The organism is Cryobacterium sp. Hh7 (assembly GCF_004403155.1).
Taxonomy (GTDB): domain Bacteria; phylum Actinomycetota; class Actinomycetes; order Actinomycetales; family Microbacteriaceae; genus Cryobacterium; species Cryobacterium levicorallinum.
Genome location: NZ_SOHG01000026.1, coordinates 56,840 through 113,261, shown reverse-complemented (window position 1 = coordinate 113,261; position 56,422 = coordinate 56,840). Strand labels below are relative to the sequence as shown.

The 56,422-nt window shown below is 66.8% G+C and carries 55 protein-coding genes (2 of these 55 cut by a window edge); 29 read left to right on the top strand and 26 right to left on the bottom strand.

Translation table 11 applies throughout. The features are described 5' to 3' along the window. From E3T43_RS09550 to E3T43_RS09525, 6 genes are all read left to right on the top strand, one after another. Window positions 1-389: the final stretch of an ABC transporter permease gene (locus E3T43_RS09550; RefSeq protein ID WP_134472278.1), read on the top strand. Its footprint begins 667 nt before the window's first position; 389 of the gene's 1,056 nt are visible here — the last part of the coding sequence; its start codon lies beyond the left edge, outside the window; the stop codon is at window positions 387-389. A gap of 64 nt (window positions 390-453) precedes the next feature. Continuing rightward, complete coding sequence (gene rhaS / locus E3T43_RS09545; protein WP_134472277.1) at window positions 454-1,506, top strand: rhamnose ABC transporter substrate-binding protein; 1,053 nt, start codon at window positions 454-456, stop codon at window positions 1,504-1,506. A gap of 114 nt (window positions 1,507-1,620) precedes the next feature. After that, window positions 1,621-2,028, top strand: a complete 408-nt coding sequence (locus tag E3T43_RS09540) for an L-rhamnose mutarotase (protein ID WP_241978902.1) — start codon at window positions 1,621-1,623, stop codon at window positions 2,026-2,028. Further along, on the top strand, window positions 2,025-3,191 hold the full coding sequence (gene rhaI / locus E3T43_RS09535; RefSeq protein WP_166791289.1) for an L-rhamnose isomerase: 1,167 nt from the start codon (window positions 2,025-2,027) through the stop codon (window positions 3,189-3,191). The genes E3T43_RS09540 and rhaI overlap by 4 nt, the downstream gene beginning before the upstream one ends. 122 nt (window positions 3,192-3,313) lie before the next feature. After that, window positions 3,314-5,353, top strand: a complete 2,040-nt coding sequence (locus E3T43_RS09530; RefSeq protein ID WP_134472276.1) for a bifunctional aldolase/short-chain dehydrogenase — start codon at window positions 3,314-3,316, stop codon at window positions 5,351-5,353. 70 nt (window positions 5,354-5,423) lie between these two features. Further along, on the top strand, window positions 5,424-6,911 hold the full coding sequence (locus tag E3T43_RS09525) for a rhamnulokinase family protein (protein ID WP_134472275.1): 1,488 nt from the start codon (window positions 5,424-5,426) through the stop codon (window positions 6,909-6,911). 72 nt (window positions 6,912-6,983) lie between these two features. On the opposite strand, the gene E3T43_RS09520 is transcribed toward E3T43_RS09525, so the two are convergent. Next, window positions 6,984-8,450 carry a peptide MFS transporter gene (locus E3T43_RS09520; RefSeq protein WP_134472274.1) on the bottom strand — a complete coding sequence of 489 codons (1,467 nt, stop codon included), beginning with the start codon at window positions 8,448-8,450 and terminating at the stop codon, window positions 6,984-6,986. A 165-nt stretch (window positions 8,451-8,615) separates the two neighbouring features. Between E3T43_RS09520 and E3T43_RS09515 the strand changes: the two genes are divergently transcribed. The 4 genes from E3T43_RS09515 to E3T43_RS09500 all read left to right on the top strand — a co-directional run bounded on the left by E3T43_RS09515 (window position 8,616) and on the right by E3T43_RS09500 (window position 12,272). Beyond that, window positions 8,616-9,542, top strand: coding sequence for a 2-hydroxyacid dehydrogenase (locus E3T43_RS09515; RefSeq protein ID WP_134472273.1), 927 nt, complete (start codon window positions 8,616-8,618; stop codon window positions 9,540-9,542). A 40-nt stretch (window positions 9,543-9,582) separates the two neighbouring features. Further along, the gene (locus E3T43_RS09510) at window positions 9,583-9,912 is read left to right on the top strand and encodes a metal-sulfur cluster assembly factor (RefSeq protein ID WP_092452431.1); all 330 of its coding nucleotides are present in this window, start codon (window positions 9,583-9,585) and stop codon (window positions 9,910-9,912) included. Between the two features lie 251 nt (window positions 9,913-10,163). Further along, a complete protein-coding gene (locus E3T43_RS09505) occupies window positions 10,164-10,865 on the top strand; it encodes a FadR/GntR family transcriptional regulator (protein ID WP_134442750.1) in 702 nt (233 codons plus the stop codon). Between the two features lie 12 nt (window positions 10,866-10,877). Further along, window positions 10,878-12,272 (top strand): alpha-hydroxy acid oxidase, encoded by a 1,395-nt coding sequence (locus E3T43_RS09500; protein WP_134472272.1) that lies wholly within the window; start codon window positions 10,878-10,880, stop codon window positions 12,270-12,272. A gap of 37 nt (window positions 12,273-12,309) precedes the next feature. Here E3T43_RS09500 and E3T43_RS09495 read toward each other — a convergent pair whose 3' ends face one another. From E3T43_RS09495 to ddaH, 5 genes are all read right to left on the bottom strand, one after another. Next, a complete protein-coding gene (locus E3T43_RS09495; RefSeq protein ID WP_134442752.1) occupies window positions 12,310-12,681 on the bottom strand; it encodes a type II toxin-antitoxin system death-on-curing family toxin in 372 nt (123 codons plus the stop codon). Beyond that, window positions 12,678-12,884 carry a ribbon-helix-helix protein, CopG family gene (locus tag E3T43_RS09490; protein WP_170851596.1) on the bottom strand — a complete coding sequence of 69 codons (207 nt, stop codon included), beginning with the start codon at window positions 12,882-12,884 and terminating at the stop codon, window positions 12,678-12,680. The genes E3T43_RS09495 and E3T43_RS09490 overlap by 4 nt, the downstream gene beginning before the upstream one ends. A gap of 45 nt (window positions 12,885-12,929) precedes the next feature. Further along, the gene (locus E3T43_RS09485) at window positions 12,930-13,892 is read right to left on the bottom strand and encodes an acetylxylan esterase (RefSeq protein WP_134472271.1); all 963 of its coding nucleotides are present in this window, start codon (window positions 13,890-13,892) and stop codon (window positions 12,930-12,932) included. A gap of 153 nt (window positions 13,893-14,045) precedes the next feature. Then, window positions 14,046-15,308 (bottom strand): ornithine--oxo-acid transaminase, encoded by a 1,263-nt coding sequence (gene rocD, locus E3T43_RS09480; protein WP_134472270.1) that lies wholly within the window; start codon window positions 15,306-15,308, stop codon window positions 14,046-14,048. A gap of 26 nt (window positions 15,309-15,334) precedes the next feature. Continuing rightward, entirely contained in the window at window positions 15,335-16,189 is an 855-nt protein-coding gene (gene ddaH, locus E3T43_RS09475; protein WP_092452416.1) for a dimethylargininase, read from the bottom strand. Between the two features lie 226 nt (window positions 16,190-16,415). On the opposite strand from ddaH, the gene E3T43_RS09470 reads away from it, so the two are divergent. After that, window positions 16,416-16,853 (top strand): Lrp/AsnC family transcriptional regulator, encoded by a 438-nt coding sequence (locus E3T43_RS09470; protein ID WP_134472269.1) that lies wholly within the window; start codon window positions 16,416-16,418, stop codon window positions 16,851-16,853. A 9-nt stretch (window positions 16,854-16,862) separates the two neighbouring features. Here the strand turns inward: E3T43_RS09470 and E3T43_RS09465 are convergent, their stop codons facing one another. Next, window positions 16,863-17,633: an ABC transporter permease gene (locus E3T43_RS09465; protein ID WP_134442756.1), complete on the bottom strand. Its 771-nt coding sequence runs from the start codon at window positions 17,631-17,633 to the stop codon at window positions 16,863-16,865. A gap of 169 nt (window positions 17,634-17,802) precedes the next feature. Here E3T43_RS09465 and E3T43_RS09460 point away from each other — a divergent pair, with 169 nt between their 5' ends. The 3 genes from E3T43_RS09460 (at window position 17,803) to E3T43_RS09450 (ending at window position 19,670) form a co-directional block, all read left to right on the top strand. Then, the gene (locus tag E3T43_RS09460) at window positions 17,803-18,177 is read left to right on the top strand and encodes a GntR family transcriptional regulator (RefSeq protein WP_092452408.1); all 375 of its coding nucleotides are present in this window, start codon (window positions 17,803-17,805) and stop codon (window positions 18,175-18,177) included. 141 nt (window positions 18,178-18,318) lie between these two features. After that, window positions 18,319-19,311 carry a hypothetical protein gene (locus E3T43_RS09455; RefSeq protein ID WP_134472268.1) on the top strand — a complete coding sequence of 331 codons (993 nt, stop codon included), beginning with the start codon at window positions 18,319-18,321 and terminating at the stop codon, window positions 19,309-19,311. Beyond that, a complete protein-coding gene (locus tag E3T43_RS09450; RefSeq protein ID WP_370449923.1) occupies window positions 19,308-19,670 on the top strand; it encodes a GntR family transcriptional regulator in 363 nt (120 codons plus the stop codon). The genes E3T43_RS09455 and E3T43_RS09450 overlap by 4 nt, the downstream gene beginning before the upstream one ends. A 180-nt stretch (window positions 19,671-19,850) precedes the next feature. Here the strand turns inward: E3T43_RS09450 and E3T43_RS09445 are convergent, their stop codons facing one another. From E3T43_RS09445 to E3T43_RS09430, 4 genes are all read right to left on the bottom strand, one after another. After that, a complete protein-coding gene (locus E3T43_RS09445; protein WP_134442758.1) occupies window positions 19,851-20,846 on the bottom strand; it encodes an NAD(P)-dependent oxidoreductase in 996 nt (331 codons plus the stop codon). 10 nt (window positions 20,847-20,856) lie between these two features. After that, on the bottom strand, window positions 20,857-23,943 hold the full coding sequence (locus tag E3T43_RS09440; RefSeq protein ID WP_241978901.1) for an alpha/beta fold hydrolase: 3,087 nt from the start codon (window positions 23,941-23,943) through the stop codon (window positions 20,857-20,859). 426 nt (window positions 23,944-24,369) lie between these two features. Then, on the bottom strand, window positions 24,370-25,392 hold the full coding sequence (locus tag E3T43_RS09435) for a 3-oxoacyl-ACP synthase III (protein ID WP_134472267.1): 1,023 nt from the start codon (window positions 25,390-25,392) through the stop codon (window positions 24,370-24,372). Between the two features lie 122 nt (window positions 25,393-25,514). Continuing rightward, a complete protein-coding gene (locus E3T43_RS09430) occupies window positions 25,515-29,096 on the bottom strand; it encodes a bifunctional proline dehydrogenase/L-glutamate gamma-semialdehyde dehydrogenase (protein ID WP_134472299.1) in 3,582 nt (1,193 codons plus the stop codon). Window positions 29,097-29,252: 156 nt separating this feature from the next. Here E3T43_RS09430 and E3T43_RS09425 point away from each other — a divergent pair, with 156 nt between their 5' ends. The 3 genes from E3T43_RS09425 (at window position 29,253) to E3T43_RS09415 (ending at window position 32,397) form a co-directional block, all read left to right on the top strand. Beyond that, window positions 29,253-30,218 (top strand): LysR family transcriptional regulator, encoded by a 966-nt coding sequence (locus E3T43_RS09425; RefSeq protein WP_134472266.1) that lies wholly within the window; start codon window positions 29,253-29,255, stop codon window positions 30,216-30,218. Window positions 30,219-30,509: 291 nt separating this feature from the next. Next, the gene (locus E3T43_RS09420) at window positions 30,510-31,709 is read left to right on the top strand and encodes an IS110 family transposase (RefSeq protein WP_134472265.1); all 1,200 of its coding nucleotides are present in this window, start codon (window positions 30,510-30,512) and stop codon (window positions 31,707-31,709) included. A gap of 181 nt (window positions 31,710-31,890) precedes the next feature. Continuing rightward, window positions 31,891-32,397, top strand: coding sequence for a DUF6328 family protein (locus E3T43_RS09415; protein WP_134472264.1), 507 nt, complete (start codon window positions 31,891-31,893; stop codon window positions 32,395-32,397). Between the two features lie 12 nt (window positions 32,398-32,409). On the opposite strand, the gene E3T43_RS09410 is transcribed toward E3T43_RS09415, so the two are convergent. Further along, entirely contained in the window at window positions 32,410-33,270 is an 861-nt protein-coding gene (locus E3T43_RS09410) for a PPK2 family polyphosphate kinase (protein ID WP_134472263.1), read from the bottom strand. A 136-nt stretch (window positions 33,271-33,406) separates the two neighbouring features. Between E3T43_RS09410 and E3T43_RS09405 the strand changes: the two genes are divergently transcribed. The 6 genes from E3T43_RS09405 (at window position 33,407) to E3T43_RS09380 (ending at window position 39,159) form a co-directional block, all read left to right on the top strand. Continuing rightward, the gene (locus E3T43_RS09405; RefSeq protein ID WP_134472298.1) at window positions 33,407-35,008 is read left to right on the top strand and encodes an NAD(P)/FAD-dependent oxidoreductase; all 1,602 of its coding nucleotides are present in this window, start codon (window positions 33,407-33,409) and stop codon (window positions 35,006-35,008) included. 85 nt (window positions 35,009-35,093) lie between these two features. Continuing rightward, window positions 35,094-35,600 (top strand): SRPBCC domain-containing protein, encoded by a 507-nt coding sequence (locus E3T43_RS09400; protein ID WP_134472262.1) that lies wholly within the window; start codon window positions 35,094-35,096, stop codon window positions 35,598-35,600. An 18-nt stretch (window positions 35,601-35,618) separates the two neighbouring features. Next, window positions 35,619-35,888, top strand: coding sequence for an HNH endonuclease signature motif containing protein (locus E3T43_RS09395; RefSeq protein WP_134472261.1), 270 nt, complete (start codon window positions 35,619-35,621; stop codon window positions 35,886-35,888). Between the two features lie 304 nt (window positions 35,889-36,192). Continuing rightward, window positions 36,193-37,341: a methionine ABC transporter ATP-binding protein gene (locus E3T43_RS09390; RefSeq protein WP_134472260.1), complete on the top strand. Its 1,149-nt coding sequence runs from the start codon at window positions 36,193-36,195 to the stop codon at window positions 37,339-37,341. Beyond that, window positions 37,338-38,105 (top strand): methionine ABC transporter permease, encoded by a 768-nt coding sequence (locus E3T43_RS09385; RefSeq protein ID WP_134472259.1) that lies wholly within the window; start codon window positions 37,338-37,340, stop codon window positions 38,103-38,105. Before E3T43_RS09390 ends, E3T43_RS09385 begins: the two co-directional genes overlap by 4 nt. Window positions 38,106-38,142: 37 nt before the next feature. Then, entirely contained in the window at window positions 38,143-39,159 is a 1,017-nt protein-coding gene (locus E3T43_RS09380; protein ID WP_241978900.1) for a MetQ/NlpA family ABC transporter substrate-binding protein, read from the top strand. A 682-nt stretch (window positions 39,160-39,841) separates the two neighbouring features. On the opposite strand, the gene E3T43_RS09375 is transcribed toward E3T43_RS09380, so the two are convergent. Then, window positions 39,842-40,510 (bottom strand): thioesterase family protein, encoded by a 669-nt coding sequence (locus E3T43_RS09375; protein ID WP_174844335.1) that lies wholly within the window; start codon window positions 40,508-40,510, stop codon window positions 39,842-39,844. Here E3T43_RS09375 and E3T43_RS09370 point away from each other — a divergent pair. Beyond that, complete coding sequence (locus E3T43_RS09370) at window positions 40,509-41,147, top strand: LysE family translocator (RefSeq protein WP_104131859.1); 639 nt, start codon at window positions 40,509-40,511, stop codon at window positions 41,145-41,147. The genes E3T43_RS09375 and E3T43_RS09370 overlap by 2 nt on opposite strands. 92 nt (window positions 41,148-41,239) lie before the next feature. Here E3T43_RS09370 and E3T43_RS09365 read toward each other — a convergent pair whose 3' ends face one another. Then, on the bottom strand, window positions 41,240-42,256 hold the full coding sequence (locus tag E3T43_RS09365; RefSeq protein WP_241978899.1) for an alpha/beta hydrolase fold domain-containing protein: 1,017 nt from the start codon (window positions 42,254-42,256) through the stop codon (window positions 41,240-41,242). 74 nt (window positions 42,257-42,330) lie between these two features. Then, entirely contained in the window at window positions 42,331-42,855 is a 525-nt protein-coding gene (locus E3T43_RS09360; RefSeq protein WP_241978898.1) for a YbhB/YbcL family Raf kinase inhibitor-like protein, read from the bottom strand. 56 nt (window positions 42,856-42,911) lie between these two features. On the opposite strand from E3T43_RS09360, the gene E3T43_RS09355 reads away from it, so the two are divergent. From E3T43_RS09355 to E3T43_RS19515, 5 genes are all read left to right on the top strand, one after another. After that, window positions 42,912-43,817: a rhodanese-related sulfurtransferase gene (locus tag E3T43_RS09355; protein ID WP_134472258.1), complete on the top strand. Its 906-nt coding sequence runs from the start codon at window positions 42,912-42,914 to the stop codon at window positions 43,815-43,817. 80 nt (window positions 43,818-43,897) lie between these two features. Then, complete coding sequence (locus E3T43_RS09350) at window positions 43,898-44,800, top strand: ATP-binding cassette domain-containing protein (RefSeq protein ID WP_134472257.1); 903 nt, start codon at window positions 43,898-43,900, stop codon at window positions 44,798-44,800. After that, on the top strand, window positions 44,797-45,633 hold the full coding sequence (locus E3T43_RS09345) for an ABC transporter permease (RefSeq protein WP_134472256.1): 837 nt from the start codon (window positions 44,797-44,799) through the stop codon (window positions 45,631-45,633). Before E3T43_RS09350 ends, E3T43_RS09345 begins: the two co-directional genes overlap by 4 nt. 293 nt (window positions 45,634-45,926) lie before the next feature. Beyond that, complete coding sequence (locus E3T43_RS09340) at window positions 45,927-47,840, top strand: HNH endonuclease signature motif containing protein (protein ID WP_134472255.1); 1,914 nt, start codon at window positions 45,927-45,929, stop codon at window positions 47,838-47,840. 122 nt (window positions 47,841-47,962) lie between these two features. After that, on the top strand, window positions 47,963-48,094 hold the full coding sequence (locus E3T43_RS19515) for a hypothetical protein (RefSeq protein ID WP_255454197.1): 132 nt from the start codon (window positions 47,963-47,965) through the stop codon (window positions 48,092-48,094). Here the strand turns inward: E3T43_RS19515 and E3T43_RS09330 are convergent. The 11 genes from E3T43_RS09330 to E3T43_RS09280 form a co-directional block, all read right to left on the bottom strand. Then, window positions 48,091-48,468, bottom strand: coding sequence for a hypothetical protein (locus E3T43_RS09330; protein ID WP_134472254.1), 378 nt, complete (start codon window positions 48,466-48,468; stop codon window positions 48,091-48,093). The two genes, E3T43_RS19515 and E3T43_RS09330, sit on opposite strands and share 4 nt — an antisense overlap. A gap of 125 nt (window positions 48,469-48,593) precedes the next feature. After that, window positions 48,594-49,967: a glutamate-1-semialdehyde 2,1-aminomutase gene (gene hemL / locus E3T43_RS09325; protein ID WP_134472253.1), complete on the bottom strand. Its 1,374-nt coding sequence runs from the start codon at window positions 49,965-49,967 to the stop codon at window positions 48,594-48,596. Continuing rightward, window positions 49,964-50,947 carry a porphobilinogen synthase gene (hemB, locus tag E3T43_RS09320; RefSeq protein WP_092448142.1) on the bottom strand — a complete coding sequence of 328 codons (984 nt, stop codon included), beginning with the start codon at window positions 50,945-50,947 and terminating at the stop codon, window positions 49,964-49,966. The genes hemL and hemB overlap by 4 nt, the downstream gene beginning before the upstream one ends. 58 nt (window positions 50,948-51,005) lie before the next feature. Beyond that, a complete protein-coding gene (locus E3T43_RS09315; RefSeq protein ID WP_092448141.1) occupies window positions 51,006-51,794 on the bottom strand; it encodes a uroporphyrinogen-III synthase in 789 nt (262 codons plus the stop codon). A 4-nt stretch (window positions 51,795-51,798) separates the two neighbouring features. Next, entirely contained in the window at window positions 51,799-52,752 is a 954-nt protein-coding gene (hemC, locus tag E3T43_RS09310) for a hydroxymethylbilane synthase (protein ID WP_134472252.1), read from the bottom strand. After that, the gene (locus tag E3T43_RS09305; protein WP_134472251.1) at window positions 52,749-53,873 is read right to left on the bottom strand and encodes a ferrochelatase; all 1,125 of its coding nucleotides are present in this window, start codon (window positions 53,871-53,873) and stop codon (window positions 52,749-52,751) included. The genes hemC and E3T43_RS09305 overlap by 4 nt, the downstream gene beginning before the upstream one ends. Then, entirely contained in the window at window positions 53,873-54,625 is a 753-nt protein-coding gene (gene hemQ / locus E3T43_RS09300; RefSeq protein ID WP_104131876.1) for a hydrogen peroxide-dependent heme synthase, read from the bottom strand. The genes E3T43_RS09305 and hemQ overlap by 1 nt, the downstream gene beginning before the upstream one ends. A gap of 72 nt (window positions 54,626-54,697) precedes the next feature. Next, entirely contained in the window at window positions 54,698-54,946 is a 249-nt protein-coding gene (locus tag E3T43_RS09295; RefSeq protein WP_134472250.1) for a DUF3618 domain-containing protein, read from the bottom strand. Then, window positions 54,933-55,352 carry a phage holin family protein gene (locus E3T43_RS09290; protein ID WP_134443266.1) on the bottom strand — a complete coding sequence of 140 codons (420 nt, stop codon included), beginning with the start codon at window positions 55,350-55,352 and terminating at the stop codon, window positions 54,933-54,935. The genes E3T43_RS09295 and E3T43_RS09290 overlap by 14 nt, the downstream gene beginning before the upstream one ends. 75 nt (window positions 55,353-55,427) lie before the next feature. Further along, the gene (locus E3T43_RS09285; protein WP_134472249.1) at window positions 55,428-55,841 is read right to left on the bottom strand and encodes a hypothetical protein; all 414 of its coding nucleotides are present in this window, start codon (window positions 55,839-55,841) and stop codon (window positions 55,428-55,430) included. A gap of 236 nt (window positions 55,842-56,077) precedes the next feature. Then, on the bottom strand, window positions 56,078-56,422 hold the 3' portion of the coding sequence (locus E3T43_RS09280) for an NAD(P)/FAD-dependent oxidoreductase (RefSeq protein WP_134472248.1). 1,290 nt of this gene lie beyond the right edge of the window; the window shows 345 of its 1,635 coding nt (coding positions 1,291-1,635); its start codon lies beyond the right edge, outside the window; it ends in the stop codon at window positions 56,078-56,080.

Below are 56,422 nucleotides of genomic sequence, written 5' to 3'. Positions count from 1 at the left end.
ACGTGAACCGCACCAAGTTCATTCTGTTCGTCGTCGCCGGAGCCGTTTCAGCTTTCGCCGGAATTTACTACACGCTCCGGTTCGGCAGCGCCCGCGGCGACAATGCCACCGGCCTGGAACTGCAGGTCATCGCCGCGGTATTGCTCGGCGGCGTCTCCATCTTCGGCGGGCGCGGTGCCCTGCACGGCGTCGTCGCCGGCGTCTTGCTCATCGGGGTACTGGGCAGCGCACTGCGCCTCGCCAACGTCACCTCCGATGTCATCAACATCATCACCGGAGTACTCCTCGTACTCTCGGTGGTGTCCACCAGCTTCCTGGTCTGGCTGCACAAGCAGCGCTCCAAGCCCAGGAGAACCCCACGAGTCGATACCGGCACACCCCTGGCCTAGGCCAGGGGCGAACGGCTCGTCGATGCAATCACATCAATTCACTTCATTGAAAGGAAGAACAACGATGTTGTTTCACAAGAATGGCTCGGGCAAGGCCCGCGTCGGCGCAATCGCAGCGATTGCCGTCAGCATTGCCCTGGTAGCTACCGGCTGCTCCTCAGGCGGCAGCACCGGCGGCAGCACTGATGGCGGCGGTGACAAGGCCAACCTGGCCATTACATTCCTGCCGAAAAACCTCGGCAATGCCTACTTCGACACCTCGGACAAGGGCGGCGAGAAGGCCATCGGCGAGTTCGGCGGCACCTACGCCGAGGTCGGGCCGTCGGAAGCGACACCGGATGCCCAGGTCAGCTACATCAATACGCTCACCCAGCAGGGCGTTGGAGCGATCGTTGTTTCCGCGAACGATCCGAAGGCCATCGGCGGCGCCCTCAACGAGGCGCGCGACGCCGGCGTCAAGGTCGTCACCTATGACTCCGACACCGATGCTGAATTCCGCGACGTGTTCATCAACCAGGCCGATTCAGCTGGTATCGCCAAGGTGCAGGTCGACCTCATCGCGGCTCAGATCGGCGATGCCGGCGAAGTGGCCATCCTCTCCGCCTCGGCCAACGCCACGAACCAGAACGCCTGGATCGAACTGATGAAGACCGACATCGCCGACAACCACCCGAACATCACCGTGGTTGAGACCGTGTACGGCGACGACGACGACCAGACCTCATTCGACAAGACTGCCGCCCTGCTGCAGACCCACCCAAACCTCAAGGGCATCATCTCCCCCACCACCGTGGGTATTGCGGCTGCGGCTCGCTACCTGCAGACCTCGGAGTACAAGGGCAAGGTTGCACTGACCGGACTCGGCACCCCGAACCAGATGCGCGACTACGTCACCGACGGCACCGTCACCGCGTTCGCGCTGTGGAACCCGGCCGACCTCGGCTACCTCGCCGCCTATGCGGCGAAGGCGCTCGTTGAGGGCACCATCACCGGTGCCGAGGGCGACACCTTCGAAGCCGGCGACCTGGGCTCGTACACCGTCGGCGCCGATGGCGTCGTTCTGCTCGGCGACCCGTTCGAGTTCAACAAAGACAACATCGCGGACTTCGACTTCTAAGTCGCAGCAGCACCACGAAGACCGGCAGGGCCGGGGTTTCATTCCCCGGCCCTGCCGCACCACCCAACCCTTTGCTTGTCACCGATCCACCCAGATGACTGAAACGATTCATTCATGCATATTTCCGAACCGGAGATCCCAGCGATGAGCGCAACCGCCACGAACCGCGTCTGCTTTCAACTGCAGGTCAAGCCGGAGCGTATCGACGAATATCGTCAGCGTCACGCGGCGGTCTGGCCCGAGATGCTCCAGGCACTTAAAGCCACCGACTGGAACAACTACTCGCTTTTTCTCCGGGCTGATGGACTGCTGATCGGGTATTTCGAAACGGTGGATCTCGCATCCGCTCAGGCCGGAATGGCTGCAACAGCCGTCAACGCGCGCTGGCAGGCCGAGATGGGCGAATTCTTCGTCGCACTCGACGGCGCCCCCGACACCGGCTTTCTACAACTGACCGAGGTGTTCCACCTCGAAGACCAACTCATTGACCTAGCAACCGCTACAGAAAGAAGTACCTCGTGACCATCAGTGCTGCCGTGCTCACCCAACTCGAGGCGCAGGCCATCGAGCTGCCCTCCTGGGCGTTCGGTAATTCCGGAACCCGGTTCAGGGTCTTTGGAACCCCGGGCACCCCGCGCACCATCGAGGAGAAAATCAGCGATGCTGCCCAGGTCAACGAGTACACCGGCCTCGCGCCGAAGATCGCCCTGCACATTCCGTGGGACAAGGTGGAGGACTACGCTGCGCTGCGGGCGTTCGCGGCCGATAAGGGGCTCACGCTCGGCACCGTCAACTCCAACACCTTTCAGGACGACGCCTACAAGTTCGGCAGCCTGACCCACACCGATAAGGCGACGCGCCAGAAGGCCATCGACCACCACTTCGAGTGCATCGACATCATGCACCAGACCGGCTCAACCGACCTCAAGATCTGGCTGGCCGACGGCACCAACTACCCGGGCCAGGGCGATATTCGCGGCCGCCAGGACCGCCTCGCCGAGTCGCTCGCCGCGATCTACGCCCGCCTTGGCGATGAGCATCGCCTCGTGCTGGAGTACAAATTCTTCGAGCCGGCTTTCTACCACACCGACGTGCCCGACTGGGGAACCAGCTACGCGCAGGTCACAGCGCTCGGCGACAAGGCCAGCGTGTGCCTCGACACCGGCCACCACGCTCCCGGCACGAACATCGAATTCATCGTCGCCCAGCTGCTGCGCCTCGGCAAGCTCGGCTCCTTCGACTTCAACTCCCGGTTCTACGCTGACGACGACCTCATCGTCGGCGCGGCCGACCCGTTCCAGCTGTTCCGCATTCTGTACGAGGTCATTCGCGGCGGCGGCTACGGCCCCGATTCGACCGTGGCGTTCATGCTCGACCAGTGCCACAACGTCGAAGACAAGATCCCCGGCCAGATCCGCTCGGTGCTGAACGTGCAGGAGATGACCGCCCGCGCGCTGCTCGTCGACCGCGACGCCCTCACCCTCGCCCAGAACGCTGGCGATGTGCTTGGCGCCAACGGCATTCTGATGGATGCCTTCTATACGGATGTGCGCCCCTCGCTTGCCGCCTGGCGCGAGAGCCGCGGCCTCGCCGGCGACCCGATGACCGCCTATGCCGCCTCCGGGTACCAGGCCAGGATCGCCGCCGAACGTGTCGGTGGCAACCAGGCCGGCTGGGGCGCGTAGGCCATGGGTCTCGATCGCTCCTTCGTCGCGCCTCGACCAGCGAGTGTCGCGCCTTCGACAGGCTCCTTCGTCGCGCCTCGACCAGCGGCACTCGACCACCGGTTTACACAGGAAGAAAAGTCATGACGCAAAACCCCGCAGCCGCCGCGCTGATTGCCCGGTCGAACCGCCTCGGCGCCGACCCGAAGAACACGAACTACGCCGGCGGCAACACCTCGGCCAAGGGCAGTGAGACCGACCCGGTCACCGGTGAGGCCGTGGAGCTGCTCTGGGTCAAGGGTTCCGGCGGAGACCTCGGCACGCTCACCGAGAAGGGGCTCGCGGTGCTGCGCCTCGATCGGCTGCTCGCGCTGAAGAACGTCTACCCCGGGGTGGACCGCGAAGACGAGATGGTCGCCGCGTTCGACTACACCCTGCACGGCAAGGGCGGTGCTGCACCGTCGATCGACACCGCCATGCACGCCCTGGTCGACGCGGCGCACGTCGACCACCTGCACCCGGACAGCGGTATCGCCATTGCGACCGCGGCCGACGGCGAAGCGCTCACGCAGACGATCTTCGGCGACAAGGTGGCCTGGGTCGATTGGCGTCGCCCCGGCTTTCAGCTCGGACTCGACATCGCCGCCATTAAAGAGGCGAACCCGACCGCGATCGGCTGCATTCTCGGCGGACACGGCATCACGGCCTGGGGCGACACCAGCGAGGCCACCGAGGCCAATTCGCTCTGGATCATCGACACCGCCGCCGCCTATATAGAGGAGCACTCGCGGCCGGAGCCGTTCGGGCCGCTGCTCGACGGGTTCGGCCCGCTTTCCGAGGAAGACCGCCGCTCCCGCGCCGCCGCTCTCGCGCCGACCATTCGCGGGCTGGTCTCCACCGACGCCCCCAAGGTCGGTCATTTCACCGACGCGCCCGAAGTACTCGACTTTCTCAATCGCGCGGAGCACCCGCGGCTCGCCGCGCTCGGCACCAGCTGCCCCGACCACTTCCTCCGCACCAAGGTCAAGCCGATGCTGCTGGATCTGCCGAGCGGAGCATCCGTTGAGGAGTCGCTCGCGCGTCTGGTGACGCTGCACGACGAGTATCGCGCCGACTACCAGGCCTATTACGACCGCAACGCGACCGACGCGTCCCCCGCCATTCGCGGCGCCGACCCCCTCGTCGTGCTCGTTCCCGGCGTGGGAATGTTCAGCTACGGCGCCAACAAGCAGACCGCGCGCGTCGCGAGCGAGTTCTACATCAACGCCATCAACGTGATGCGGGGTGCCGAGGGTCTCTCCACCTACGCCCCGATCAACGAGGCCGAGAAATTCCGCATCGAATACTGGGCCCTCGAAGAAGCCAAATTGCAGCGGATGCCCGCCGCCAAGCCGCTCGCCACCCGCGTAGCCCTTGTCACCGGTGCCGCCTCCGGCATCGGCAAAGCCATCGCCACCCGGCTGGCCGCTGAGGGCGCCTGCGTCGTCATCGCGGACCTCGACCTGGCCAAGGCGCAGGCCGCCGCCGCGGAGATCGGCGGCACCGACGTCGCGATCGGCGTGCAGGCCAACGTGACCGACGAAACGCAGGTGCAGGCCGGCGTTGACGCCGCCGTGCTCGCGTTCGGCGGACTCGACCTGGTCGTGAACAACGCCGGGCTGTCGCTGTCAAAGTCGCTGCTCGAGACCACGGTCGCCGATTGGGACCTGCAGCACAACGTGATGGCCAAGGGCTCCTTTCTGGTGTCGCGGGCGGCGGCAAAGGTGCTCATCGACCAGAAGCTCGGCGGCGACATCATCTACATCTCGTCGAAGAACTCCGTATTCGCCGGCCCGAACAACATCGCCTACTCGGCGACCAAAGCCGACCAAGCGCACCAGGTGCGGCTGCTCGCGGCCGAGCTCGGTGAGTATGGCGTGAAGGTGAACGGCATCAACCCCGATGGCGTTGTACGTGGCTCGGGCATCTTCGCCGGCGGCTGGGGCGCCAAGCGCGCCGCCGTTTATGGGGTGCCCGAGGAGGAACTCGGCAAGTACTACGCGCAGCGCACGCTGCTCAAGCGCGAAGTGCTGCCGGAGAACGTCGCCAACGCGGTCTACGTGCTCTGCACGAGCGACCTCAGCCACACCACGGGACTGCACATCCCGGTGGACGCCGGCGTCGCCGCCGCGTTCCTGCGCTGATGGGCGCGCGCATCCGCTGTGATCGTGGCGGGCGGCCCCTCACCGCGGTGCGCGATGCCCCGAGGCCGGCATGACCAGCGCCGGCACGGTAGCGGCCATCGACCTCGGTGCGTCCAGCGGGCGCGTGATGCTCGGGCATGTTGGCCACAACGAGTTGAGCATCCGCTCAGTGGCGCGGTTTGCGAACAACCCGGTGCGCACGATCGACGGGCTGCACTGGAACATCCTCGACCTCTATCGCGGCGCCATCGGCGGCCTGCGCGCTGCCGTGCGTGAGGAACCACAGCTCCTGAGCGTCGCCGTGGATTCGTGGGCGGTCGACTACGCGCTGCTGCGCGGGCAGCGGATGCTCGGCAACCCGTTTCACTACCGCGACGAGCGCACGGCGGCGGGAGTCACGGCGGTACACGCCCTCGAGTCGCCGGCAAAGTTGTACAGCCGTAACGGACTGCAGTTTCTTCCTTTTAATACGCTGTACCAGCTCGCCGCGGAACAGCTCGATGGCGGGCTCCACGGTGCTGACTCGATGCTTCTGATTCCCGACCTGATCACGTTCTGGCTGAGCGGCGAGAAGGTCGCCGAGCGCACGAACGCGTCGACGACCGGGCTGCTGCGCGCAGCTCGCGAACCCGGAATGGCGATCTCGGCGGGCTCGACCAACGGATTGGGGCAGGGCGGCGCGGGCGGCGGCGAGTGGGACGACGAGCTCATCGCGCGGCTCGGACTGCCGCGGGGGCTATTTCCGCGGCTGATCGACGCTGGGAGCCGGGTGGGTTCGGTGCTGCCCGACGTTCTGGCCGAGATCGGGGCCGGCCGCAGTATCGACGTGACGGCCGTCGGGTCGCACGACACGGCATCCGCTGTTGTGGCCGTGCCGATGACCGGGCCGAACGCTGCCTACATTTCGTCGGGAACCTGGTCACTCGTCGGGGTCGAGCTGAGCGCGCCGGTGCTGAGTGAGGCGAGCCGGGCGGCGAATTTCACCAATGAGGGCGGCGTCGACGGGCGGGTGCGCTACCTGCGCAACGTGATGGGGCTGTGGCTGCTGAGCGAATCGTTGCGCACCTGGGAGCAGTCCGGGCAGACCTTCGACCTGCCGGGTCTGCTCGGGCGAGCCGGTCAGTGGGCCGGGCCGGTCACCGTGTTCGACGTCGACGACCCGCGTTTTCTGGCGCCCGGCGACATGCCGAGCCGCATTCGCGCGTACTGCCGCGAGCACGATCTGCCCGAGCCCGCCACACCCGTCGCTCTCGTGCGCAGCATCGTCGAAAGCCTCGCGGATGCCTACGCGCGCACGTTGGATCGCGCCGCCGAACTCTCGGGAACCCGCATCGACACCGTGCACATTGTCGGTGGCGGCTCGCAGAACGAGTTGCTCTGCCAGCTCACCGCGAACCGCACCGGCCTCCCCGTGCTGGCCGGCCCGGTCGAGGCGACGGCGATCGGCAATGTGCTCGTGCAGGCGCGCGCGCAGGGCCTGGTCACCGGAAGCCTCGAGAGCCTGCGCACCCTGGTCGCGCGCGCGTTCGCGCCGCGCCGCTATGAACCGCAAGGCTGATCGCGCTGACTGGGCAACTTCCGTCGGTTAGGACCGCGCTACACCCACCGAAGTCGTCCAGTGCCGGGCTCTCTAGCGCACCCCGCCCATCAGGCGCAGCACCGCGCGGGCAATCAGAACGAGCATGAGCCCGAGAACGATCGCGATGCCGCCGAGCACGCTGAAGTAGAGCGTCTCTGGCGCGGTCGCGTACCAGGTGGCGAGCACCCCCGACACGGCCGACCCGAGCGCGACCGAAAGAAAGAACAGCGCCACCATCTGCGTCTTGAATACCTCCGGCGCGAGCTTGGTGGCGACCGAGAGCCCGACCGGCGAGAGCAGCAGTTCTGCAACGGTGAAGATCAGCAGAATTCCGATCATCGCCAGCAGCGGAGTCGAATTTGCGGCGCCGCCGGCGAACGGCAGGAACAACAGGAAGGCGCCGCCCATCACCGCGGTGCCGACCGCGAACTTGATCGGCGTGGACGGCTGGCGCGTTCCCAATCTGGTCCACAGGGCGGCGAAGACGCCGGACAGAATGATGATGAAGATGGGGTTGATCGACTGCACCCAGGACACCGGCATCTCCCAGCCGAACAGGTCCCGATTGAGGCGCTCGTCTGAGTAGATCGTGACGACCGTGAATTGCTGCTGGTACAGCGACCAGAAGGCGGCGCTGGCGATGAAGAGCGGAATGAAGGCGTAGACCCGTTTGCGTTCCACAGTGGTGATCTGGCGGTTCGTCAGAATCACCACGAAGTAGGTGACCGTCGCGATGATCGTCAGCGCGATTACGATGGTAACCAAATTGCTCGCGGTGATCACTCCGGTCAGAACGAGCACGACAATGAGTGCCAGCGCCACGATCGCAATGACGATGTAGCGGGACCACCTCGAACGCGGCAGCGGATCGGGAACGTGACGGGCAGCATCCGGTAGACGCTTGCGCCCGAAAGAATACTGGGTCAGGCCGATTGCCATGCCAACGGCGGCGAGGCCGAACCCGTAGTGGAAACCGACCGTCGTCTGCAGCAGCCCGGTGAGGATCGGTCCGGCGAAGGCACCGAGGTTGATTCCGAGGTAGAACAGCGAGAAACCCGCGTCCCGGCGGGGGTCGTCCGGCGCGTAGAGCGTGCCGACGACGGAGGTCGCGTTCGCCTTGAGCCCACCGCTGCCGACAGCCACCAGAATGAGGCCGGCACCCAGGCCGCCGACGCCGGGCACGATGGCGAGGGCGATGTGGCCGAGCATGATGACGATGGCGCTGTAGAACAGCACCCGTTCCGAACCGAGCAGACGATCGGCGATCCAGGCGCCGAGGATCGTCGAGAGGTAGACACCACCGCCGTAGGCGCCGACGATGCCGGCCGCAGTGGTCTGCGGGATCCCCAGGCCGCCGTCGGTCGCCGAGAAGTATAAATACAACAACACGATGCCCTGCATGCCGTAAAAGGAAAACCGCTCCCACATCTCGACGCCGAAGATGTTGGCGAGTGAACGCGGCTGTCCAAAGAAGGAGCGGTCATCGCGGGCAGCGGCGTGGTCGACGACTTTGCTCATGCGCCATGATTATCAATCGCCCGGGAGAGAACATCGACCGGCTCCTGCCGAAGCAGGAGGCACACCGTCGGAACCCCCGGCACGGGCGCGGGATGGTCCAGGCGACCTCGCCGCTCTACACGCCACCCTCGGCGCTGAGCACCGGTGTCCGTCTAGGCTTGACCGATGAGCTCCGAAACCCTGCGTGTCAGCCTGCCCGAGCCCGACCTGCGCGCCGCCCTTGGCGAGCTGCCCGATGGCGTCGAGGTCATCGAGTGGGCGATGGAAGGCCCGGCACCTATTCCCGAGATCGACCTTGTCGTGACACCGTACATGGGCGCCGCCAACCGGGTGGCCCATCTCGCGGGCGTGCGCACCCGGCTCGTGCAGAGCCAGTCGATCGGCTACGACGGCATCGACACGCTGCTGCCCGCCGGGCACGTGTTCGCGAACGCCGCCTCCGTGCATGAGGCCTCGACCGCCGAGCTCACCCTCGCTCTGATTCTGGCCTCCCAGCGCGGCATCGACGACTTCGTACGCGCCGCCGAGCGGGGCGAGTGGGCACCAGCGCAGCACGCGAGCCTGGCCGACCGCACCGTGCTGCTGCTCGGTTACGGCGGCGTCGGCCACGCCATCGAAACCCGGCTGCTCGCCTTCGAAACCACGGTCATTCGCGTCGCCCGCACCGCCCGCACCGACGAACGCGGCACGATCTACGGCTTCGAGTCCCTGCCCGAACTGCTTTCGAGGGCCGATATCGTCGTGGTCGGCGTGCCGCTCACGCCGGAAACCACCGGCATGGTCGATGACGCGTTCCTGTCGCTCATGCCGGGCGGCGCCCTGCTGGTGAACATCGCCCGCGGCCCGGTCGCCGACACGGAGGCGCTGCTCGCTCACGCCACCAGCGGCCGAATCCGGCTCGCGCTCGACGTGACCGATCCGGAACCGCTGCCGGCGGGGCATCCACTTTTCGCGCTGCCCAACGTGATCATCTCCCCCCACGTGGGCGGCGCCTCGAGCGCGATGCTGCCTCGCATGGCCCTGCTCGTTCGCCAGCAAATAGAACGGATGCTGCGCGGCGAGACCCCAGTCAACGTCGTGTTGACGAGTTAGTCGGGCACTGCGCGCCCCGCCGCGACCGTAGGCTGGGACCATGGTCTCAGCACTCACTCCGGCACGCCAGGATGACATCGAAGAAGCACTCAAAAACGTGATGGACATCGAGATCGGCATCAACGTCTTCGACCTCGGCCTGATCTACGGCCTGGCCTGGGACGACGACACCGACACGCTCGTCATCCAAATGACCCTCACCTCGGCCGGCTGCCCCGAGCAGGAGGTACTGACGGAGCAAACCGAGCAGGCCCTCGTCGGCGTGGTCGAACGCCATCGGATCAACTGGGTCTGGATGCCGCCGTGGACGCCCGACAAGATCACCGACGACGGTCGCGACATGATCAGCGCCCTCGGCCTGAGGCTGTAACCACCCACGATCTCTGCGGCTGGGGCAACCCGGCCACGTGCTGCTGCCGCGAACGGATGCCTAAGTCCCGCGCGAGTTGCTTCCCTCCGCCCTGGTGCGCCCGGGCGACGCGCGTCGCGCTGCCGCTTGGTGCAGGCGCGTGCGCACCAAACGGGCGCTCCCAAGTTATGACGATTTGCCTATCGCGCGACCGGGTGATCCTCGTGTAGCATGTGGTCAGACCACATGGTCACTGCACCCGAGAGGACCCGATGACAGCCCCCCGCGCCTGGCAGGTCGTGCTCGACGCAGTTGAACGCGACCTGCTCGACGGCCGGCTCAGCCCGGGAGACCACCTGCCGCCCGAGCGCACCCTTGCCGCCGACCTGGGCGTCGGCCGATCCAGTGTGCGCGAGGCCCTGCGCGTGCTCGAAGTGCTCGGTCTGATCCGCACCGCGGTCGGTTCCGGTCCCTCGGCGGGCGCGATTATTGTCGCCCGCCCCGGCGGCGGCATGTCCGCGCTCATGCGCCTGCAGGTCGCGGCCCAGGGCTTTGCGGTGGCCGATGTGGTCAAAACCCGCCTCGTGCTTGAGGGCTCGATCGTCACCGACCTCGCGGCCGCAGGCTCCCCCGATCTGGCCGCCTCCGCGCAGATCCTCACCGCGATGGAAAACCAGACCCTCACCGAAGCCGAATTTCTCGCCCTCGACGCGGCATTCCACCTCTCCCTCGCCGAAGCGAGCGGCAACCAGGTCGTCACGGCGACGATGGCCGGCCTCCGCAGCGCGATCGAGGGGTACGCGCGGGCCGGCGCGGCGGGCCTCGCGAACTGGCCGGCAACATCCGCTCGCCTGATGCTGGAGCATCGCGGCATTCTGGCGGCCATTCTGGCCGGTGAAGCGGATGCCGCCCGCCTCGCGATGCACGCCCACATCTCCGACTACTACGCCGAAACCCACCTGCGCGATCACTAGAGAAGGACGACCATGGTTCAACGACGCATCCCCAAAATCAAAGATCTCGCCCCGCTGATGAAATTCAAGAGCCCGGAGCTCAACGCGAAGAAGCGCCGGCTGGCCGCCGCGCTCACGATCGCGGACCTGCGCGCCATCGCCCAGAAGCGAACGCCGAAGGCCGCCTTCGACTACACCGAGGGCGCGGCCGAGGCCGAAATCTCGCTCGGCCGGGCCCGCCAGGCCTTTGAGGACATCGAGTTCCACCCGTCGATCCTGCGCGACGTGTCGACCGTGTCGACCGGCTGGGACGTGCTCGGGGCGCAGGTTTCACAGCCGTTCGGTATCGCGCCCACCGGATTCACCCGCATGATGCAGACCGAGGGCGAGACCGCCGGGGCGCACGCGGCGGCCCGGGCCGGAATCCCCTTCGCGCTGTCGACCATGGGTACCACCTCGATCGAAGACGTCAAGGCCGCTAACCCGAACGGCCGCAACTGGTTCCAGCTGTACATGTGGAAGGATCGCGACCGGTCGATGGCCCTCGTGGACCGGGCCGCGAAGGCCGGTTTCGACACCCTGCTGGTGACCGTCGACGTGCCCGTGGCGGGCGCCCGGCTGCGCGACAAGCGCAACGGCTTCTCGATTCCACCGGCGCTCACCCTCGGCACGGTCGTCAACGCGCTGCCCCGGCCGGAGTGGTGGATCAACTTTCTGACCACCGAACCGCTCGCCTTTGCGAGCCTCGATCGCTGGAGCGGCACGGTCGCTGACCTGCTCGACACGATGTTCGACCCCACGGTCGACTTCGAGGACCTGGCCTGGATCAAGGCGCAGTGGCCCGGCAAGGTCGTCGTCAAGGGCGTGCAGAACCTCGAGGACGCCAAGCGCCTCGTCGATCTCGGCGTCGACGGCATCACCCTCTCGAACCATGGCGGTCGCCAGCTCGACCGGGCGCCAATTCCGTTCCACCTGCTGCCGCAGGTCGCGCGCGAGGTCGGTGCGCACACCGAGGTGCACCTCGACACGGGCATCATGTCCGGAGCCGACATCGTGGCTTCGATCGCGCTCGGCGCGCGCTTCACCATGATCGGCCGCGCCTACCTCTACGGCCTGATGGCCGGCGGTGAGGCCGGGGTCGACCGCACGATCCAGATTCTGTCGGAGCAGGTCAGCCGCACGATGCGGCTGCTCGGGGTGAACTCGCTCGAGGAGCTGAACCCCGGGCACGTGACGCAGCTATCCCGGCTGATGCCGGTCGCCGTTCCCATGGTCGCCGCGGCCGAGGCTGTTCCCGCGCGGAAGGCTCCGGTACGCAAGGCTCCGATAGGCACAGCCGCTGCGCCGAAACAGAGCGTCGGTGCATCCGCTGCCGTGACGGGCACGCCGGTCAAGCGGGCGCCGAGGAAGACGGCCCCGCCGAAATAGCCCCCGCGGCGCAGCCCGGTCCGGGTTGCGCCGCGGCTTATGGCCGTTGGACCCGATGCGCCGCGATGCGGCGTTCAGATTCGTCGAGGTCGATAATTCCTTCGGCGGCGCCGATCACGAAATCGAACCCCTCGTTGGCGGTGAAATCGTGAGCAAATCCGTTGATCCACAAAAAGAGAACCATCAGGGTCCAACCGGTGCGCTTGTTGCCGTCCACGAGCGGATGATTACGCACGAGCGATTCGAGCAAGGCTGCGGCCTTGCGATCAAACGTCGGGTAGGCATCCGTTCCAAACATGGACGCCGACGGCCGGGCCAGCGCAGATGCGAGGAGGCCGGCGTCCCGTACGTGGAATCCGTAGCGCTCGATCACCTGAAGCGCGTCGGCGACCTCCAGGTATCGGGTCATGCGTCTTCGAGCCGCTGCAGCAACTCGGCGTCGTGGGTCAGTACGAACTGTAGGCCCGACTCGATTTCATCTCGACGCGAGTAGCGGTCGACAATCAGCGTTGCCCCCTGCAGCAGCAGAGCGTGCTTCGACACGTGTTGTGCCGCCGCGAGCTCTTCCAGTTGACGATCGAGCTCCTCCGGGATGCGCACATTGATAGCCATACCAAAATGGTACCGCCATTGGTTTTTGGCGGCAAGAGCCGAACGTCAGGCCAGGTTCTCGCGGAACGCCCGCAGTGCGAGCGCGTCGTCTTCCCAGGCGCCGCCCTCATGCCCGTTGTATGGCCAGACCGTGATCTGCTTCGGGCCGGCATAGTTGTTGTAGGCCGCGAAGACGGTCGATGGCGGGCAAATCGGATCCATCAGTGCCGCCGTCATGGTCACCGGCGCGGTGGCCCGCTTGGCGAAGTTGACGCCGTCGAAGTAGGACAGCACGTCGTGCACGCGCGTAACCTTCAGCCGATGCGTCGCGAGATACTGGCCCAGCTCGCGGTACGGCTGCGCGTCGGTTATAACGGATGCCCGCGGAAAGTCGCACAGAAACGGCACCCGAGCGACCACGGCGGAAAGGTCCGGAACCAGTCCGGCCACGGCGAGCGCGATTCCACCGCCCTGACTGGTGCCCATCACGCCGACGCGGGTTTCGTCGACGAGCGCCAGGCTGCGGGCCGCCGCGACGGCGCGCACGGCGTCGGTGAAGAGGCGGCGGTAATAGTAGGTCTCGCGGGAGTCAATGCCGCGAGTCATGAACCCTGGGACCTGTGGACCGCTCCCGGCGTCATCGGCAGTGTCGCCGGCGCTGCCGCCGTAGCCCTGCCCACGCAGGTCCATCTCGAAGTGCGCGAACCCGGCGGATGCCCACAGCAGATTCTCGAAAGCCTGCCCGCGTCCCCGGCCGTAGCCGTGAAACTGCACGATGGTCGGCAGCGGACCGCTCGCGCCGACGGGCACCCGCAGCCAGGCCTTGATCGGCTGCCCGCCGAAGCCGGCGAAGGTCAGGTCGAACACGTCCAGCGTGCTGAGCCCGGCGTCGACCTTCAAGGCTGTGACATTAAGCGGATGGCTCTCGGCCTCGGCGAGGGTGTCGGTCCAGAACGCGTCGAAGTCGCCCGGGTCCGCCTGGCCGCTGCGATAGGCACGGAGTTCGGCTTCGGGCAGGTCGGTGTACATGCCCTTCAGCCTAGAGCCGCCCGGCTTGGCGCCGCAGCCGTCACGCGGGGGCATCCGCTGTTGCGGTGGCTGATTCAGGAAACGCGCGTTCGCCGAGCCACGATCCCCACGGAACGGGGCGAGCCGGGCCGGTGCCGCGAGCCGACCGGAGACCTACTTCGCGGCGGTGAGGTCGGCCAGCACCAGGCGCAACTGCTCGACAGCCCAGTCCACGTCGTCAGCCGAGACGCCGATCGGCGGGGCGAGCCGAATGGTCGAGCCGTGGGTATCCTTGGCGAGCACGCCGCGGGCGAGCAGGGCCTCGCAGACGACGCGGCCCGGGGCCAGCGCGGGGTCAATGTCGATGCCGGCCCAGAGACCGACGCCGCGCACCTCGACCACGCCGTGGCCGATCAGCGCCGAGAGTCCGGCATGCAGGCGTGCCCCGAGTTCGGTCGCTCGCTTCTGGTATTCGCCCGTGGCCAGCATTTTCACGACGGCCAGGCCCACGGCGGCGGCGAGCGGGTTACCACCGAAGGTGGAGCCGTGCTCGCCGGGGTGCAGCACTCCGAGTACGTCGGTGTTGCCGACGACCGCCGACACCGGCACGATGCCGCCGCCGAGGGCCTTGCCGAGCAGGTAGAGGTCGGGCACGACGCCGACCAGGTCGCAGGCGAAGGTCGAGCCGGTGCGGCCGAGCCCCGACTGGATTTCATCGGCGATGAACAGCACGTTCAGACGCGTCGTAATCTCGCGCACGGCCGGCAGATAGGCCGCCGGCGGCACGACGATGCCGGCCTCGCCCTGGATCGGTTCGAGCAGCACGGCGACGGTGTTCTCGTCGATGGCAGCCTCGAGCGCCGCGGCGTCGCCGTAGGGCACGGTGCGAAAACCGGGTGTGAACGGTCCGAAACCGGCGCGGGCCGATTCGTCGTCGGAGAAGCTGATGATGGTGGTGGTGCGGCCGTGAAAGTTGCCGGCGGCGACGATGATGTTGGCCAGGTCGGGCGCGACGCCCTTGACTCGGTAGCCCCAGGCGCGGGCGACCTTGATGCCGGATTCGACGGCCTCGGCGCCGGTGTTCATGGGCAGCACCATGTCTTTGCCGGCGAGTTCGGCGAGCGCGGTGACGAACGGGCCGAGCTGGTCGTTGTAGAAGGCACGGCTGGTCAGCGTGATGCGGCCGAGCTGCGCGCGGGCGGCGTCAAGCAGTACCGGGTTGGAGTGCCCGAAGTTCACGGCGGAATACGCGGCGAGACAGTCCAGATAGCGGTGACCGGCGACATCCGTTACCCAGGCGCCGTCACCGGTCGCGACAACGACCTCGAGCGGGTGGTAATTGTGCGCGGCGTGCGCACTTTCCTGGGCGATCAGTGCGGTGGCTTCAGACGAAACGGATGCTGCGGGCACGGTCTCGGCGGTCAGGTTCGTGGTCATATCGTGCTCCTTCAGGTTGGGCGCGGTCATCGGCGCAGCTCGAGCGTGCAGCACTTGACGCCGCCGCCGCCGAGCAGCAGCTCGGACAGGTCGACGCCGATCGGGTTGTAGCCGCGGGCGCGCAGCTGCTGTTCGAAGTCCTTGGCGCGGGCGGCAATGACGACGTTGTAGCCGTCGGAGTAGGAGTTGAGTCCGAGGATGGAGGCATCCTCTTCGGTGACGATAATGGCGTCGGGATAACGTTCCTGCAGAATCGCGAGGCTCGGAGCATCGAACGCGCTCGGCAGGTACGCGATATTGCTGTCATCGAGCACGGCGACGGCGGTGTCGAGGTGGTAAAAGCTCGGGTTGATCAGGCGCAGGGTGATGACCGGGCGGCCGGCGATAATCGAGAGCTCTGCATGGCTGTTCGAATCGCTGCGAAAGCCTGTGCCGGCCAGAATAACGTCGCCAACCAGCAAAAAGTCGCCCTCGCCCTCGTTGGTTTCGATCGGCACGCGTACGTCGAAGCCGTTGGCGCCGAACCAGTCCATGTAGGCGGGACCTTCGGGCTGGCGCTGTACGTGGGTGAACTTGGCGCCGTAGGCCTGGTTGTCGATGACGAATCCGCCGTTGGCCGCGTAGACCATGTCGGGCAGGCCGTCGATCGGCTCGATCAGCTGCACGTCGTAGCCAAGGCCGACGTAGGTGTCGTACAGGGTCTGCCACTGCTCGACGGCGAGCGAGGTATCGGTGGGCAGGGCCGGGTCCATCCAGGGGTTGATGCGGTAGACCACGGTGAAGAACTGCGGCTTGCACATGAGAATGGTGCGCTTGGTGGCGGTGCGCACCGGAACGGCCGATTCTTCGGAGAGGACGGGGGTGGCTGAGTTGATCGACATGAGGCTCCTTCGTCGTTTCGCGGACCTGAAAACCCACGAAACGTAGGGTGAATGGCGGACCAGGTCGCTCACGAGAGCCCGGCGCGATCGAACCACGATCGTTCCGGGACGCCAGTCTTAGTCTCACACAGCACGATTCAACGTTTCACGCTGATCTGCGCAATAAATCTTCGAGAATGACCGTCGGGACGCACGTTTGCGCACAGCGATCGCCTAGACTCGGCCCATGGACAACCTAGACCACAGCATTCTCGACCTGCTGCGCCAGAATGCGCGTGCCGGCTACGGCGATATCGGATCCGTCGTGGGGCTGTCGGCATCCGCTGTGAAACGGCGCGTTGATCGACTGGTGACCGACAAGGTCATTCGCAGCTTCACCATTCAGGTCGACCCGGCCGTCGACGGCATGAGCACGGAAGCCTATGTCGAGCTGTTCTGCCGCGGCACGGTGGCGCCCGACGAACTGCTGCGCATTCTCTCCGGCGTGCCGGAGGTGGTCGATGCCGGAACGATCACCGGCAGCGCCGATGCCATGGTGCACATTCGCGCCCGGGACATTCCCGGTCTCGAGGCGGCCCTCGAAAAGGTGCGCCTCGCGCCCAACGTCGACCACACCCGCAGCGCGATCGTCTTGTCCCGCCTGATCCACCGTTCGGTCGAGTAATTCCGAGGGCTAGACCGTGGGGACGGGCTTTTGGCGCACCGGGCCGACCAGGTGCAGCAGGGTCACCGCGGCGATCGACCCGGCGCAGAGGATGCCGGCGAGCACGACGATCTGAAACCGGCCGGCCTCCAGGGGCGATGCTCCGCCAAAGAGCGCGCCGACGAACGCCCCGGGCAACGTCACGAGGCCGGTGGTTTTGGTCTGATCCGTGGACGGGATGATGGCGAAATAGACCGCTTGCCGGGCGAGTTCCCGGGTGGACTGGCCCGGTGTGGCGCCGAGCGCGAGCCAGCCCTCGACCTCGTCCCAGTGATCGCCGACCGCTTCGGTGAAGCGCCGACCGCTCAGCGTCGCGATCGACATGGCATTGCCGATGATAATGCCGCCGATGGCGAGCACGTAGCGCGGCGAAAATTCAATCGCCCCGGTCGTGAACACGATCGTCAGCGTGACGACAACACCGAGCCCCATCGCCGCAGCAACCCGCACCAGGTGGCGCCGGTTGAAGCCGATCCTCCGGGTCACCGTGCCAACGGCTGCCGCGAACATGACGAGCAGTCCGACACCGACCCAGAGCGGATCGTTGATGATTCCGCTGAGGATCAGGCTGATCGCGGCCAGCTGCAGGGTACCGCGCAGCAGGGCCAACGCTGGCGCGAACGGATGCTGCGTGCGATAGCCGCGCAGCACCGTCACGACCACCGCCAGAAGCAGCAGGACACCAACCAGAGTGGGCAGCAGCCCGGCCAGCTGGGCGGGCAGATCGGCCGGGAAAGTCATGGGTTCGAGCCTACCGAGCCGCCGCGGCCTCACGAACGGTGCTTCGTGGGCGTTGAGGCAGGCTGGCACCCGCACTCTCGGACATTCTGGAGGAACGTACCAACGGTATGCTGTTGCAGCATCCGTTGTAGCGGGGCAAAATTGTCCATAACGTTGAACGGAGGGTCCCGTGCCCGCTTCCTTTGTTGCCATTGATTCCCAGTCGAGTACGCCGCCGTTCGAACAGTTGCGCAGCCAGGTGATTGCGGCCGTGCGCTCCGGCGAGCTCGCCCACGACACTCGCCTGCCGACCGTGCGCGCCCTCGCCGCTGAACTCGGCCTCGCCACGAACACGGTCGCCCGCGCCTATCGTGAGCTGGAGCGTGACGCCGTCATTGAAACCCGCGGCCGATTCGGGTCATTCATCGCTCCCAATGGCGATGCGGCGGCGCGGCAGGCCCAGGCGGCCGCCGCGTCGTTCGCCGCTCGCATTCAGCAGCTCGGGGTGAGCCGGGAGGAGGCGCTCGCTCTCGTCACCGAAGCTCTGGAGCGTCCCAGCGCCTGAACCGCTGGTGCTGTGCTCTTTCTGGGTGCATTGAGTTTTCGTGGTCAGGCACGGCCAGGACAGCTTTTCCTGCCGAGCACCTATTGCCACAGTGGTTTGTATTGCTACTCTGGTACAAAACGCACACAAAGGGAGGGTTTTGTGAATCCGGTCTTGGTGATTTTGGCAGCGCTGGTGATGGCGGGTCTCGGCATCCGTTTGGCCTATATCTCGAGTGCCGAACCGCGCAGACGGATGCTGCACGCCTACTCTCGGCAGGTCGGGCTCGCGTTGGTTCCCGGGATCGTTCCCGAGCTGTCGCGCCGACTCTATCGCCGGGAACGTGCCGGGGTCGTCGGAGCGATGATCGGACTCGTCGTCGGAGCGGCGGCGCTCGTCTCGATGGGCGGGAGCGAGAGCCCGTGGAACGGACTTCTGGTCGGGGTCACGATGACGGTTGCGTCGACAAGCGCCGTGATCCTCAACGATTCGCATGCGGCCTTCGCCCCGGTTCCCGAGGCGCCGCGACTCGCGCGCAGCCTGTCGCCCCGGCTGGCCGACTATGTCACGCCGCTCGACCGCACGTTTTCGCTGGGATTCCTGGCGCTGGCCACCCTCGGCTACATTGCCGTGCTCGGGGTCATCGCGATCAACCCGGAGCGGGTGTTCGATGACGTTTCGGTGCGCACTATTCTCTGGCCGGCCGGACTACTGCTGGCCCTCGCGGCTGCAGCGAGCCTGCTCACCTGGGCGGCAGCCGGGGCGCTGCTCGATCGCGGCCAGCCGGCCAGCACATCCATCGAACTGGCCTGGAGCGATGCCTTTCGCAGCACCACCCTGCGCAGCCTGGTCGGGATCCCGGGCATCATTGCGGCCGTCAGTACCTGCGTGTTGTTCCTGTCACTCAGCGACTCGATCTACCTGCCGGAGCCCGGCTCGGTCGGGGAGATTCTGGTCGAATCGTTCACGATAATGGGACCGGTGCTGGTCTTCGCCCTGATCGGTTGGAGCGTGACGAGCCTGCGCAATCGCAGCACCACGCACTACCTGCGTCGACTGTGGCCCGAGACAGCCGTGGAACTCGACCGGTACCGGCGCGGCCCAACCGCCGACAACTGGCCCGACGAAGACAGCCGAGAGAAGACCTCGGCATGATGCTGCTGGTCGATCCGCGCTCCGCCACACCGCCCTACGAACAGTTGCGGGTGCAGGTACTCGCCGCCGTTCGTGTTGGTTCACTGGTCCCCGGCGACAAGCTGCCGACCGTGCGCAAACTCGCGGACGATCTGGGGCTCGCCGCCAACACCGTGGCCCGCGCCTACCGCGAGCTCGAGCGCGACGAAGTAATCGAGACGCGCGGCCGCAACGGTTCCTTCATCGCCGCCAGTGGGGATGCCGCCCAGCAGCACGTGCAGGCCGCCGCCGCCGCGTTTGCCGCCCGGGCGCGCAAGCTCGGCGTGGCCCCCGAGGAGGCGCTCACGTTCGCGCGCGCGGCCCTCGGGTTTCGCGCGTAGCGCCGCATCTGCCGGGATGGCCGTGCAGACCTGCGCGCTTCCGCACGAAATGAGCTCCCAACGCGCAGTTTTCGAGACTGGGGACACCGCCGCACAAACTGACCGGGCCCGGGCCCGGTCGCTAGGCCCATGTTCTATCATGGGCCCGGTTTCCGGGCCCGGGCCCGGTCGGAGTGATGGCTAGTGGGTGCGGCGAGCGCGATAGTGCGCGGCGAGACGCTCGAAGCCCTCGTCGAGGGAGACCGCGGGGGTCCAGTGCAGGTCGGCGCGGGTGCGGCGCTGGTCGAACCAGTGCGCGGTCGAGAGCTGTTCGGCCAGAAACCGGGTCATTGGCGGCTCGTCGACACCCGGGCGACGCCGCCAGATGGCCTCGATGAGCGAGCCGACACCGCGGGCAGCGGATGCCGGCACCCGCCAGGTCGGCGCCGGCACGTTGGCCGCGCCGCAGATTCCGGCGAGGATGTCCGCAACCGGGCGCGGTTCCCCGTTGGTGATCACGTAGCTCTGGCCATGCACGGTGACAGCTGCGTCGAGCGCGGCATGAATGGCCGAAGCCGCGTTATCGACGTAGGTCGTGTCGATCAGTGCAGCGCCGTGGCCGAGCAGCGGCAGCCGACCGGAGCGCGCCCGGTCGACGATGCGCTCGATCAGCTGGGTATCACCGGGACCCCAGACCAGGTGCGGGCGCACGGCGACCACGCTGAATCCGGGAGCATCGGCGGCCAGCGCGAGCAGTTCGGCGTGAGCCTTGGTGCGGGCGTAGTCGCCGCGAGCGTGTTCCGGCGCGGCCGGCAGCGCGTCCGAACCCATGATCGAACTGCCGGCATGAGCGACCGACGGTGAGGACACGTAGACGAACCGGGAGACGCCGGCCTGCTGCGCAGCCTGCAGCACCGTGCGGGTGCCGCCGACATTCACCGCCGCAAACTCGTCCGGATCCCCGGTGAGGGAGACCTTCGCGGCGAGGTGCACGACCGCGTCCATGCCGCTGACGGCATAGGCGAGACCGGCGTACGGGGTGTCGGCCGGCGTCGTGATGGAGCCGTGCACGTCTTCGACGCCGGCCACGCCGGATGGCCGCCGCTGAAAGGTGCGCACCTCGTGCCCAGCCGCACTGATGCGCTCGGCGACGGCACGGCCGAGAAATCCGCTGGCTCCGGTCACCAGCACTCTCATGGCGCGCCCCTCATGGCTTAGTCCAGCGACCGCCAGAGAGGATGCCGGTGGCCCAGCGCGACAGCCGGCTGCGGTCGATCTTGGAGTTGTGCCGAATATCGGTGGGCAGTCCGGGCACGACGAGCACCGCGGCGACCGGCGAGCCGACAGCGGCGCGCACGGCGGCGGCGAGCGGAGCGGATGCCCGGTGCACGCTGCGGGCCGGCGGCACGGTTTCGATCACGGCGACCTGCTGCTGGGTACCGACCGGGCCGACCCCGACGAAGGCCGCACGAGCAACGTCTTGCAGCGTTTCGATGCGCTGCTCCGGACCGACCGGGGTGACGACGCCGCCAGCCGTCACGATGACATGCGGCATGCGGCCCTCGACCCAGAGGCGGCCAGCGCTGTCGAGGTGACCGACGTCGCCGGTTCGATGCCAGCGTTCGCCGGGCACCCCGCCGCGCCGCGAGGTGCGTTCGGTGAGCCAGAGCCGGTCGTAGTGGTCCTTGACGTGCGGCGCCGACACGACGATCTCGCCGGTCACGTCGGGCTGCTCCGACAACTCACCAACGGATGCCCCACTCGCGTCGAGCGCGCTGATCCGGATGCGCGTGGTCTGCGTCGAACCCCCGACGCAGACTCCCCCCGCCGGGTTCACTTCAGCCGACTTCGCAATGAGTGCGGCCTCACCCTCTCCGCCGGTCGAGCTTGCCGAGACCGCAGTGTCGGGCAGTGGGGCTGTGGACGGGTCCGACTCGCCGTCGTGCGCTGCGGCATCCGCTCTGCGAGGCATGGAAACACTCGCAGCGGCAGCCCGGATGCCCTCGAGCGTAATGTCGGCCATGAGCAGGCCCTCGGTCATGCCGTACGGGGTGTGCGCGGTCGCTTGCGGCATGAGCGTCGCGGCCTGAGCGAGCAGGCTCTCGGAGATTGGCGCGCCGGCCGAGAGAAAACGCTGAACCCCGGCGAGGGCCGCGTGATCGGCGGGGGTGAGCGCGCCGGCGGTCGCGACGACGTTCACGAGCGCGGCGGGCGAGAGAAAGACAACCGTCGCGTCGATGGCGGCCACGGCGGCCGCGACGGCGGTGGCGGTGAGGGTTTTGGGGGCCGTGACGTCCATATCGGGGGTGACCGAGCGAGCGCCGAGGGCCGGGCCGAGCAGGGCGAACGGGGCGAATCCGGCGACGAGACCGGTTCCGACGCCCACTCCGTACTGCAGAAAGAGGGCATTGCTCACAGCAGAGAGCTGGCCGTGCGTGTAGACGACGCCCTTGGCCGGGCCGGTCGATCCGGAGGTGAACAGCACGGCGGCCGGGTCGGTCGGTGCGGGGCCGGGCGGGAGTGCGGCGTCGGCGTCCAGGCGCGCCTGGCCCAACTGCACGAGCTCGGCGAGCGTGTGCTCGATGCTCAGGAGCGCGGCCATCGGAGCCGGGAAGCGCGCCGTGGAGATTTTGCGTCCGGGCCAGCCAAGGGCGCGGGCGGCCATGAGGCCGGGAGCTGCGCCGATGACGAAGTCGGGGCGGGCGCCGCGCACGGCGCGAGTGAGGCCGGCCAGGCCGAGGCCGGCATCCGCTACGACGACGATCGCGCCGATGCGCACGCAGGCATAGAGCACCGCGGTGAGGTCGGCGCTCGGCGGAACCAGCAGCGAGACGCGGTCGCCGGGCTTGACGCCGATGAAGACGAGACCGGCCGCGATCTGGCGTACGCGCCGCGACAGCAAGCGCCAGCTGACGGTGCGCGGGGCCGGCTGCATATCGACGAGGGCGGTCTCGTCGGAGTTTTGCAATTCGTCAAGGTAATACCAAAGTGGATGCGTCCCCGCGGCTTCCCACGCGGCTTGCGTTCCCCCTATGGCGATCTCGGCCAACAGAGATAGCGAGGCGGCCTCGCTCCCCGAGACGGCGGTCTCGGCCAACGGAGATGGTGCGACCGCCTCGGCACCCGAAGTGGCGGTGAGCAGCGTGCTGGACGCTCCCATCCGCTGATCGAGCTTGCCGAGATCGCCAATCCGGGAGGGGGACGTGACCGCATAAGCCGCATCGTCGGGAGTGGCCGCGACAGCGTCGCCGAGCCAGAGCAGCGCGGCAGCAGTGTAGTCCGCATCCTCGGCCAGCAGATGCCCAGCGCCCTCGAGCCGGTGCACGCGGGCGTGCGGCATCCGCCGGGCCAGGTCGTCGAGGTAGCGGTCGCTGAAGATTGGATCGCGGGGACCCCAAAGCAGCAGCGTCGGCACCGCGAGGGCGCGCGCGCCCTCCGCTATGCGGTCGAGTTCAGGCCGACTTTCGTGGCTCAGGGCGACCGGAATGTCGGCGACGAACCCGCCGATTCCCCCGCGTCGAGCGCTCGTCAAATACGGAGCTCGGTAGCCGCGCTTGACCTCGGTCGATAGCGACGGATGCGCCAGCGCCAACGTCGTGGCCAGAAACGCCGGCGTCGCCACGGTCGCCGGGCCGAGGATTCCACGACCGAGGGCGAGCCGCAGTGGCGCCGGAATCGGATCGCCAGCGCTCTGATGCACCGCCGTATTGAGCAGCATGACTCCGGCCAGCAGTTCGGGGTGGTCGACGGCCCAGCCGAGCGAGACGACTCCTCCCCAGTCATGGCCGAGGGTGACGACCGGGCCGGCCAGGTCGAGGGCGTCGGTGAGGTCGCCGAGGTCCTGCACCCGGCGGGCCAGCGGGCGAAAACCTCCGGTGCGCTCGGAGAAACCCATGTCGAGCTGGTCGACGGCGATCACGCGCCAGGCGAGCGCACCCGACGCCGCTGCATCCGTTGCCGACGACAGCAGGCCGCGCCAGAGGTAGGACCAGGTCGGGTTGCCGTGCACGCACAGAATCGTTCCGACCGGAATCACGCCGAGCGCGTCGAGCTGCGGGCCATTGTCGAGCAGGTGCCAGCCGTGCGTCACGCCACTCGCCGCGCTGCCGGTTGCCGCGGCACCCAAATCGCTGCCCAACCCACCCGCTAGGCCGCCCGCAGCGCTGCTCTCCGCAACCTCGATCAGGCGCGACCACTCTGGGTCGAGCCCCGTCAGTCCGGCCGGCGGGAGTATCGCCGGGGCTGGCACCAGGCGCGGAAGGCGGGAAGCTGCGGTTGCGCGGGTATTAGTCACAGTGTCTTTTCTCCGAATGGGCCATTCACACGACTGCCGTGAAGCGGATGCGTACAGTCAGGTTCACGGGGCAAGAGATGGCATCTCACGAGTGGTGGGCACGTTCAAGGGGCCAAAAGTGGCATCTCGCGAGCAACCCGGGTGCCACGCGCTGCGAGATGCCATATATAGCCCCATGGTTTTCCCGAGATGCCATCTTTGGCCCCTTGACAGCACTCCAAGGGGCCAAAGATGGCACCTCACGGTCAGCACGCAGACCCCAAGGGGCAAGAGATGGCATCTCGCCAGTGGTGGGCACGTTCGAGGGGCCAAGGGTGGCACCTCGTGTGGCGCTTCGCCTGAACCCGTAGTAACGGGGATAGCCACAATCTTCGAAAACGCCGGCGTCGACGGAAGTACGGTCGAAGCGGCCCTCCAGAAGCATCGTCACCAGACGAGTTCCATCATGGCGGTGTTGAGGCCGGAACCGACGCCCATCAGCAGCACCCGGTTGCCCGGTTGCAGCTTCGACGCCTCCTGGGAGAGGGTGATCGGAATCGATGCCGGGCCGACATTGCCAAGCTTCGGATAGGTCAGCGGAACCTTGGTTTTGTCCATGCCGGTCGCCTTGACGATGGCGTTGGTGTGCACGTCCGAGACCTGGTGCACGATGTAGCGGTCCATGTTGGACCAGCTCCAGTCGCGCTTCGCCTCGGTCCAGGCCGACACGACCAGTTCCATGCCGCCCTTGAGCAGCGCCTTCGCGTCGGTGAACATGCCATCGACGCTGCCGACGCAGAGTCCGTTGAACTGAGTGGCCGCGCGGGTGACTCCGCCGAGGATGCGGTGGCCGGCGGGGTGGGCATCCGCTGGACCGAGCACGGCGGCAGCAGCGCCGGAGCCGAGGGTGAGGCTGGCGAACTCACTCATGAAGTCTTTGCGCTTAATGCCCGGGCGACCGAGGCGGTCAATCGTGTTGGTCTGGATCTCGTCGGCGTCTTCACCGTCGATGATCACGGCGTACTTGATCTGCCCGCTGTCGATGAGCTGGGCGGCGAGGGTCATGCCGTTGACGAAGCCGAGGCAGGCGTTGGCAATGTCAAAGTTGATCGCCGACGACGGCAGGCCGAGGCCGTGGTGAATACGCACGGCAACAGAGGGTTCAAGGTGCTTGCGGGTGACCGAGGTATTGATGAGCAGGCCCACGTCGCTCGGCTTGATGCCAGCCTCTCTGAGCGCGATCTTGCCGGCCTTGACCGCGGCGTCATCGAAGGTCTCGTCCGGGCCCCAATTGCGTCGCTCGTAGACACCGGCGACGCGCTGCAGCAGCCCGGTCGGCAGTTTGAGGCGCGTCAATACGGGCTTCAACCGTCGGTCGATTTCTTCCGACGTCGTGATCAGCGGCGCCATGAGACTCGCGACCGACAACAAGGCGACGTTTCGATGCGTCGTCGTCGCGTTTCCGTTCAAGCGTGAACCCCTGTCGAATTGTGGACAGCGGTAATCATACGTCCCCTAACAGTTTGACCCACGAAACTGTATGTAAACCGCACGTGGCCTGTGTGCCCGCTCGGGGCACACAGGCAGACGGGCTAGATCACACCGTCCGAGAGCGTGCTCGGGTTACCGAACCGGTGCGCGGTGATCGAGATGGCCTGTTCGCGCAGGAACGGCAGCACCTCGATGCGGCCGGCCTGGGTGACAGCGTTCGAATACACCGCGATGTCCGGGCTGCCGACCAGCGCCTCGGCGAGAGCGGATGCCGCCTCCCGCGCCCCGAGCACCGGGTCACTGCCGATCAGACGCACCCGGCTGGCGGTGATGCCGCCGGAGCGGGCGCGAGCGAGCCATTCCTCGTCGCTTTCGATGAACACCGGAATCTCACGCTGGGCGAGGATATTGCGCACGGCCGGCGGCACCGGAATGGTGCTCGAGACGTCGAAGCGCGACGTGGACAGCGTTGCGGCGGCGATCACGCGCAGCAGCTGGGCGAGCGTTCCCGACTCAGTCAGACGCACGGTGACCGGCAGCGCGCGGTAGCGGAACAGGTTGCGCTCCACTCCGAGCCCGGTGGCGTCGCGCACGACGTTGAATTCCTCGCGCCAGGCCAGGGCGTCGCTCACGGCCGAGCGGCGCAGCACGTCGAAGTCGGCGTAGTCGAGGAACGGCTGGCTGGCTTCGATGATGTCGGTGACTCGCTGCTCCAGGCCACGCAGGTGCAGCGTCGAGCTGTTGCGGCCGGGTTCGTTGACCCAGCTGCCGAGGCCGAGCAGGTAGTTCGGTCCGCCGGCCTTGGTGCCGGCGCCCACGGCCGAGCGCTTCCAGCCGCCGAACGGCTGACGCTGCACGATGGCGCCGGTGATGCCGCGGTTGACGTAGAGGTTGCCGGCTTCGATCGTGTCGACCCAGAGGGCCAGCTCGTCGGCGTCGAGCGAGTGCAGTCCGGTGGTCAGGCCGAAGTCGACAGCATTCTGAAAGCGGATGGCTTCTTCCAGATTGCGTGCGTGCATCACGCCGAGTACCGGTCCGAAGAACTCGGTCAGGTGGAAATACGATCCGGGCGTGACGCCGGTGCGGATGCCCGGCGACCACAGCTTGCCGGTCTCATCGAGCTGCCGGGGCTCGACCAGCCACTGTTCTTCGGCGCCGAGGGTGGTGAGGGCGTGCAGCAGTTTGCCGTCGGCCGGCATCATGATCGGGCCCATCTGGGTGACCGGGTCGCTCGCCTGGCCGACCTTGATCGAGGTCGCGGCGTCAACCAACTGGCCGAGGAACCGCTCCGACTTCGCGACCGATCCGACCAGAATCACCAGGCTCGCGGCCGAGCACTTCTGCCCGGCGTGGCCGAAGGCGCTCTTCACCACGTCGGCGGCGGCTAGGTCGAAGTCGGCCGACGGCGTCACGATGATGGCGTTCTTGCCGCTGGTTTCGGCGAGCAGGGGCAGGTCATGACGGAATGAACGGAACAGCTCGGCCGTCTCATAGCCGCCGGTGAGGATGACCCGGTTCACCGCGGGGTGCGCGATGAGCTTGGCGCCGAGATCGCGGTCGGGCAGGTTCACCAGCGCGAGCAGCTCGCGCGGGATGCCGGCTTCCCAGAGCGCTTCGACGACGACGGCGCCGGTGCGCTGGGCTACTGCGGCGGGCTTGATCACGACGCCGGCACCCGAGGCGAGGGCGGCGAGGACGCCGCCGGCCGGAATGGCGGTCGGGAAGTTCCACGGCGGGGTGACCACGATGAGCTTGGACGGCACGAAGATGGCGCCCTGCACCCGGTCGAGGTCTTTGGCTCGTTCGGCGTAGTAGTTGGCGAAGTCGATGGCCTCGCTCACCTCGGCGTCACCCTCGGCGATGGTCTTGCCGCACTCGCTCGCCATGACCTCGATCAGGCGGTCACGATTCGCGGCGAGCGCCAGGGCGGCGCGGTGCAGCACGGCGGCACGTTCGGCGCCAGTCTTCTGGCCCCAGGCGTTTCCGGCTTCGAGCACACCGTCGATGATCGTATTCAGCGCTGCCTCATCGGCAACGGCGGCGGCCTCGACCGTCTCGGTACCGAGAACGGATGCGTCGGCGCGGGCCAAAATCCGTCGGCCCCAGGCGCGGTTCGCCGGCAGCGACGGGTCGGTGTCCGGCTCGTTGTGGAACGTCGAGTGGGTGGGCACCGAGCCGCGGGTGATGCCGAGCAGTGCGCCGGTCAGTTGCGGGTCGTCGTCGTCGTCGGTCTCGGCGTCGTGGCTGCGGGCATCCGTTGCGGCGGCGGCGAGGCGATCGAGGTCGTAGCTGCTCGAACGATCCTGCACGCGGTTGGGGGTGGGGACCCGGTCGTCGAGCGCGTCGAGCGAGGCCTGGAAACGGGCCTTTTCGCGATCGAACAGCTCGGGGTTGCTGGTCAGCTCGAACACGGCCGACATGAAGTTCTCCGAGCTCGCGTTCTCTTCGAGCCGGCGAATGAGGTAGCTGATCGCCACGTCGAACTGCGAGGGGTCGACGACCGGTGTGTAGAGCAGCAGCTGGCCGACGTCCTTGCGCACGGCCTGGGCCTGGCCGGTCGCCATACCGAGCAGCATCTCGAACTCGACCTTGTCGTCGACGCCGCGGGCGACGCTGAGCAGGTGTGCCCAGGCCACGTCGAACAGGTTGTGGCCGGCGATGCCGAGCTTGACGGCATCCGTGTTCTGCGGGGTGAGGGCCCAGTTGAGCACCCGCTTGTAGTTGGTGTCGCTGTCCTGCTTGGTGCCGAAGGTCGCGAGCGGCCAGTCGTGCACGGCGGCATCGACGTGCTCCATGGCGAGGTTGGCGCCCTTGACCAGGCGCACCTTGATCGGGGCACCGCCGGCCGCGCGGCGGTTCTGGGCCCAGTGGGTGAGGCCCTGAATGGCGCTGAGGGCGTCGGGCAGGTAGGCCTGCAGCACGATACCGGCCTCAAGCTGGGCGAGCTGCGGCTGGTCGAGCAGGCCCTCGAACACCGCGATGGTGAGGTCGAGGTCGCGGTACTCCTCCATGTCGAGGTTGATGAATTTCGGGGTAGCGGATTGTGCTGCGAACTCAAACAGCGGTGTCAGGCGCTCGATCACGCGGGCGACGGTCTCGTCGAACGCCCACATCGAGAGCTGACTGGCGATCGAGGACACCTTGATCGAGACGTAGTCCACGTCGGGGCGTTCGAGGATGCGCTTGGTGCCTTCGAGGCGTTCGAGCGCTTCTTTCTCGCCGAGCACGGATTCGCCGAGCAGGTTGATGTTGAGGCGGTTGCCGCCCTCTTTCAGGTGCACGAGCGCGGGGCCGAGCTTGTCGGGGGTGGCGTCGACGACGAGGTGGCCGACCATCTGGCGCAACACGGTGCGGGCGGCCGGGATGACGACCCAGGGCAGCACCGGTCCGAGGATTCCACCGAGACCGATCGCCGCGCGCATCGGTGCGGGCAGAAAACCGGGCGCCTTCTTGGCGACCTTTTGCAGGCTGTAGCCGGCGACCATCTTGTCTTCGGGACGCATGACGCCGTCCACAAAGCCCACCGTGAAGTCGAGGCCGTTCGGGTCCTTCAGCACGCCGGCGAGCCGCTCGGCCGCGGCATCCGCTGGGATGGTGGCACTTTCGTCAAGCCATTTCTTAACGAGCTTGACGACCTCCGAACTGAAATCCTCGTTGGCGGGACGGGTGGAGGCGTTGGTCATGGTCACGAGACTAGTCTTTCGTTCGCGGTGGGTGGCTCTGATGCTTCAAGTCTGAGGCCAGCCTATATTTAGCAAAAGCAATTGTTTATGCATGATATTCGTTACAATTTCTAATGATTTGGTTTTCGGTGGGTCGATGGGTGTAGGGGGCAGTGGATGTTGGACGTCAGGCGGCTGCGACTGCTGCGCGAACTGAAGATTCGCGGCACCCTCGCCGGGGTCGCCGAGGCACTCGCCTACAGCCCTTCGGCGGTGTCGCAACAGCTCGCGCTGCTCGAAAAGGAGGCCGGCGTCGTGCTGTTGAAGAAGGTCGGCCGCCGGGTGCAGCTCACGCCGCAGGCCGAGATTCTGGTCGAGCACACCACCTACCTGCTGGAGCGACTCGAACTCGCCGAAGCGGACCTGCGCGCGAGCACCACGACCGTGTCGGGCACCGTGCGGGTGGCCGTGTTCCAGTCGGCGGCCCTCGCGGTGATTCCCCGGGCGCTCACCTTTCTGGCGGAAGACTATCCGGCGCTGCGCGTCGAAGTGACCGAGCGCGAGCCGGAACGCGGCCTGTTCGAGGTCGCCGCGCGCGACTTCGACCTCGTACTCGCCGAGCAGTACCCCGGCCATACTCGCGCGCACTGGCCCGACCTCGACCGGGTCAATCTGGCCACGGATGCGCTGCGGCTCGCGGTGCCGCCCGAAGATGCCGGCTCGGGCCGCGTGCGTGCGGCGACGCTGGAGGAGACCGCCGGGCTGCCCTGGGTGATGGAACCGGTCGGCACAGCATCGCGGCAATGGGCCACGCAGCTCTGCCGCTCCGCCGGGTTCGAACCGGACGTTCGGTTTGAGACCGCCGACCTGATCGCGCACATCCGCTTGATTGAATCGGGCAATGCGGTGGGCATTCTGCCCGACCTGGTTTGGGCGGGGCGGATGCCGGCCGTGCAGCTGCACGATCTGCCGGGCACCCCGCATCGCACCCTGTTTTCGGCCGCGCGCCGGTCGAGCGCGCAGCGGCCGGGAGTGGTCGCGGTGCGCGGCGCCCTCGACCGGGCGGTGAGCAAGGTGGCCAAGCCCACCGAATCCGACCCGCTGGAGCCGCCGCGCCCGTTCGAGCCCCTCGCGCCGGTCTAGCGGGCCGCCCTCCCTTCCGCGAGAGCGGGAAAAGGTTGCTTCAGCCCCCCCCCGTTACCTTGTTCGTAACCTCAGACGGTGTGAATATCTGAGGGTGTTGGCCTGTCGGGTCCGGCATGATTGTTGCCCCCAGTCGTTAATGATCCGGGGGGTGTTGTCACCGGACTCGATTGGCGTCGGGTGATCGCTGATAGGGGCTCGACTAGGCGCAAAGCCGAGGTCGTTCGTAACGTGGATGCCGAGACTTGACGTCGTAGACCAGGCCACGAAAACAAGTGGATGGGAGCAGTCATGATCGAAAACTATGACAGCGTCGACGTGTTCGTCGGTGTCGACGTCGGCAAAGGCGAACACCACGCCGTCGCCCTCAACCGGGCCGGCAAGGTCCTCTTCGACAAAGCACTACCCAACGACGAAGGCAAGATGCGGGCGGTGCTGCAGAAGCTGAAACAGTCCGGCACGGTGCTCGTCATCGTCGATCAGCCCGCCACGATCGGCGCCTTGCCGATCGCCGTCGCCCAAGCCGAGGGAGTCCTCGTCGGCTACCTGCCCGGTCTGGCCATGCGTCGTATCGCCGACCTTCACGCCGGGGAGGCGAAGACCGATGCCCGCGACGCCGCGATCATCGCCCAAGCCGCCCGCACGCTGCCGCACGCGCTGCGGTCGATCCAGCTGGCCGATGAATCGGTCGCGGAGCTGTCGATGCTGTGCGGATTTGACGACGACATCCTCGGCCAGATGACCGCGACCAGCAACCGGATCCGCGGCCTACTCACCCAGATCCACCCTGCGTTGGAGCGCGTCGTGGGCCCGCACCTCGACCACTCGGCCATGCTGGATCTGCTCCAGCACTACCCGTCACCGGCCGCGATGAAAGCAGCCGGCACCACCCGGATGGCCACCCGACTACTGAAGCTGGCCCCACGGATGGGACGGCGCCTGGCAGAGGAAATCACCCAAGCGCTAGGCGAGCAGACCGTCGTGGTCGTCGGCACCCGTGCTGCCGCGACTGTCCTCCCGCGCTTGGCTGAACAGCTCGCCGCCCTGCGCCGGCAACGCTCCGACATCGCCGTCGAGGTGGAGAAGCTGGTGGAGGCGCACCCTCTTTCCCCCGTCCTGACGAGCATGCCCGGAGTCGGCGTCAGGACCGCAGCCCGGCTCCTCACCGAAGTCGCCGGCAAGCACTTCGAAACCGCCGGCCACCTCGCCGCCTACGCCGGCCTCGCACCGGTAACCCGTCGCTCCGGCTCCTCGATCCGAGGCGAACATCCCTCACGACGGGGAAACAAGATCCTCAAACGCGCGTTGTTTCTGTCCGCTTTCGCCGCTCTCCGAGACCCGGTCTCCCGGACCTACTACGACCGCAAGATCGCCCAAGGCAAGCGACACAACCAAGCCCTTATCGCCCTCGCCCGGCGGCGGTGTGACGTCCTCTTCGCGATGCTCCGCGACGGTGCTCTCTACGAGACCAAACACGCCCTTGCCGCTTGACAAGAAGATAGGCCCCCCCCCCNGCGCCCCCCCCCCCCCCCCCCGGGAAGCAACCGATCACTTGCCTTCGCGTTCGAAGTGCACCCACGCGTCTCACGGCTCCGGCAGTTCGAGACCGCCGCTGGCTTCGGCCCACCCGGCTTCGTGGCAACGCAGCATCACGGGCGCTAGCATTCGGAGCATGACCCCGCCCAATTCAGGATCAGCTCCAGATGTCGCGCCGGAGGACGGCCGCACCGAGACCGCGAACGAACGGCTGGACCGCAACTGGAACTCACTGCTGCAGGAGCTTCGCGTCACGCAAACCGGAACGCAGATCATCGGCGGATTTCTGCTCGCCGTCGCCTTTCAGCCACGTTTTACCGAGCTGGACCGGTACCAGATCACGCTGTACCTGATTTTGGTCTGCGTGACGGCTCTGACCACGGCCCTCGGGCTTGGTCCGGTCATCTTGCACCGGCTCCTGTTCCGACAGCAGGCTATGGCGCAGATCGTGCAAGTCGGCAGCGTCCTGGTGCGCGCCACCCTGGTCGGTGTGGCGGTCGTCGTGTCCGGCACAGTCATCTTCATCTTCGATGTGGCGCTGGGTCGAAGTGCCGGGATCATTGCCGCCGCCGCCTTACTCCTATTGATCAGCTTAAGCTGGCTTATTCTGGCCCGCGCGGTGTCGCGCTGGAGAAGCGCCTAGCCGTCGGGAGCGTCAGGTCGTTGACAGGCGCAACTTTTCTTCCTCAATGTCGAAGGATGCTTCCGGCCAGGTCAGCACCATCCCCTTCAGCTCATCGATGAGCAGGTGCTGCACGGCCAGGCGCGCGTACCACTTGTGGTCGGCTGGCACGACAAACCATGGCGCCGCCGCCGTCGAGGTGCGCTCGAGTGCGATCTGGAAGGCGTCCTGATAGGCGGGCCAATGCATCCGCTCGTCTACGTCTACCGGGTGATACTTCCAATATTTGTCTGGCCGGCTCAGGCGTTCGCCGAGGCGAGCCTTCTGCTCGGCGGAGCTGATTTGCAGCATGATCTTGATCACGACGGTGTCATCATCGACGAGTTCCTGCTCGAACGTGTTGATCTGGTCGTAGCGTTTGGTGATCTCTGCCGCCGGGGCGAGTTCGTGCACCCGAGCGATGAGCACGTCTTCATAGTGCGACCGGTCGAACACGCCGATCATTCCGGCCGCAGGCACTTGTTTGCGGATACGCCAGAGAAAGTCGTGCCTGAGCTCCGCCTTGGTGGGCGCCTTGAAGGCAAAGTGACTGATGCCCTGCGGGTCAACAGCGCCGACGACGTGGCGAACGATGCCGCCCTTGCCGGCCGTGTCCATGGCTTGCAGTACGAGCAGAAGTTTGCGGTTATCCCCACAGGTGCTGTTGGCAAAGAGCATCTCCTGTAGGTGCGAGAGGACGCCGGCCGCCTGGGTTCCCGCCGCGGCCGAGTCTTTTTTGGAACCCTTGAAACCTGGCGTTGACCCCGTGTCAAGCGTCGCCAGTCTGAAGCCGGAGGTCACCCGCAGCGCGCTAATCGGGTCTTCGCTCCAGAAACTTCTGATGTCTTTGCCCACGGTGCACCTCTCGCTTGTTCCTATATTGCACCGGCATCAGGCTCGGCGCCAGAGCCTGGCTGGCCCGGTGGCTGCCGTCGTCGACAACCCCACCAAGGTCGACGCGGCCGCGCCTGGACTGGATAGGCTCGCACGCATGAGCGAACCCACCCACGACGTCGTGATCATCGGTGGCGGACACAACGGCCTGGCCGCCGCCGCCTACCTCGCGCAGGCCGGACGCAGAGTACTCGTGCTCGAACGCGAGCCGCAGGTCGGCGGTGCCGCCATTTCAGCGGATGCCTTCGCCGGCACGGGCGCTCGCCTCTCGCGCTACTCCTATCTGGTCAGCCTGCTGCCGACGCGCATCATTCACGAGCTGGGCCTCGACATTGAGCTGGCCCGGCGGCGGTATTCGTCGTATACGCCGATGCCGGGCGTCGCGTCTACTGGCAGCGCGTCGGCTGACAGCGCAGCTGGGCTGCTGGTCGATCACGGCGACGCCGCGGCGACCAGGGACTCGTTCGCGCGCATCGGGGCTGCGGCCGATTTCGACGCGTGGAACGCGTTCTACGAGGACACCGCCCGGCTGGCCCGCGCCGTGTTCCCCACGGTCTGCGAACCACTGCTCACCCGCTCGGAGGCCAAGCGACTGGTCGACGACGACGCGCTCTGGGCCGCGCTGATCGAGCAGCCGCTCGGCCGGACCATCAGCGACCGCTTCGAGAACGACCTCGTGCGCGGCGTCGTGGCCACCGACGGGCTGATCGGCACGTTCACGAGCCTCGCCGACCACAGTCTCGACGCGAACCGCTGCTTTCTGTACCACGTGATCGGCAATGGAACCGGGGACTGGGACGTGCCGATCGGAGGAATGGGTGCCGTGACCGGGGCGCTCGAGCGGGCGGCCCGCGCTGCCGGCGCGCGGCTTGAAGTCGGGGCGGAAGTCACATCGGTCAGCGCCGACGGAGCCGTGGAGTACTTCCAGGAGGGTCGCGTCAAGCGGGCGCACGGCGCGGTGATTTTGGCGAACGTCGCGCCCTGGTCGCTGCGGGAGCTGCTGGGCGCTGGAAGAACGGCATCCGCTGTAGTAGGAAAGCCGGAGGGCGCGCAGGTGAAGGTCAACCTGCTGCTGACCCGGTTGCCGCAGCTGTTGGACGCGAGCGTGTCGCCCGAGGCCGCGTTCGGCGGCACTTTTCATATCAACGAGTCGTACGAGCAATTGCAGGCCGCGTATGAGCAGGCGCTGGCCGGGGAGATTCCCTCCGTTTTGCCGTGCGAGATCTACTGTCATTCGCTGACCGATCCGAGCATTCTTTCGCCCGAACTCGCCCAGGCCGGGGCGCACACGCTCACCGTTTTCGCCCTGCACACGCCCCATCGCGCGCTCACCGAGGCCAACAACGACGAGATGCGGGCGCAGTTGCAGGCCGCAGTGCTGCGTTCGCTCAATTCGGTGCTGGCCGAGCCGATCGAACCCCTCTTAATGACGGATGCTGCCGGTCGTCCCTGCATCGAAACCAAGACCACGCTCGACCTCGAGCACGCCCTGAACCTGCCCGGCGGCAATATTTTTCACGGCGGGCTGTCCTGGCCGTTCCTCGAGGATGACGAGCCGCGCGGCACTCCAGCCGAGCGCTGGGGAGTAGCCACCTCGCATCCGCGCATATTGATCTGCGGGGCCGGTGCGAGGCGCGGCGGCGGGGTCAGCGGGCTCGGCGGCCACAACGCCGCGATGGCCGTGCTCGAGGGTGCGTAGTAGACGGATCGACGCTTGTAGCCGACGGGTTGAAAGTGGCCTAGCCTGAGGGAAGACTCGCGTTTCACTCAAAGTGGAGGTCACCATGTCAGCCAAGCCCACCGGTCGTCTCGTTCACCGCGAGGACGGCCTGTATCTCATGCTCAATCGGCTCTTCAATGCGCCGATCGAACAAGTCTGGGCGAGCCTGACCCGCCCGGCCGAGCTGGAGAAGTGGATCGGCACCTTTACCGGTTCGCCGGCCACCGGAGCGGTCAAGTTCAAGATGACCGCCGAACCCGATGCCAAGTGGGAGTACGTGAGCGTTCGCGAATGCCAGGCTCCGCACCGGTTCAACGGTGATTTCGGCGAGGGTGAGGATTCCTGGCGGGCCATGTTCCACCTGGTCGAGGGCGACGGCATGACCAACCTGACCTTCGGGCAGCGCCTGCGGAGCCCGTCGGAAGCTTCCACGGTTGGCCCCGGATGGGACTACTACCTCGATCGCCTGGTGGCCTCGCGCGCCGGTCTGCCGCTACCGCAGTGGGAGCACTACTACCCCGCGCACGCCCAGTTCTACAAGGACCTGATCGTTCCGGCTCGCACCGCCTGAACGCTAACGTTCGGCGATTTGCTCAGGGCCTGCGCCCTAACGGCGCAGACCCAGGGTTGCGACGACGGCGAAGTGCTCTACCTCGGCGACAAAATCCGCTGCTTCACCGCCAAACAACACGCCGCGATCGCCGCCCGCGACGGCGGCTGCACCATCCCCGGCTGCACCATCCCCGCCCGCTGGACCGAAGTTCACCACGTCCTCCCCTGGCACGCAGGAGGACTAACCAACATCGACAACGGCACGCTGCCCGGCCCCAGCCACCACCACGTGATCCATAGAGGCTGAAGGGTGCAGGTCGTCGACAACGTGCGCCGGTTCGCCCCACCAGCGAGCATCGACCCCAGCCGCAAACCCAAGCGCCGCTGGAAACTTTTCGTACCGAGACCACCACGACCCCCGGGCTGTTTTCTGCTGGTTGAGCAACGCGCTCTGGCACGAGTCGAAACCCCACCGCATCTTCTGATTTCGAGACGATCGCTCCGAGACCTGCTCAACCAGCGGAAGTCGTTCGCGTCACACATCGTCACGCGACGCAACATTGTTTTGCCGCGGTTAGGCGCCGCGCCGCGCCGACAATAGGCTCACGGCCATGATCAGCATCGAACAACTGACCAAGGTCTACGGTCACGGCGCCAAGGCGACGGTCGTCCTCGACCGGCTCGACTTCCGCGTCGACGCCGCCGAGATCTTCGCCGTCGTCGGACCGAGCGGCGCCGGCAAGTCAACCCTCGCGCAGTGCGTCAACCTGCTCGAGCGGCCCACGTCCGGTTCGGTGCTTGTCAACGGCGAGAACCTCTCCCAGCTCGGCGAGCGCCAGCTGCGCGCGGCCCGCCGCCGCATCGGAACGATCTTCCAGTCCGACGGCCTCTACAGCCGTCGCACGGCCGCCCAGAATGTCGCGTTACCGCTCGAATACCTCGGCGTCACCACCGCCGAGGCGAAGCGCCGCGTCGCCGAATTGCTCGACCGCGTCGGGCTCTCCGACCGCGCCGGACACTACCCGCACCAGCTCTCCGGCGGCCAGCGCCAGCGCGTCGGTATCGCCCGCGCGCTCGCGTTGCGCCCGCAGGTGCTGCTCTCCGACGAGGCGACATCCGGCCTCGACCCCGAGTCGACGGCATCCATCGTCTCCCTGCTCAAGGAGCTTCGTGACGACCTCGACCTCTCCATCCTGTTCATCACCCACGAGATGGACACCGTGCTCCAGGTTGCGGATGCCGTCGCCCGTCTCGACCACGGCCACATCGTCGAGTCCGGGCGCATCGTCGACTTGCTGCGCGACCCGGCATCCGCCCTCGGCCGCGCCCTCCGCCCGGCCCGCCCGCACGCCACACCGCAGCTGGGCGAGACGCACTGGTTCGTGAGCTACACCTCCGGCGCGGTGCCGGCCGACTGGGTGCTACGGCTGGCCAGCGAGCTCGACACCCCGGTCTCCGTGCTCGGCGCGTCGATCGAGACCGTCGCCGGCCAGACGGTCGGGCACGCGAACATCGGCGTCCGCGCGGTCGACCCGGCCCTGCTTGTTGAGACTGCCCGCCGCCTGGGGCTGGATGCCCGGCCCGTGCCCGAGGATCCGGAGGCTGCGGCTCTGGCCGACCGGTCGGCGGAGGAGTCTTCGAGGTCCTCGGATGGCGGGCGTTCGACGTACGCGGATGCGTCCGCCCCGGCTGCGGCAGGCGACACAACCCCGGCGGCCTCGATCTCGTCCACAGTGCCCGCACTGGAGCGTGTTGCATGAGCGCTGCCCTGAGCGTGCTCGCCACCGGCATCCGCACGGCCCTTCCGACGAACAACAACGTGCCGATCGCCGAGATCCCGGCGCTCGTGTTCCCGGCGCTGATCGACACCCTCATCATGGTCGGCATCGTCATGGTCATCGTCGTGCTGGTCGGGGTGCCGCTTGGCGCGCTCGTGCACAACCTCGCGCCTGGCGGCCTAGTCGAGAACCCCGCGCTACACCAGTCGATCAGCTGGATCGTCAGCATCGGCCGGTCGCTGCCGTTCCTCATCCTGATGGCGGCGATCGTTCCGTTCACGCGCTTCATCACCGGAACCAACATCGGCATCGCCGCGGCCGTCGTGCCGATGGCGATCGCCGGGATCGCGTTCTTCACCCGCATTGTCGAGAACTCGCTGCGTGGCGTACCGCCCACGCTCGTGCGGGTCGCGAGGGCGTCCGGTGCGTCGCCTCTGCAGATCGTCCGCACCGCGCAGTTGAGCGAGGCGCTGCCCGCGATCATTGGCGGGCTCACGATCAACACGATCGCGATGATCGAGTACTCGGCGATCGCCGGCACGATCGGCGCCGGCGGCATCGGATACGTGGCGGTGACCTACGGCTACCAGCGCTTCGACAACACCGTCATGCTCGCGACGATCATCATCCTCGTCGCGACGGTCGCCACGGTGCAGCTGCTCGGAGACCGGCTCGTGCGACTGGCGACGCCGCACGCCCGCGAGCGCCAGCCGAGGCGCGCGAAGTCGATGTCCGTCCCACGCTGAGCGCGGGGACGCTTCCGCCGAACCACCCTTGCCTGGCATGAGCCTCCCCACCCGGCATCCGCTCGACCCTGCCACCCGCCCGTTCACGCCACTGCGTCACCACGACTCCAGCACCTCGAAAGGAAACACCATGTCCCAAGGCACGATCACCAAACCCACCTCGCAGGACCCCGACGAGCCGCACGGCTTCGAGCTCAAGACGCGCCGCCGCTGGCCCTGGATCGCCGGCGCCTCGGTGGCCGTCGTCGCGGTCGCCGCCGCGATCGGCATCCCGCTGCTCAATCCGAGCGTCTCGCCGAACGAGGTCGCGGGCGCCACGCTCGTCATCGCGACGGCGGAGGGCAACGCGGCCGAGCAGACCCTCGTCGAGTTCGTCGCCAAGAACGTGGCCGCCGACTATGGGATCACGGTCGCCTTCAGGGGACTCTCCGACAGCAACACGATCAACCGTGCGGTGAGCGAGGGCGAGGTCGCCGGCACGATCTACCAGCACAAGCTCTGGCTGAGCCAGGTGCTCGAGGCCAACCCCGACTTCCGGGAGACGGCGGCGACACCGGTCTTCCGGTGGGGCTTCGGGCTATGGTCCGAGAAGTGGGGCAGCGTCGAGGAGATCCCGGATGGCGCCACCATCTCGCTCTACTCCGACCCCGCCAACGAGGCACAGGGGCTATGGCTGCTCGAGAACGCCGGGCTCATCACCCTCAAGGACGGTGCAACCGCCGGCACCGCGACCCAGGACGACATCGCGTCGAATCCGAAGAACCTGAAGTTCGTGCTGCTCGACTTCGCCGCCCAGTCGCGCGCGCTGCCCGACATCGATGCCGCCGCCGGGTACACCGAGTACTACCTCGCCGCAAAGATCCCGCTCGAGCAGCAAATCTTCGCCCCCGCCGCACCGGACGACTTCGCCGGCCAGCTCACGATCGGCAGCGACTACGCCGACACCGACAACATCAAGAAGCTCGTCGCGGCCTTCCAGGACCCGGCCGTGCAGAAGTTCCTCGCGACCGATCCGTCGGTGAAGGGAATCCTGCTGCCACTCAACAAGCAGTAGCGCGACTGGCGGGGAGCGGATGCCGCCAGCATCCCGGCCCCTTTCCCTTTCACCATTCGGGAGTTCCTGGGCGGTGCGACCGTCAGAATTTAGGAGTATCTGGCCAGCATGACCTTCGAGGGCCGGGGCGCTGTCCCACCAGCAACATCCGCCTCGTGGGCCACACCAAATCCTGAATGATGATGGCCACCCGTTTCGCCACCTCCTGAATAATGACAAAGAGCGTTCGCTATGGGCGAGCGAAAAGGGATCACATTTGCTCAGAAAGCCCGCCTGAGCTTGAATAAGCAACGTAACTCGGGAGCCCGGTAGGGCGATTGAAGGCAACGAATTAGGAACCGAAGGCGCATCATGCTTCGCCACAGGCCAAGGTTGGGGTCGTATTAGCAACGCATCGACAACGGGGTCCTATTGTGCTGGTACCACCACCACATGATCGACATCAGCGGCTGGAAAATCCGCATGATCCACGGCCGACCCCAACTACTCGGCCCACTCCTCTGGGACCCGTCTCAGACCTGGCGACCAGCCCAAACCCACCGGGCCAATACGCCCAGCCCGGAACCACCCTGGCGCACGTGAGTCGAAGAGGTTGATCTTCATGGAAAGACCAAGCACCCCGCAGTCAAGTCGCCCTAGCGTTGCGAGCATGGATTCCCCCGACGTCACCGTATCCGCGCGGTTAGTTCCAGATGCTGGGGGCGGGAGCGCGCGTGGGCGGGACCGCCGCGGTGGCTGCCCACTCCAGCAGCCAGTCGGGCACGCTCACGTTGTCGGGGGCGACGCCGATGGCCTCGAGCAGTTCGTCGATCGTGACGATTCCACCGGTGCGCTTGAGAAAGCGACCACGAATGTGACCGTGGGCGTAGATTTCGGGCGCGCCATCGGCATCCGGTCGTACGAAGCGCTGCTCGACGTACACGGCTTTCTCATCGAACCCGATGATGCGCGACTCGACCGTGAACTTCTGGCCGAGCTTGAGCGACTTGCGAAAACTGATCGTTTCCGACACGACGACCGGGTACCAGCCTTGCCGTTTGAAGATCGCCCAGACGCCGGTGCGGTGCAGCATGTCGAAGCGGGCTACGTCCATGATCGACAGGTAGACGCCGTTGTTCATGTGCCGCAAAATGTCCTGGTCGGTGGGCAGCGTCACGAAGTTGGTGCGCGCCACGTCGAAGTGACCGAGCCGGGGGCCGAACTGCGACAGCAGGGCATGGAGGAGGGTTCTGAAGAACATATGCACGACCCCGATGCTAGCGAGGCCGCGGCTCAGGCGGGCAATCCGTTGTGGGTGAGCGCCAGCATCCGTCTCTCCAGACCAGCTTGCCTGCACGATATGCTCAAACATGGTTTCCCTGCCCACCCTGCTGACGTTCGCCCTCGCGTCGATCGCGCTCATCGTCATTCCCGGCCCGACCGTGCTGTTTGTGATCGGGCGTTCGCTCGCTCTCGGACGCCTCGGTGGCTTTCTCAGCGTTCTCGGCAACGCTCTCGGTCTGATTCCGGTGATCATCGCGGTTTCGCTCGGACTCGGCGCGATCGTGACCCAGTCCGTGCTGCTGTTCACGATCGTGAAGTTCGCCGGTGCTGCGTACATCATCTATCTCGGGGTGCAGGCTATTCGAAACCGCCACAAGGCGGCCCGGATGAGCGAGGCCCGCGTGGCGCGTAAAACCAAGTGGCGGCTCGTATTCGAGGGGTTCGTGGTGGGGCTCAGCAATCCGAAGTCGCTCGTATTCTTCATCGCGGTACTGCCGCAGTTCGTCAATTACCGGGCTGGCGATGTGCCGCTGCAGCTCGCAGTGCTTGGGTTGGTCTTCGTGGTGCTTGCCCTGCTCGGCGACAGCACCTGGGCCCTCGCGGCCGGCACGGCGCGGACCTGGTTCGCGAAATCACCGAAGCGCGTCGAGAATCTCTCCTCGGCCGGCGGCGTGATCATGATCGGGCTCGGCGGGGTGCTCGCCGCGACCGGCGCACGGTCCTAAACAGCGACCACCGCGCGCGGCGCGACCGCACGAACGAAGGCGCCGAGGCGACGGTAGACCTCCTGCGATTCCGGATGCGAGTCGTCCTGCTGCTAGGTGTGCTTGGTGTTGACGCTGCGACGTCCGTAAATCAGGGTGTCCACCCAGATCTTGCGCGCCCGCAGCGCCTCGATGAAGTTGAGGTTGGCGCGATAGAAATAGTCCCGCTCCGAGGTCGTGACGAACACCGGCGGAAAGCCCCGGTCGAGCCATTCGATCGGCGACATGAACCGGGCAGCCGTGCGCAGGTGCAGCCCGCGGCCCCGCTCGGGCAGCAGCATCCGCACGAAATTGAGGCTCAAGACGAATCCGCGGTCGAACAGCACCGAAAAGTCGGCAATGCTGCAGTGCTGCACCAGCCCGCGCAGATGGCGGGCAGTGACCGGGGGACGAATGCCGTAGTGCTCGGCGAGTTCGGGCGCATAGGCGGCGGCCGTGAGCAGCGCGGCGATGTGGCCGCCCGCGGAATCGCCACCGAGCACGATGCGCGTCGGGTCGCCGCCATAGGCCGCGACATTGCGGGCGACCCAGTCGAGCACCGCGTTGCCGTCCTGCATCATGTGGCCCAGCTGAAACCGCGTCGCCATGCGGTAGTTGGCGTTGATGACGATCATGCCCTCAGCGGCCTGGCTCGCGCAGTATTTGGTCAGCGGATCCTTGTCGCCCGAGGTCCAGCCGCCACCGTGAAAGTACACGTAGACCGGCAGGGGCGCCGCTACGGCATCCGTGCGCTTGGGCACGAGGACGTCGAGCCGGTGAATCTTCTGGCCGTCGCCGATGTAGTCGATATCGAGGTCGTACTCCACGGAGTCGATCGGGTGCAGATTGAACTTGTGCACCGGTGTCGCGCGCCGCAACATGAGTGCACGCCAAGCCCAGACCGGCAGCCGACGGATGCCCGTCTCCCGATGCGTAGACCGATCAACGGTGACACCGTCCGCGTGCAAACGGATACCGTGCAGCCAGGCCGGTGCGCGGCGGTCAGCGCGGGCGGTGCCCGCCGAAGTCGAGGGGTGTGCTGCGAGGGGAGTGGGACGAACGATGTCGAACGCGGTACTGGTGTAACTCATTACCTGAGGTTATGTCGAATCCCCCGAATCCCCGCTGAGAGCTACCCCATATGGGGTAAATTCCCGGTTTCAACTCAGGCAGCGGATGCCCCGCCCGCGACCCCGGTCGCCTCCAGCACCGCACGCGCGAGCGTGTGAAAGTGCAGGTTGAAGCCGAGAACGGCCGGCGTCGACTGCGCGTCGATGTCGAGCAACGGCACGTCGACGGCGTGCACGATGAATTGGTAGCGGTGGGTGCCCGTTCCCGGCGGCGGTCCGGCACCGGAGAAGGAGGTCAGGCGCTGCTCGTTCGGCAACACGAGCGAGCCGGACGGCAGGGCATCGACTCCGGCGGGCAGCTCGGTCACCGATACCGGCAGGTTCGCTACCGCCCAGTGCCAAAACCCGGAGCCGGTCGGGGCGTCGGGGTCGTACACGGTCAGGGCGAAGCTCTGGGTCTCGGGCGGGAAACCGGTCCAGGCCAGCTGGGGGGAGACATCCGCTCCCCCGGCGTCCACGCCGTACTGAGCCGGCTGCAGGGGTCCGCCGTCGGTCATATCGGCGCTCGTGAGAGAGAACTGGGGCACTTCGCCGAAGCGGGCGAGCGGATCTACGGTCACGAGGGGCCTCCTATTTGTTGTGCGGCCAGCCTACGCGCCCCTAATAAAATGGACTCATGGCCATTCCGAAAATTCTGCTCTATTACATCTTCACTCCCCTGGCCGATCCAGACGCTGTGCGGCTCTGGCAACGCGACCTGTGCGCCGGGCTCGGCCTGCGCGGGCGCATCCTGATCTCCAAGGACGGCCTGAACGGCACGGTCGGCGGCGACCTGCCGGCGATCAAGAAGTACATCCGTAAGACCCGCGACTACCCGGCGTTCAAGAACATCGATTTCAAGTTCAGCGAGGGCACCGGGCTCGACTCGCACGGCCACAGCCTCGACTTTCCCAAGCTTGTGGTCAAGGTGCGCGACGAAATCGTGAGCTTCGGAGCCCCCGGCGAACTGCGCGTCGACGCGAACGGCGTCATCGGCGGCGGAACCAAGCTGCAACCGGCCGAGCTCAATGCGCTCGTCGCCGAGCGGGGCGATGAGGTCGTCTTCTTCGACGGGCGCAATAAGTTCGAGGCCGAGATCGGCCATTTTCGGGACGCGGTCGTGCCGGATGTGGCCAATACCCGCGAGTTCGTGGCCGAGCTCGACAGCGGTAAATACGACCATCTCAAGGGCAAGCCGGTCGTGACCTACTGCACCGGCGGCATCCGTTGTGAGGTGCTGAGCGGTCTCATGAAATCGCGCGGATTCGGCGAGGTGTACCAGCTCGACGGTGGCATCGTGCGCTACGGCGAGACCTTCGGCAACGAAGGCCTGTGGTCGGGTTCGCTCTACGTCTTCGACCAGCGGATGTCCATCGACTTCGCCCCAGAGGCTGCCGTACTCGGCAGCTGCCAGGTCTGCGCGGCACCGACCACGAACATGCGCAACTGCCGGGACGCCTCCTGCCGGGAGCAACTCGTGGTCTGCCCCGAGTGCGTTGCGCTGGCTGCTCCGACCTGCGAACAGCACGCCCTCACCAAATAATCCCGGTCGGCAGCCGAAAACGGCCAAGCGGGGAATAGGCTGGGACCACTATTTCTTGAAGCAGCACAGAGGGGAGTCGGATGCCGACCGGCGCGCTCATCGAGTTCACGAACATCAGCAAACGCTTTGGCGGTGTCACCGCGGTCAACGATCTGTCCTTCACAGTCGAACCCGGCCGGGTCACCGGTTTTCTCGGACCGAACGGCGCCGGAAAGACCACTTCCCTGCGTATTCTGCTCGGGCTGGTCGCCGCGAGCAGCGGAACGGCCACCTTCGGCGGCGTGCGCTATCGCGACCTGCCGCATCCGCTTAAAACGGTCGGGGCCGCCCTCGAAGCGGCGAGTTTTCACCCGGGTCGTTCTGCTCGCGACCACCTCGGCGTCTACGCTATCGCAGCCGGACTGCCGCGCACCCGGGTGCTGGAGGTGCTCACCCAGGTGGGCCTCGCCGCCCATGCCGCCCAACGCGTCGGCGGTTACTCGCTCGGCATGCGCCAGCGCCTCGGCCTCGCCTATGCCCTGCTCGGCGACCCGGGCGTACTGGTTCTCGACGAGCCGATCAATGGGCTCGACCCGGAGGGCATCCGCTGGATTCGCGGTTTTCTGCGCGACATGGCCGCCGAAGGACGCACCGTTCTGGTCAGTTCGCACCTGCTCTCCGAGGTGCAGCAGAGCGTCGACGACGTCGTGATCATCGCCCGCGGCGAGCTCGTGCACCTCGGGCCCTTGTCAAGCCTCGACACGGATACCGCGGCCCAGACGATCGTGGATTCTCCCGACCGCGAGAACCTCGCCACCGCACTCACGGCGGCCGGCATCACCTTCACGACCGGCCGCACCGGACTCATCGCGGCAACCAGCGACCCGGCCCTGCTCGGCCACCTCGCCTTCGAAGCCGGGGTCGAACTGAGCGTGCTGCATCGGCAGAAAGTCGGCCTGGAAGACTCGTTTCTCGCCCTCGTCGGCGGAGGCCAATCACTATGACTTCGTTCCTGCGGTCCATTGCGGCCGAATTCGCCAAGATTTTCACCACTCGCCTCTGGTGGATACTCGCCCTCGTGCTGTTTGGCTACATCGGACTGCTGGCCGGCGGCCTTGCCGCTCTGTTCTCCGGGCTTCAGACCGGTGTGATCAGCCCCGATACTGTGAATACCGGCGGCGGCGACCTGAGCGGTTTCGGAAGCCTCCCACCCATCATCTATAGCTTCGCCTCCTCGATCGGTTATGTCTTTCCGGTGCTGATCGGTGCCCTCGCGACCACCGGCGAGTTTCGCCACCAGACGCTGACCCCGACGTTTCTGGCGACACCGCGACGCGGGGTCGTGCTCGGCGCCAAGACGGTCACACTCCTCTTGGTCGGCGCGGCATTCGGTCTCATCGCGCTGGCGGCATCCGTTGGTATCGGCGGCGGCGTCATGAGTGCTTTCGGTGTGGATGCGCTGCTCCTCGATTCGGAGACCTGGCTGCTGGCAGCTCGTTCGGTGCTCGCCATGGGCCTGTGGGCCGCGATCGGCGTCGGTCTCGGCGTGCTCGTGCCCAATCAGGTCGCCTCGATCGTGATCGTGCTCGCCTTCACCCAGTTCGTCGAACCTCTGCTGCGGCTCGCGGCCTCTTTTCTCGAGGTCACCGCGAAGATCGGCAACTTTCTCCCCGGTGCCGCCTCCGACGCCCTGGTCGGCGCGAGCATCTTCACGCTTATGAACCCGGCCGGCGCAGCGCCCCTGGACTGGTGGCAGGGCGGCCTCGTGCTGCTCGGCTACGCGCTCGTGGCCACCGTCATCGGGTACGCCGTGAGCTGGAAGAAGGACGTCAGCTAGCTGGTGCACCGAAGGTCCGCTGATTTCCGTCGATCGAGCCTGACAAGATCCGGGCGACTGACGCAAGGCGGTCTGCGGAACCGACCCTAGCCGTTGGTCGAGCCCGCTCTCTCCCGCCGCGAGCGGTCTGGAGAACCCGGCCACTGCCGTTGGTCGAGCTTGCCGAGACCGCCACGGACTGGGCTGAGCCGGTCTCGACAACGCGCGGTCTGCCCGAATGCATCTTCGCACAGAAATCCAAACATATCTGAGTAACCCTCGACTCTGGCGCATGGTTTTGATACACTTGTTCTATGAGCCAGAGCGGCGACACCCCACAGCCGGGCCGTGTCGATCCGTTCTTCGCGGCTCACGGCTACCCGCCGTCCACACTCGAAGAGCGTGCCGAGTTCGACGTGTTCTGGGCGCAGTGTCAGGCTGATTGGCGGCTCCAACTGGCCGAGGGGCTCGGAGACTGCGCCCCGTATGAGGTCACCGACCCGGTCGATCTGGAACCAGTCAACCCGGCACCGGTGAGCCCTGCACCAGTGAGCCCGGCACCGGTGAGCCCCGCGGTTGGCCGCCCGGAGCTAATTGACGGCCCGACCATTCCGGCCGACCTCGACCTGACCGAGGTGTTCGGTGCGGTGCCGCCCGAGAACGTCTTCGATGAGGACCTCCGCGAAGCGTTCCTTTATACGAACTACCTTGCGGACAATTTCCTCCCGGACATTTTCCTCCCGGACGGATGCACCGCTGACGAGCGTCACACTGACCCTGCCGAGGCTGACCCGGCTGAGGCTGACCCGGCTGACGTTGACCCGGCTGACGCTGACCCGGACCAACCCGGTCTGGCCCCTGGTGGTCCGGCAGACGTGCTGAGTCCGTTTCAGCGGCACCAGGCGCAGTTCGTCGACCGGGTGCTCTTCCTCGAGAAGGTCATCGCGTGGGCGCAGGCGAGCAAGGCCGAGGTCCTGACCGAGGCGTGGGATTACACCACCAACAGTGCTGAGACCGGCCGACCCCAGGCCGGTCCGCAACATGAGCACGACTGGGATGCGACCTTCGCCGCTCAGCAGGGCCTGGTCGCCGAAATGGCCTGTGCGCTGCGCATCCCGGCCGGCACCGCGTCCGGCCTGTTGCGGGAGAGCCGGGTGCTGGTCGAGTCCCGGCCCGAGACCCTGACCGCGCTCCGCACTGGGGAGATCTCCCTGCGGCATGCCCAGCGGCTGCTCGAACAGCTGGATTCCGTCTCGCAGCCCGCCCGGGCCGAGCTGGAGGCGGTGTTGCTGCCGCACGCGAAACGCCTCACTCCGACGCAGTTCGATGGCAAGGCTCGCAAACTTCGGGAGCGGTTCCACCCCGACAGCATCACCGTTCGCCGCACCCGGTGCCTCGCCGACCGCCGGGTGCAGTTCTTCCCCGACCAGGACGGCATGGCCACCCTCTGGCTGCGCGCGGCCGGCGACGACCTGCAAGGCGTCTATACCCGGGTCACCGATGCTGCGATCAGTCTGCAGGGCCCCGATGAGCCCCGCACCCTCAGCCAACTCCGCGCCGACGTCGCCATCGACCTGCTCCAGCAGGGCGTCACCGGCAGCGGCCTCGGCGCCGGCCTCACCGCCAACGTCAACATCACCGTCCCCGTCCTCACCCTGATGGGTCAGAGTGAGGAACCCGCCGAGCTCGAAGGCTACGGCCCGATCGATCCGGAGACCGCCCGCCGGCTGGCTGGGACGGCGACGAGTTTCCTGCGCGTCCTCACCCACCCGCACACCGGCATCGTCCTCGACGTCAGCTCCACCCCGTTCCGCGTGCCCGCCGCGCTGAAGAAATACCTCCGACTACGCGATGGAACCTGCCGCTTCCCCGGCTGCAACCGCTCCGCCGGCCACTCCGACCTCGACCACACCATAGATAAACAATTCGGCGGCCCCACCACCGCCACCAACCTCCACTTCCTCTCGCCCACCCACCACAACCTCAAGCACTTCTCCGATTGGAAAGCCGTCGCCAACCCCGACGGCACCGTGCACTGGACCAGCCCCGCCGGCAAACACTACGCCACCCACCCCGCCACCCGCATCAACCCGCACCTGCAGCAACAGGCAGCACCACCGGCAGCAGCCCCACCGGCAGCAGCCCCACCCGAACCACCAGCCCCGCCACCGCCCGACCCCTGGAACACCGACTGGAACACCGACGACACCGACCCGCCACCGTTCTAGGATCCAGCGCCTCAAATTCGATCGTTACGTCGCTGCCCTGTCACTGGTCCAACATCAACAGCTCGATGCGCGGAACCAGACGGGCCTAGATTTACTTGGGGCCCGACGCGGGCCGTGCGCTCGTGTTGTTCACGACCGCATCGATGGTGCTCGCCGCGTGCGTGCTTCGCAGCGGTGGTCCGCGCTACACTCTCGCGGCATTGATTCAGGGCACGCTTCCGCTGATCGGCTTCGTGTTGTTCTTGTTCGCCTAGCTGGTCGGTTCGGCGGGCATCGGCTCGACCGGCAGCTTCAGCGAGTCGACGAAGTCGGCCGCGTGCTGGCTGGTGAGAATGACGCGGGCGAATTCTTCGTCGACCAGGTCGATCACCACGGCCGGGCGGTGACGCTTGATCGAGACGAAGTCCTTGCCGCCGTGAAACTTCCAGGTTCCGGCCGCCAGCACGAGCGGAATCATCGATCCGGGTGAGCGGATGCCGCGCAGCCAGATCCACGGATCTTCCGTGATGATTACCGAGCGGATGTTCTCCCGCTGCACCACAATCGAGTCACGCCGCAGCGCGAGCGTTCTTTCCGTGCGCGTCAAGTGGATCTCGAGCCGGTCGGAATGCACGCTCAGGGAAGCCATTGTTCCAGTCTGCCCGGTCCGGCCCGAAAACTCGTTGTCTGACGCGAACAAAGCAGTAATGTCCCAGCGCAGGAACTCTCCAACTGAAGCAAACGCTCCCGGCCGGTCCGGGAGCGTTTGCTCAATTAGACCGTTGGCTGGGCTGCCGCTGCAGCTTTGGCCGCGGCGGGCAGCGCCTCGAAGATGCGCCCGATCGCGCTCTGATCGTGTGCGTCGGAGACGAACCAGGCCTCGAACACGCTCGGCGGCAGCGAGACGCCGCCATCGAGCATGGCGTGAAAGAACGGGGCGTAGCGAAAAGCCTCCTGGCGCTGTACATCGGCGTAGGTGCGCGGAGCCGAACCCTGCGCCTCCTCGCCGAACACGAAGCTGAACAGGTTGCCGGCCCGCTGTACCCGGTGCGCGACGCCCTCGGCGGCGAGCGAGGCAGAAACAGCCTCAGAGAGGATGATTGCGGTTGCGTTGAGCCGGTCGTACACGCTCTCGTCGAGCAGGTTGAGCGTGGCGATGCCCGCCGCAACCGCGACCGGGTTGCCCGACAACGTTCCGGCTTGGTAGACCGGGCCGGTCGGTGCCAGAAAGTCCATCACGTCGGCCCGGCCACCGAGGGCAGCAGCGGGCAGGCCGCCGCCGATGATCTTGCCGAAGGCGAGCAGGTCGGGCGTGTAAAACTCTTCACCGGCCGACTCGAGACTGCTGGTCTCGAGTCCCCAGAAGCCCGAGCGACTCACTCGAAAACCGGTGAGCACCTCGTCGAGGATGAGCAGGGAACCGTTCGCGTGCGCGATCGCCGACAGGGCCGCGTTGAAGCCAGCATCCGGCGCGACGACGCCCATATTAGCGGCGGCAGCCTCGGTGATGATCGCGGCGATGCGCCCCGGGTGTGCCTCAAAGGCGGCGCGCACGGCGTCGAGGTCGTTGTACGGCAACACGAGGGTCTGCGCGGCGGTCGCGGCCGTGACGCCGGCCGAACCGGGCAGGCCGAGGGTAGCGAGGCCGGAACCGGCCTGGGCCAGCAGGCCGTCGGAGTGGCCATGGTAGTGCCCGGCGAACTTGATCAGCAGGTCACGACCGGTGAAACCGCGGGCCAGTCGGATGGCGGTCATGGTCGCCTCGGTGCCGGTGGACACCAGGCGCAGCTTTTCGACCGCGCCGACCCTCTCGGCGACGAGCTCGGCCAGTTCGGTCTCGGCGGGCGTCGAGGCGCCAAAGGACAGGCCGAGAGCGGCGGCATCCTGAACGGCCTTGATGACCTCGGGATGGGCGTGGCCCAGAATGGCCGGTCCCCAGGAGTTGACGAGGTCGACGTATTCGCGACCGTCGGAGTCGGTGACATAGGCGCCGGCGGCCTTCACCAGAAACAGCGGAGTGCCGCCGACCGAGCCAAAGGCCCGCACCGGAGAGTTCACCCCCCCGGGAATGACCTTCCGGGCCCGGTCGAATAGCTCGTCGTTGCGGGTGGCCACGTGGTGCACTTCGGTTGACAGTGTGTCGGTCATGCTCGCTCCTCCTTGAGCCAGGTGGCCAGTTCAACGGCCCAATAGGTAAGTACAGCGTCGGCACCGGCCCGACGGATGCTCAGTACCGACTCTTCGACGGCGCGGCGCCGGTCGATCCAGCCCTGCGCAGCTGCGGCTTCGATCATGGCGTATTCGCCAGAGACTTGATATGCCCAAACGGGAATATCACTCATCGCGGCGACCTCGGCGAGCACGTCGAGGTAGCTGCCGGCCGGTTTGACCATGACGATGTCGGCGCCCTCGTCAATGTCCAGCTGGGCTTCGCGTACGCCCTCGCGTCGATTCGCCGGGTCGAGCTGGTAGGTGCGGCGGTCGCCGACCAGGGTCGAGGCGACGGCCTCCCGGAACGGGCCGTAGTAGGCGGAGGCGTACTTGGCCGAGTAAGCCAGCACAGCGGTGTCTTCGAAACCATTGGAGTCGAGGGTTTCGCGCACGGCGGCGACCTGGCCGTCCATCATGCCGGAGAGGCCGAGCAGCGCGGAACCGGCGCTCGCCTGGGCCAGCGCCATGTCGCGGTAGCGTTCGAGGGTCGCGTCGTTGTCGACATGGCCATCGGCGGCGAGCACGCCGCAATGGCCGTGGTCGGTGAATTCATCCAGGCACAAGTCGGTCTGCACCACGAGCGCATCACCGATCTCGTCGACGAGAGCACGGGTGGCCAGGTTGAGGATGCCGTTGGGGTCGGTCGCGCCGGTCCCGGTCGCGTCGCGCACCTCTGGCACTCCGAACAGCATGATGCCCCCGACACCAGCTTCTGCCGCCTCAGCCACGGCCCGACGGGCGCTGTCGATGCTGTGCTGCACGACGCCGGGCATCGAGCTGATCGGCCGCTGCTCGTTGCCCTCCCGAATGAACATGGGGAGCACGAGCTCGGCCGGGTGGAGACGGATTTCACTGGCCAGGCGACGAAGCGCGCCGCTGGTGCGCAGTCGTCGTGGGCGGATAACGGGTTTGGTCACCCCTTTACACTACGCCGCCCGGCTGTGCATTTCGTTATCGGCTCGTTACCGGACTGGGTCAGGCTGCTGGCGTGCTCCCCGCGAGTGCTGCATCGACGAGTGCATCGATGAGTGACTCGGCGCTGCGCTCCGAGGCGACAACGTCGACGCGCAGTCCGAGGGTCCGGGAGTCCCTGGCGGTCTGCGGGCCGATGCAGGCAACCAGGGTGCGTTCGGGAATGTCCCCGAACTGTTCGCGCACTTGACGAGCAACGCTGCCGCTCGTGACGAGTACGGCGTGCACGAGCCCAGCCTTAACGTCGGCGACCACCTGGTCGCTGACCGGAACACCGATGGTGCGGTAGGCGACAACCGATTCAACGTCGTGGCCGACGCGGCGCAGTCCCTCGCTGAGCAGCGGCTTGGCGATCTCACTGCGCAGGGTGAGCACGCGCAACGGAATAACCCCTGCGGTCGCGGTTTCCCATTCCTCGAGCAGTCCTCGGGCGGAGTTGTCTTCGGAGGGCACGATGTCCACGTGGTAGCCGGCCGCGATGAGTGCGGCGGCCGTGGTCTCACCGACGGCGGCGATGCGGGTTCCCGGAGCGACAACCGCGCGGTGCGACGAGAGTACGTCGACGGTCGTGGCGCTGGTGATGGTCATCCAGTCGAAATCCCCGGCGGCCAGACGGGTCAGCGCCGCGTTCAGAGCCGGCGCGTCATCGGTGGCGGCGAAGTTGATCATCGGTGCGACGATCGGGTGCGCGCCCTTGGCGCGCAGGTTCGCTGCGACCTGGTCGCCCCAGGGGCCGCCGCGCGGAACGAGAACACGCCAGCCCGCGAGGGGCTTGGTCAGTCGATTGGTCACGTGGTCACTCAGTCACTTTCAGGGGAGCGAACTCGGCCGCGCCACCGGCCAGAAGATCTATGGACACTCGTTCGGCCACATCGAGCGCGGCTTCGGTGAGATGGGGTGCGGAGTGGGAATCGGGCGTCGCCGCGTGCGAGCTGGTGATCTTGCGGGATCCATCCGGGCTGTACACGGTTGCGGTGAGAAAGAGCAGTCCATCGTCGACCACGGCGGTGGCGCCGATCGGCGCGGCGCAACCGGCCTCCAGTCGGGCCAGCACGGTGCGTTCGGCGGCGGTTGTCGCCTGAGTAGAGCCATGGTTCATCGCCGCGAGTGCCACGCCGAGCAGGCGCTCCGGCTTGCCGTCACGCACCTCGATCGCGAGCGCACCCTGGCCGGGAGCGGTCGGCCAGGCCGACAGCTCGAGAAACTCCGGTGCGAGGGATTCGAGACGACCGAGACGACCGAGGCCGGCCGCGGCCAGCACGACGGCGTCGAGGTCGCCCTCGGCGACGCGCCCGATCCGAGTGTCGATGTTGCCGCGGATGTCCACGATCGTGAGGTCGGGGCGACGCTCCAGCAACTGAGCGACGCGGCGGGGCGAACCCGTACCGACGCGGGCCCCCTCCGGAAGGGTGTCGAGGGTGAAGCCGGCGCGCGCGACCAGCACGTCGCGGGCATCCGCTCTCTTGGGGATGGCGCCAATGCGCAAGCCTGCGTGGGCCTCGGTCGGCAGATCTTTGAACGAGTGCACGATGACGTCGCACTCGTCATTCAGCAGGGCTTCACGCAGTGCGCTCGCGAACACGCCGGTGCCGCCGAGGCTCGACAGCGGCTCGGTGGAGGTATCGCCGTGCGTGGTGACGCGCACGATTTCAACCTCGACGCCGGCCGACGCCGCGATGCGGTTGACGATGGTCTGGGTCTGCGCGAGGGCGAGGGCACTCGCGCGGGTGCCTACGCGAATGACGGTCATGGTGCCATTCCCGCGACGGCCGGCTTGAAGCCGAGGCGCACGTTTTCACAGCAGCCGGGGCGACAGACGTCGTACCAGGGGCCGAGCGCGGTCTTGGCCGGACGGTCTTCGACCGGGGTGTCGTTGAGGCGTTCCTCGATCAGGTCGACCAGGCCGCTGACGAAGTCGGGCGAAATGCCGGGGGTCGGTACGCGCACGGCGTGGATGCCGAACTTCGCACTCGTCTCCATGGCCTCGTTATCGAGGTCCCACATGACCTCCATGTGGTCGCTCACGAATCCGAGCGGCACAATGATCACGGCACGGATGCCGCGGGCCGGCAGCAGGGCGATCGCATCGTTGATGTCTGGTTCGAGCCACGGCATGCTGGGCGGGCCACTGCGGGACTGGTAGACCAGCTGCCATTGCGTTTTGAGCGGGGTGGACGCGTCTCCGGGTTCCACGAGGGCGTCCATGACGACCTGGGCGACGGCGCGGTGCTGCGCCTCGTAGGCGCCACCCTCGCCGAAGCCGCGATCTGCCGGGCCGCTCTTGTTGGCGTCCGTCATCGGGATCGAGTGGGTCGAGAACAGAATCTCGACCTCGGATTCGACGTCGATGCCGGGCATGGCCGCGACGACATCCTTGAGTCCTTGGGTGACACCGGTGATGAACGGGGTGACGAAGCCGGGGTGGTCGAAGAACTGGCGGATCTTGTCGATGTGGACCGTGTCGTTTAGGCCCGTGTCGGTCAGGGCTGCGGCGAAGTCTTCACGGTACTGGCGGCATCCGCTGTAGGAGCTGTAGGCACTCGTCGCGATGGCCAGCAGGCGATCCTGACCGGCATCGTGGGCCTCACTGATCGTGTCTTTCAGGTAGGGCGCCCAGTTGCGGTTGCCCCAGATCACGGGCAGGTCGATGCCTCGACGCTGGAGTTCAACCTGCAGGGCGGCCTTGAGCACGCGGTTCTGGTCGTTGATCGGGCTCACACCGCCGAAGTGGCGGTAGTGGGTGGCGACCTCTTCGAGGCGCTCTTCCGGGATGCCGCGACCACCGGTCACGTTGCGCAGGAACGGAATCACGTCGTCCTGGCCTTCGGGTCCGCCGAAACCGGCGAGCAGCACTGCGTCGTAAGCGGTCATTACTGAAGCACCTCGACCAGCTCGGCGGTGGAGATGCGGCGTCCGGTATAGAACGGGATCTCCTCGCGCACGTGGCGACGCGCCTCGGTGTCGCGCAGGCCGCGCATGAGGTCGACGAGCTCGGTGAGCTCGTCGCTCTCGATCGGCAGCAGCCACTCGTAGTCGCCGAGGGCGAAGGCGGAGACGGTGTTGGCGATTGCACCGCGGTAGGCTGCGCCCTTGCGGCCGTGGTCGGCGAGCATGGCGCTGCGCTCAGCCTCGGGCAGCAGATACCACTCGAAGCTGCGCACGAAGGGGTAGATGGTGAGCCAGGCCTTGGGCTCGACTCCGCGCAGGAATCCGGGCACGTGGCTCTTGTTGAATTCGGCGTCCCGATGCACGCCCATGGCGTTCCAGGTTGGCAACAGGCTCTTCAGCAGGCGGCTGCGGCGCAGCTCACGGTTCGCCCACTGCAGGGTCTCTGCCTCGGGCGCGTGGGTCCAGATCATGACGTCGGAATCGGCCTTGAGGCCGGAGACATCGTAGAAGCCGCGCACGGTGACGCCCTCGGCTTCGATCAAGGCCACCACGTCGTCGAGCTCGTTCACGGCGTGCGGAACATCGCGGCCGTCGAGATCATCGGGGTTGTGCGGGTCTCTTCGCAGCACGGTAAAGAGGGTGAATCCTTGCGGCGAAGCCGCGGTTACCTCGGTATCGGTGGGAGTGGTGGGCTGAACGCTGGTTACTGCCTCTCCGGCAGCCGGGTGAGTCATGGGTCTAGTTTGCTCTGAATTGCCCCCACTACCAAAATGAGCAGTGCGGTTGCTGTGAACCCACCCCGCTTGCTACCGGTTTTTGGCCACCGCGGAGGCGCCGAACCAGACGATGACACCGACCACGGTCGCCGCACCGAGGGCGATGCCGACGAGGGCGGCCGGGCTGTCTTCGCCGAGTTGGTACAGGGCGTGGGTCAGGCGGCGGCGCTTGATGCGCAGCTGCTTGGGGATATTGAGCTTGTACTCGATCGCATCGAGCGTCGAGGCGAGCTCGGCGCGAGCGTGTCGGGCTTCGGCGCGCAGGTCATTTGTGGTCATATTCGCCAACTCCCTTGAATGCATCAACGTCGTGACGGATGCTCGCGTGCACGCCCTCCGGGTCGGGTTTCGTTGCCGCCTTCACCCGGTTGACGCCGATGAGCACGAGGAGTGCGGCAATGAGCAGGAGCCCGACCAGCACGATGAGCGTGGCAAGCCAGAGCGGCAGCACGAGGGCCAGCAAGATCACGAAGAGGGCAACGAGCACCCCGAGCGCGAAGAACAGAAAAGCCCCGGCCACGATGAAGAGGCCGGCACCGATGCCGAAATTCTTGGCTTTGGCCGTGAACTCGGCCTTGAAGGCATCGAGTTCGGCTTTCACGAGAGCGCTGATCTGGCCGGGCAGTTCCCCGATCAGCGCGAGCAACGGACGTTTGCTCTTCGGGTTGAATCCACTGCTAGTCACGAATTGCCTTCCCTGTTTTCGGGTGTCGTCGGGGTGTCGCGCCCGGCGGTGTAACGGGTGTCCGAATTCTACGAGCTACTGGGCGTCGTCAGCCGCCGGCTTGGCCTTGGCCGTCGGTGTCGGCTTCTCGGTCGCCTTCGGCTTCGCGGCGGCCGTGCGGCTCGTCGTGGTGCTGGCCGTGGCTGCGGGGGCGGCGGCATCCGCTTTCGCTGTCGTTGTCGAGGTCTGGGCAGCCGCCTTCTTGTTCTTCTTCTTTTTGGCGACAGCCTGCGTGACGGCCTTCTTGCCGGCGTTGTACAGGGTCACGGGAACGTCGCCGACGAGTTCGAGCGCGGCGTCGCGCACCTCGGTCACCCGGCGTTGCACAGGTTTGGCGTTCCAGAGGTCATTGGCGGCGGCGGCGATCTGGTCGTAACGTTTGCGGCCGGCGCGTGCACCGAGCACATAGCCAACGAGGCCGCCCGTGATGAACAGAAGCTTTCCGCGCATTGAGTCTCCACTTTCGTAAGGTCTCCCCAGAGTAACCCGGTTCGCCGTTTCGATCTCGGGTGATGCCCGGGTATGTCTCGGAGTGCTCGTATCAATACAGGAAGTGCACAGTTTGGGGCACCTGCGCGCCCACCGTTCGGGGGCCCGTGCATAACTGCGGAGAATCCGGCGAATCGGGCCGCATTCGGGCCGCATTCGCGGTTCAAGACGAGGATCTCCGCGGTTCGGTACCGGGACTACTCGTCCGGCCCGGTGATGGTCAGGCCGAGGGCGGCGTGGCGGATGCGGTCGCCGGCCTCGAGTGCGTGTGGGATGACCGAGGCGAGGCCGGTTCCGGCCAGCCACGCACCGGTGATCTCCATTGCGGGGGTCGCGGCGACGGCCTCGCGCACCTGCTGCGCGCGTTCCGGAGCACCGAGGGTGGCCGGCGACAGGGCGTCGCGCCACTCGGTGCGGGCGAAAGCGCGCACCGCGGCCGCTGCCAGTGGCACACCGAGCAGGGCGCTCGCGTCGTGCAGGGCGAGGGCCTGCAGCTCCTTGTCGCTCAGGTCGTCGGTCGGGTTAGGCTGGCCGGCGCGGCC

Bases quoted from the DNA above. Each gene is read 5' to 3' on its own strand.
- rhaS (WP_134472277.1), top strand. From the start codon at position 454: ATGTTGTTTCACAAGAATGGCTCGGGCAAGGCCCGCGTCGGCGCAATC.
- E3T43_RS09540 (WP_241978902.1), top strand. From the start codon at position 1,621: ATGCATATTTCCGAACCGGAGATCCCAGCGATGAGCGCAACCGCCACG.
- E3T43_RS09530 (WP_134472276.1), top strand. From the start codon at position 3,314: ATGACGCAAAACCCCGCAGCCGCCGCGCTGATTGCCCGGTCGAACCGC.
- E3T43_RS09525 (WP_134472275.1), top strand. From the start codon at position 5,424: ATGACCAGCGCCGGCACGGTAGCGGCCATCGACCTCGGTGCGTCCAGC.
- E3T43_RS09520 (WP_134472274.1), bottom strand. From the start codon at position 8,450: ATGAGCAAAGTCGTCGACCACGCCGCTGCCCGCGATGACCGCTCCTTC.
- E3T43_RS09515 (WP_134472273.1), top strand. From the start codon at position 8,616: ATGAGCTCCGAAACCCTGCGTGTCAGCCTGCCCGAGCCCGACCTGCGC.
- E3T43_RS09510 (WP_092452431.1), top strand. From the start codon at position 9,583: ATGGTCTCAGCACTCACTCCGGCACGCCAGGATGACATCGAAGAAGCA.
- E3T43_RS09505 (WP_134442750.1), top strand. From the start codon at position 10,164: ATGACAGCCCCCCGCGCCTGGCAGGTCGTGCTCGACGCAGTTGAACGC.
- E3T43_RS09500 (WP_134472272.1), top strand. From the start codon at position 10,878: ATGGTTCAACGACGCATCCCCAAAATCAAAGATCTCGCCCCGCTGATG.
- E3T43_RS09495 (WP_134442752.1), bottom strand. From the start codon at position 12,681: ATGACCCGATACCTGGAGGTCGCCGACGCGCTTCAGGTGATCGAGCGC.
- E3T43_RS09490 (WP_170851596.1), bottom strand. From the start codon at position 12,884: ATGGCTATCAATGTGCGCATCCCGGAGGAGCTCGATCGTCAACTGGAA.
- E3T43_RS09485 (WP_134472271.1), bottom strand. From the start codon at position 13,892: ATGTACACCGACCTGCCCGAAGCCGAACTCCGTGCCTATCGCAGCGGC.
- rocD (WP_134472270.1), bottom strand. From the start codon at position 15,308: ATGACCACGAACCTGACCGCCGAGACCGTGCCCGCAGCATCCGTTTCG.
- ddaH (WP_092452416.1), bottom strand. From the start codon at position 16,189: ATGTCGATCAACTCAGCCACCCCCGTCCTCTCCGAAGAATCGGCCGTT.
- E3T43_RS09470 (WP_134472269.1), top strand. From the start codon at position 16,416: ATGGACAACCTAGACCACAGCATTCTCGACCTGCTGCGCCAGAATGCG.
- E3T43_RS09465 (WP_134442756.1), bottom strand. From the start codon at position 17,633: ATGACTTTCCCGGCCGATCTGCCCGCCCAGCTGGCCGGGCTGCTGCCC.
- E3T43_RS09450 (WP_370449923.1), top strand. From the start codon at position 19,308: ATGATGCTGCTGGTCGATCCGCGCTCCGCCACACCGCCCTACGAACAG.
- E3T43_RS09445 (WP_134442758.1), bottom strand. From the start codon at position 20,846: ATGAGAGTGCTGGTGACCGGAGCCAGCGGATTTCTCGGCCGTGCCGTC.
- E3T43_RS09430 (WP_134472299.1), bottom strand. From the start codon at position 29,096: ATGACCAACGCCTCCACCCGTCCCGCCAACGAGGATTTCAGTTCGGAG.
- E3T43_RS09425 (WP_134472266.1), top strand. From the start codon at position 29,253: ATGTTGGACGTCAGGCGGCTGCGACTGCTGCGCGAACTGAAGATTCGC.
- E3T43_RS09420 (WP_134472265.1), top strand. From the start codon at position 30,510: ATGATCGAAAACTATGACAGCGTCGACGTGTTCGTCGGTGTCGACGTC.
- E3T43_RS09415 (WP_134472264.1), top strand. From the start codon at position 31,891: ATGACCCCGCCCAATTCAGGATCAGCTCCAGATGTCGCGCCGGAGGAC.
- E3T43_RS09405 (WP_134472298.1), top strand. From the start codon at position 33,407: ATGAGCGAACCCACCCACGACGTCGTGATCATCGGTGGCGGACACAAC.
- E3T43_RS09400 (WP_134472262.1), top strand. From the start codon at position 35,094: ATGTCAGCCAAGCCCACCGGTCGTCTCGTTCACCGCGAGGACGGCCTG.
- E3T43_RS09390 (WP_134472260.1), top strand. From the start codon at position 36,193: ATGATCAGCATCGAACAACTGACCAAGGTCTACGGTCACGGCGCCAAG.
- E3T43_RS09385 (WP_134472259.1), top strand. From the start codon at position 37,338: ATGAGCGCTGCCCTGAGCGTGCTCGCCACCGGCATCCGCACGGCCCTT.
- E3T43_RS09380 (WP_241978900.1), top strand. From the start codon at position 38,143: ATGAGCCTCCCCACCCGGCATCCGCTCGACCCTGCCACCCGCCCGTTC.
- E3T43_RS09370 (WP_104131859.1), top strand. From the start codon at position 40,509: ATGGTTTCCCTGCCCACCCTGCTGACGTTCGCCCTCGCGTCGATCGCG.
- E3T43_RS09375 (WP_174844335.1), bottom strand. From the start codon at position 40,510: ATGTTTGAGCATATCGTGCAGGCAAGCTGGTCTGGAGAGACGGATGCT.
- E3T43_RS09365 (WP_241978899.1), bottom strand. From the start codon at position 42,256: ATGAGTTACACCAGTACCGCGTTCGACATCGTTCGTCCCACTCCCCTC.
- E3T43_RS09355 (WP_134472258.1), top strand. From the start codon at position 42,912: ATGGCCATTCCGAAAATTCTGCTCTATTACATCTTCACTCCCCTGGCC.
- E3T43_RS09350 (WP_134472257.1), top strand. From the start codon at position 43,898: ATGCCGACCGGCGCGCTCATCGAGTTCACGAACATCAGCAAACGCTTT.
- E3T43_RS09345 (WP_134472256.1), top strand. From the start codon at position 44,797: ATGACTTCGTTCCTGCGGTCCATTGCGGCCGAATTCGCCAAGATTTTC.
- E3T43_RS09340 (WP_134472255.1), top strand. From the start codon at position 45,927: ATGAGCCAGAGCGGCGACACCCCACAGCCGGGCCGTGTCGATCCGTTC.
- E3T43_RS09330 (WP_134472254.1), bottom strand. From the start codon at position 48,468: ATGGCTTCCCTGAGCGTGCATTCCGACCGGCTCGAGATCCACTTGACG.
- hemL (WP_134472253.1), bottom strand. From the start codon at position 49,967: ATGACCGACACACTGTCAACCGAAGTGCACCACGTGGCCACCCGCAAC.
- hemC (WP_134472252.1), bottom strand. From the start codon at position 52,752: ATGACCGTCATTCGCGTAGGCACCCGCGCGAGTGCCCTCGCCCTCGCG.
- E3T43_RS09305 (WP_134472251.1), bottom strand. From the start codon at position 53,873: ATGACCGCTTACGACGCAGTGCTGCTCGCCGGTTTCGGCGGACCCGAA.
- hemQ (WP_104131876.1), bottom strand. From the start codon at position 54,625: ATGACTCACCCGGCTGCCGGAGAGGCAGTAACCAGCGTTCAGCCCACC.
- E3T43_RS09295 (WP_134472250.1), bottom strand. From the start codon at position 54,946: ATGACCACAAATGACCTGCGCGCCGAAGCCCGACACGCTCGCGCCGAG.
- E3T43_RS09285 (WP_134472249.1), bottom strand. From the start codon at position 55,841: ATGCGCGGAAAGCTTCTGTTCATCACGGGCGGCCTCGTTGGCTATGTG.